We start from the raw sequence: 56,019 nt of genomic DNA, 5'->3' as shown, positions 1-56,019 counted from the left end.
GCCGCGCGCCCGTGTCTGCACCCGGACGACCTGGCGCGCCTGCTGGCACTTAGCGAAACCAGCCGGGTCGGTGGCATTCTGGCCGCCCCGGTGCGCGATACCATGAAGCGCGCCGAACCGGGCAAGCAGGCTATCGCCCATACCGTTGAACGCGTCGATTTATGGCACGCGTTAACGCCGCAGTTTTTCCCCCGTGAATTACTCCATGACTGCCTGACGCGGGCGCTCAAAGAAGGTGCGACCATTACGGACGAAGCCTCTGCGCTGGAGTATTGCGGTTTCCACCCTGAGCTTATCGAAGGCCGCGCTGATAATATCAAAGTCACGCGCCCGGAAGATTTACGGCTCGCGGAATTTTATCTTACCCGTTCGACCCCTCAGGAGAAGGCATAATGCGAATTGGACACGGTTTTGATGTACACGCCTTTGGCGGAGAAGGCCCAATTATCATTGGCGGCGTACGCATTCCTTATGAAAAAGGTCTGCTGGCGCACTCTGATGGCGACGCCGCGCTCCATGCCCTGACGGACGCACTGCTCGGTGCCGCTGCGCTTGGCGATATCGGCAAACTGTTCCCGGACACCGATCCGGCATTTAAAGGGGCGGACAGCCGCGAGCTGCTGCGCGAAGCCTGGCGTCGCATCCAGGCCAGGGGGTATACCCTCGGCAACGTTGACGTGACCATTATCGCCCAGGCCCCTAAAATGCTGCCGCATATTCCACAGATGCGCGTGTTTATCGCCGAAGATCTCGGCTGCCACATGGATGATGTCAACGTCAAAGCGACCACCACCGAGAAGCTCGGCTTTACCGGTCGCGGCGAAGGCATTGCCTGTGAAGCGGTGGCGCTGCTGGTGAAGGCGGCAAAATGACCGACTTCGATAACCTGACCTGGCTGCACGGAAAACCCGAGGGTCACGGCCTGCTGAAAGCCAGTCCGGAAGATTTTGTGGTGGTGGAAGACCTCGGTTTTGAGCCGGACGGCGAGGGTGAGCATATTCTGGTTCGCATCCTGAAAAACGGCTGCAACACCCGTTTCGTCGCCGATGCGCTGGCAAAATTCCTGAAAATTCACGCCCGTGAAGTGAGCTTCGCCGGGCAGAAAGACAAACATGCCGTTACTGAACAGTGGATCTGCGCCCGCGTGCCGGGCAATGCCATGCCCGATTTAAGCCAATTTGAGCTTGAAGGCTGTAAAGTGCTGGAGTACGCCCGCCACAAGCGCAAGCTGCGGCTGGGCGCGCTGAAAGGCAATGCGTTCACGGTGATTTTACGCGAAGTCACAAACCGCGATGACGTGGAAAAACGGCTGAACGCCATCCGCGAGCAGGGCGTGCCGAACTACTTTGGCGCGCAGCGCTTTGGTATTGGCGGCAGCAACCTGCAGGGCGCACTGCGCTGGGCGCAAAGCGATGCGCCGGTACGCGACAGGAATAAACGCAGTTTTTGGTTGTCTGCGGCCCGCAGTGCGTTGTTTAATCAGATGGTGAGCGAGCGGTTGAAAAAACCGGACGCGAATCAAGTTGTTGTCGGCGATGCGCTACAATTAGCGGGGCGCGGGAGCTGGTTTGTGGCAACGGCTGAAGAGCTGGCCGATGTCCAGGCGCGCGTGGACGCCAAAACGCTGATGATTACCGCAGCCTTGCCCGGCAAGGGCGACTGGGGAACGCAGGAGAGCGCGCTGGCCGCAGAACAGGCTGCCGTCGCGGATGCGCCGGAATTACAATCCTTGCTGGTGCGGGAAAAGGTCGAGGCAGCACGCCGTGCGATGCTGCTCTATCCGCAACAGCTGAGCTGGAACTGGTGGGATGACGTAACCGTTGAGTTGCGCTTCTGGCTGCCGGCAGGCAGTTTTGCCACCAGTGTTGTCAGGGAACTTATCAACACGTCGGGTGATTATGCGAATATTGCTGAGTAACGATGACGGGATCCATGCGCCAGGTATTCAGACGCTGGCGAAGCACCTCCGCGAATTTGCGGATGTGCAGGTCGTGGCTCCCGATCGTAACCGCAGTGGCGCGTCTAACTCTTTAACGCTGGAATCGTCGCTTCGGACGTTTACCTTTGATAACGGCGACATTGCCGTGCAGATGGGCACGCCGACCGACTGCGTCTTTCTGGGGGTGAACGCGCTGATGCGCCCGCGTCCGGATATCGTGGTATCGGGTATCAATGCCGGGCCAAATCTCGGTGATGACGTTATCTACTCCGGTACTGTGGCGGCAGCAATGGAAGGGCGTCACCTGGGGTTCCCGGCGCTGGCGGTGTCGCTGAATGGCTATACCCATTACGACACGGCGGCGGCGGTGACCTGCTCCATTCTTCGCGCACTTGGCCGCGAACCGCTGCGCACCGGGCGCATCCTCAACATCAATGTCCCTGATTTGCCGCTCGACGAGATCAAAGGCATCCGCGTGACGCGCTGCGGCAGCCGTCATCCGGCCGATAAGGTTATCCCGCAGGAAGATCCGCGCGGGAACACGCTGTACTGGATTGGACCGCCTGGCGACAAGTGCGACGCGGGACCCGATACCGACTTCGCGGCCGTTGATGAAGGGTATGTTTCCGTTACCCCTTTGCACGTAGATTTAACCGCTTACAGCGCGCATGATGTGGTATCGGACTGGCTGGATCGGGTCGGAGTGAACGCGCAATGGTAAGCAAACGTGTACAAACTCTTCTGGAACAATTACGCGCTCAGGGGATCGCGGACGAGCATGTGCTTGAGGCGCTTGCTCAGGTTCCCCGTGAGAAGTTTGTCGACGAGGCGTTTGAACATAAAGCCTGGGAAAACGTGGCGTTGCCTATCGGACAAGGCCAGACGATTTCACAGCCCTACATGGTGGCCCGCATGACGGAACTTCTGGAGTTGACGCCAGAATCACGCGTGCTGGAGATTGGCACCGGGTCGGGATATCAAACGGCCATTCTGGCGCACCTTGTGCACCATGTTTGCTCCGTTGAGCGCATTAAAGGGTTGCAGTGGCAGGCGCGTCGTCGCCTGAAACAACTTGATTTACATAATGTTTCGACACGACACGGTGATGGCTGGCAGGGTTGGAAGGCTCGCGCCCCGTTCGACGCCATTATCGTTACGGCAGCACCGCCTGAAATTCCCGCCGCGCTTCTGTCGCAGCTGGATGAAGGCGGCATTCTTGTCTTGCCCGTCGGGGACGAACATCAGCTTTTAAAGCGCGTTCGTCGACGCGGCGGCGAGTTTATTATCGATACCGTGGAAGCCGTGCGCTTCGTGCCTCTTGTGAAAGGGGAGCTGGCCTGAGACTCGGAAATTTCCAGGTTTATTAAGGCAAATACAGCGTATGGTGTGGCGCGAAAGGTTCGTGCCGTCACGGTTATTTTTCGTCACTAAAAGTCATTACATTCCTGGGGGATAAATGAGCGCGGGAAGCCCTAAATTCACCATCAGCCGTGTTGCGGCATTATCACTGGTTTCGCTCTGGCTGGCGGGCTGTTCAAATTCAAATAATCCACCTGCACCTGTTTCCTCCGTGGGCGGCAGCAGCGGCTCGGGCAACACGTCCAGCGGAATGTTGATCACGCCACCGCCTAAGATGGGCAATACGGCGGCGCAGCAAACACCACAAATTCAGCCGGTTCAGGCGCCTGTTACGCAGCCAACGCAGATTCAGCCAGCACAACAGCCTGTGCAGACCGAAAATGGCCGCATAGTGTATAACCGCAAGTATGGGAACATTCCGAAAGGAAGCTATACCGGTGGCAGCACCTACACCGTTAAGCGCGGCGATACGCTGTTCTATATTGCCTGGATCACCGGGAACGATTTCCGCGATCTGGCGCAGCGCAATAACGTCCAGGCCCCGTATGGACTGGAAGTGGGCCAAACGCTGCAGGTCGGCAATGCGACCGGCACGCCGCTGACGCCAGGTAATACCGTTTCGGCCGCAGACGTAACGGCGCAAAATAACAGCGTAAAACCTGCACAAAAAACCAGCACGGTAGTTGCTTCGCAACCGGTAATTACGTATTCTGAGGACTCAGGTGATCAGAGTGCTAACAAAATGTTGCCGAATAATAAAGGTACTGCGACGGTTGTCACAGCACCGGTGACGGCACCTGTGGTTAGCTCTACCGAACCGACTGCCAGCAGTATGACGTCCAGTTCGCCTATCTCAGCATGGCGCTGGCCGACTGATGGCAAGATTATTGAGAACTTTGCCACCTCTGAAGGGGGTAACAAAGGGATCGATATCGCAGGAAGTAAGGGACAGGCTATCATCGCGACCGCAGACGGACGCGTTGTGTATGCCGGTAACGCGCTGCGCGGTTACGGTAATCTTATTATCATAAAACATAACGATGATTATCTGAGTGCCTACGCCCATAACGACACTATGCTGGTCCGGGAACAACAAGAAGTTAAGGCGGGGCAAAAAATCGCTACCATGGGTAGCACCGGAACCAGTTCTACACGCTTGCATTTTGAAATTCGTTACAAGGGGAAATCCGTAAACCCGCTGCAGTATTTGCCGCAGCGATAAATTGACGAGGCAAGCCAGTCAGGGTGTCTCGTCCAGGGATCACGGGTAGGAGCCACCTTATGAGTCAGAATACGCTGAAAGTTCATGATTTAAATGAAGATGCGGAATTTGATGAGAACGGAGCAGAGGCTTTTGACGAAAAAGCCTTAGTAGAAGAGGAACCCAGTGATAACGATTTAGCTGAAGAAGAGCTGTTATCGCAGGGTGCCACACAGCGTGTGCTGGACGCGACTCAGCTTTACCTTGGGGAGATTGGTTATTCCCCTCTGTTAACGGCCGAAGAAGAAGTCTATTTCGCACGTCGTGCTTTGCGTGGTGATGTTGCCTCGCGCCGTCGCATGATTGAAAGTAACTTGCGTCTGGTCGTGAAAATTGCTCGCCGTTATGGCAATCGTGGTCTGGCTTTGCTTGACCTGATTGAAGAGGGCAACTTAGGTCTCATCCGCGCAGTTGAGAAGTTTGACCCGGAACGCGGGTTCCGTTTCTCAACCTACGCTACCTGGTGGATTCGTCAGACCATCGAACGGGCTATTATGAACCAAACCCGTACGATTCGACTGCCGATCCACATCGTCAAAGAGTTGAACGTCTATCTGCGTACTGCGCGCGAGTTGTCCCATAAACTGGACCACGAGCCGAGCGCTGAAGAGATTGCCGAACAACTGGATAAACCGGTTGATGACGTAAGCCGTATGCTGCGTCTCAACGAGCGCATTACCTCCGTTGACACCCCGCTGGGTGGCGACTCCGAGAAAGCGCTGCTGGACATCCTGGCCGATGAAAAAGACAACGGCCCGGAAGACACCACGCAGGACGATGACATGAAACAGAGCATCGTCAAATGGCTGTTCGAACTGAACGCCAAACAGCGTGAAGTACTGGCACGTCGTTTCGGTTTACTGGGGTATGAAGCTGCAACACTGGAAGACGTCGGCCGCGAAATTGGCCTGACCCGTGAACGTGTTCGTCAGATTCAGGTAGAAGGTCTGCGTCGCCTGCGTGAAATCCTGCAGGGGCAAGGTCTGAATATCGAAGCGCTGTTCCGCGAATAAGCACCCTTTCGTCAAAAAAGGCCCGTCGTGAGACGGGCCTTTTTCTTTTGCGCTACGCCTGTGCGGTTTCGTGCAGCAGCCGCCAGCTCACCGTATTTCCTTCCTGATTAAGCACCGCGGTTGACCCGCGCACGTTGACGGGGCAATCCGGGCGGGTTTGCGTCTCCCGGTAGTGCAGCACCGCGCCACCGTCCCACTGCTCAACCGTGGTGAGCCTGTCGATCCTTATTTTCAAACCGGGGCGGCTACCGCGCTGGTTTTCCAGGAAGCTGACCAGCGCCGCATGATCCAGATAAGTGCCACCCGGGGGAATCATCATAAAGTCCGGACGAAAGCGGGCGAGCAGGGCGTTAATGTCGCCTTCACCCTCTCCCAGCCACTGTTCGAGCGCCACGTGAAGATCAATAACTTCGGTTTCGTAGGGGGTCATACGTTCTCCTGTTGAAGCTGCCTCAGCACCTTCGCATTGTTAAGACGAATAACGGCCAGCAGGGGCAGTAACGTTACGCCTGCGGCAAAAAGAAAGATACCGTGCCACGCCGTAAGCGGCGGCAGGTAGCGCTGCGCCAGGCTAAGCAGCGCGGCTAACACCAGCGCCCCCAGAAAAAAGCTCAGCTGACGATTAAGGTTCCACAGCGCACTGGCGTCCGGCATCGCATCATGCGGGATTGTCAAAAACGCGCTGCTTTGCGCCGTGCTGCTGCACAGGCTACCGCCCGCGCCCATCAGGGTAAACGCCAGCACCGGCAGCGCGAACGGAGTATCTGGCCCGATACCGATAAGAAGCCCCATCCCGATAGCCTGCAAAAGACAGCCGAGCACGATGAGCGGCCGTGGGCCGGTACGGTTGAAGTAGCGCCCCGTTGCCGTGATGGCCACAAAAGAGGCCAGTGACCAGGGAAGCATCAGCGCCCCGGTTTCGGCAGGCGTCAGCCTGGCGATGCTTTGCAGGTAAAACATGCCTATCACGTTCACGCCGATGAACGTGCCGGGAACGCACAGGTAGACCAGCATGGAGAAGCGCAGCAGCGGATCCTTCAGCAGCGGGAGGTGAAGTAACCGCCTTGTCAGGGTCTGCTGCGGCTTTTCGTTGCGAAGCCACAGCCCGGCCAGGACAAAGGCGAGTGCGGCAACGGGCAGGGTAGCGAAAAAAATCCATCGCCAGCCGAGCGTCTGAACCAGCACGCCGCCCAGCGCGGGCGAGCATGCCGGTGCCAGCAGGGCCACCAGCATGACCGCCGAGGAGAGCCTGGCACGTTCGTGCGGCTTAAACTGCTGCCACGCCAGCGCCTGCCCAACCGGTATCAGCAATCCGCCGCCAAGCCCCTGAATTACACGCCAGGCGATCAGGCTGTCGAGCGTCGACGCCAGGCCCGCGGCGGCAGATGCGGCGCTAAACACAAAAAGCGAAAGCAGGATCAGGCGTTTGGGCCCCAGCAGGCGCGCCAGCATTGCGCTGAACGGGATGACCAGCGTCAGCCCGGCAATGTAGCCATTACTGACCCACGCAAGCGCGGAGGGCGTGGCGTGTAGCGCCTGGCCCATCGCCGGAAAGGCCACGCTGGCGATGAACATGTTAATCAGGTCGAGAAAAAAGCCGAGCAGAAACACAGCGGCGACCCTGGTGCGATACGTCATGGGAACTCCTCCAGTGAGGGCGTATCGTAGCGGTCGGTGCGACGCAGATAAACGCGACAAAGCGCGATATACTGTCAAAAATATTTTGACAGTGAAAAGGCTCAGCATGTTGAATTTGCAGCGCACGGCGATGTTTGTGGCGGTGGTCGAGAGCGGAAGCTTCACTGCTGCCGCTGACGCCCTGGGGCTAACGAAAGCGGTTGTCAGTTTTAATATTCGCCAGCTTGAAGATGAGCTGGCCGTCACGCTGTTGCTGCGTTCCACCCGTAGTCTGCGCCTGACCGAAGCCGGGGAGCTGTTCTATCAGCGAAGCCTGGCGTTGCTTAAAAATGCGGAGAGTCTCGCGGATGATGTGCGCGCCAACCATGCCGGGCTGACGGGGGAACTGCGCATTACCAGCACCCCGGAATATGGGGCGAAAGTGGTGGTGCCCCTGCTGGCCGAATTTAGCCTCCTGCACCCGGAGCTCCGTGTGCGGCTGGTGTCATCCTCGCTGCACAGGGATCTTATTTCAGAACGTTTTGATGTCGCCATCCGGCTCGGGACGCTAGCAGATTCGCGCTATCACGCCGCGCTGATTTCGCAATTTGCCATCCTGCCCGTGGCGTCGCCGGCGTGGCTGCACGCCCATCCCGTGGATTCGCCAGAGGCACTGGCGCAGGCCGAATGGATCATTCATGAACGTCTCGCTTCACCGCTGCGCTGGCAGCTGCGTAAAGCGGACGGTGAAAGTGTTGTGCTGGAGATAAAAAAAGCCCCGCGCTTATACGCCGACAGCGCGCAGGCGCTGATGGCCTTTGCCCTGGCCGGCAGCGGTGTGGCGCTGTTGCCCGCGTGGCTGGTACAAAACGCGCTCGATACCGGGCAACTGGTCCCGGTGTTGCCGGAATACACTTTTGCGCAGCAGGGCATCTATGCTGTCTATCCTGATGCCCAGCATGTTTCGGCGAAGGTGCGCACGTTTATTGATTTTATGCGCGCCCGGGTGAACTAGTTGTGCATCATTTTTTTGATCAGCGCCGAGAATTGCTCCCGTTCTTCCCTGCTGAGGCGGCCTAAAAACGCCTCATCCACATCATTCCCGACGGGCTGACAGCGCGCGAGCAGCGCCTCGCCTTCCGGCGTTAAAAAGACAAAGCGGCGACGCTTGTCGGCAGGATCGTGCTCGCGTTTTACCAGACCCCGGGACTCCATGCGGCTCAGCATCTCCGCCAGCGTCGCTTTGGTGCTCACGGCCACTTCGGTTAAGGCCACCTGCTCAATCCCCGGATGCTCGGCAATCGAACGCAACACCGCATACTGTGGCTTGGTCAGTTCCGGGAGGGCATGCTGCCACTGGGCGGTATGCTGCTGAAAAAGCTGACGTAACAGGTGAAACGCCTCTTGTCTTAGGTCCATGAACACTCCGACGAAAAAATTCTCCCCCTATGATAGCCCTGTTTGCCCGCGATTTTAACGCGTCATTTTTTAGCAATTAATGTGATCGTGTGCGAACGATCTTGCCAGAAAGCCAATCCGGGAGTAGCGTAAGCATTATGTTCGTATGCGAACAAATGGTTGCGAGGTGATAAATGAGACTGATTGTTGGGATGACGGGGGCGACGGGTGCTCCACTGGGCGTGGCGCTGCTCAAGGCGCTGCGTGAGATGCCGCACGTAGAGACGCATCTGGTGATGTCGAAGTGGGCGAAGACGACGATAGAGCTGGAAACCCCCTATACCGCGCAGGACGTCGCCGCACTGGCAGACGTCGTGCACAGCCCGGCGGATCAAGCCGCCACCATCTCCTCAGGCTCGTTTCGTACCGACGGCATGATCGTCATCCCGTGCAGCATGAAAACACTGGCCGGGATCCGCGCGGGCTACGCCGAAGGGCTGGTCGGACGCGCGGCAGACGTGGTGCTGAAAGAGGGGCGCAAGCTGGTGCTGGTCCCGCGCGAGACGCCGCTCAGCACTATCCACCTTGAGAACATGCTCGCGCTTTCCCGCATGGGCGTCGCAATGGTCCCGCCCATGCCGGCGTATTACAACCACCCGCAGACCGCTGATGACATCACCCAGCATATTGTGACCCGCGTGCTTGACCAGTTTGGTCTGGAGCACAAAAAGGCCCGCCGCTGGAACGGTCTGCAGGAGGCGAAACACGTTTCACAGGAGAATAAAAATGGCATTTGATGATTTGAGAAGCTTCCTGCAGGCGCTCGATGAGCAAGGGCAACTGCTGAAAATAGAGGAAGAGGTTAACGCCGAACCGGATCTGGCGGCGGCCGCCAACGCCACCGGGCGCATCGGGGACGGCGCGCCCGCGCTGTGGTTCGATAACATTCGTGGCTTTACCGATGCCCGCGTGGCGATGAACACCATCGGCTCGTGGCAGAACCACGCCATTTCGCTGGGGCTTCCCCCCAACACGCCGGTGAAAAAGCAGATCGACGAATTTATCCGTCGCTGGGATAACTTCCCGGTTGCACCGGAGCGCCGCGCCAGCCCGCCCTGGGCCGAGAACACGGTGGACGGTAAAGACATTAACCTGTTCGATATTCTGCCGCTGTTTCGTCTGAACGACGGCGACGGGGGATTCTACCTGGATAAAGCCTGCGTGGTGTCACGCGATCCCCTCGACCCGGACCACTTCGGTAAACAGAACGTCGGCATTTATCGCATGGAAGTGAAGGGCAAGCGCAAGCTGGGGCTGCAGCCGGTGCCGATGCACGATATCGCGCTGCATCTGCATAAGGCGGAGGAGCGCGGCGAAGATCTGCCGATTGCGATCACCCTCGGCAACGATCCGATCATCACCCTGATGGGCGCCACGCCGCTGAAGTACGATCAGTCCGAGTACGAAATGGCGGGCGCACTGCGCGAAAGCCCGTACCCGATCGCCACCGCACCGCTGACCGGCTTTGACGTGCCGTGGGGCTCTGAAGTGATCCTCGAAGGGGTCATTGAAGGCCGCAAGCGCGAAATCGAAGGACCGTTCGGGGAGTTCACCGGCCACTACTCCGGTGGCCGCAATATGACGGTAGTGCGCATTGATAAAGTCTCTTACCGCACCAAACCGATTTTCGAATCTCTTTACCTCGGCATGCCGTGGACAGAGATTGACTATCTGATGGGCCCGGCGACCTGTGTGCCGCTCTATCAGCAACTCAAGGCGGAGTTCCCGGAAGTGCAGGCGGTGAACGCCATGTACACCCACGGCCTGCTGGCGATTATCTCTACCAAAAAACGCTACGGCGGCTTTGCCCGCGCGGTCGGATTACGCGCCATGACCACGCCGCACGGCCTCGGCTACGTGAAGATGGTCATTATGGTCGATGAAGACGTCGATCCGTTTAACCTGCCGCAGGTGATGTGGGCGCTGTCATCCAAGGTCAATCCGGCGGGCGATCTGGTGCAACTGCCGAATATGTCGGTGCTTGAACTCGACCCTGGCTCCAGCCCGGCGGGGATCACCGACAAGCTGATTATTGATGCCACCACCCCCGTCGCGCCGGATAACCGCGGCCACTATAGCCAGCCGGTACGGGATCTGCCTGAAACCAAAGCCTGGGCTGAGAAACTGACCGCGATGCTGGCCGCGCGCCAATAAGGAGGAAATGATGATTTGTCCACGTTGTGCCGATGAGCATATCGAAGTGATGGCGACATCGCCGGTGAAAGATGTCTGGACCGTTTACCAGTGCCAGCACTGCCTGTATACCTGGCGCGATACCGAACCCCTGCGCCGCACCAGTCGCGAGCATTATCCCGAAGCGTTCCGTATGACGCAGAAGGATATTGACGACGCGCCGCAGGTGCCGACGATCCCGCCGTTGTTGTAAAAATAAGCCCGGAGGCGTAACCGCTTACCGGGCTTGTAGGTTTTGTAGGCCGGGTAAGGCGAAGCCGCCACCCGGCAATAAAAACCGAGAACTAAACCAGATTCTTCAACCGATAAATCCACTCCAGCGCCTGGCGTGGCGTCAGGGAATCCGGATCGAGGTTCTCCAGCGCTTCAACAGCCGGAGAGGTCTCTTCCGCAGGCACCAACAGCGACATCTGCGTGCCATCAATCTGCGTTGCCGCAGCATTCGGTGACAGGCTTTCCAGCTCACGCAGCTTCTGACGCGCGCGCTTAATCACCTCTTTTGGCACACCTGCCAACGCCGCAACCGCCAGACCGTAGCTCTTGCTTGCTGCGCCATCCTGCACTGAGTGCATAAACGCAATGGTGTCCCCGTGCTCCAGCGCATCAAGGTGGACGTTTGCTACGCCTTCCATCTTTTCCGGCAACTGCGTCAGCTCGAAGTAGTGGGTGGCAAACAGCGTCATCGCCTTGATTTTATTCGCCAGACTTTCGGCACACGCCCACGCCAGCGACAGTCCGTCATAGGTGGAGGTTCCGCGCCCAACTTCATCCATCAGCACCAGGCTATGTTCCGTCGCGTTATGCAGAATGTTGGCGGTTTCGGTCATCTCCACCATGAAGGTTGAACGACCGCTTGCCAGATCGTCCGCCGCGCCCACGCGGGTAAAGATGCGGTCTATTGGGCCAATCTCGACGTGCTGCGCCGGGACATAGCTGCCAATGTAGGCGAGCAGCGCAATCAGTGCCGTCTGGCGCATATAGGTGCTTTTACCGCCCATGTTCGGACCGGTAATGATCAGCATTCTTCTCTGCGGCGACAGGTTCAGCGGGTTAGCGATGAACGGTTCGTTCAGCACCTGCTCCACCACCGGGTGGCGGCCTTCGGTAATGCGAATGCCCGGTTTGTCGATGAAGGTCGGGCAGGTGTAGTTCAGCGTTTCCGCACGCTCTGCCAGGTTAACCAGTACATCCAGCTCTGCCAGCGCGCCCGCGCTGAGCTGCAGGTCGCCGAGATGCGGCATGAGCATGTCGAACAGTTCGTCATACAGCTGCTTTTCCAGCGCCAGCGCTTTGCCTTTCGAGGTGAGAACTTTATCTTCGTACTCTTTCAGCTCAGGAATAATGTAGCGCTCGGCGTTTTTCAGCGTCTGGCGACGTACGTAGTGGATAGGGGCCAGGTGGCTCTGCCCACGGCTGATCTGAATGAAGTAGCCGTGTACCGCGTTATAGCCGACTTTCAGGGTATCGAGGCCCAGGCGTTCGCGCTCGCGGATCTCCAGCTTGTCGAGATAGTCCGTTGCACCGTCAGCCAGCGCGCGCCATTCGTCCAGCTCCTCGTTGTAGCCCGGCGCAATGACCCCGCCGTCGCGCACCAGAACCGGCGGCGCATCGATAATGGCGCGCTCAAGCAGCTCGCGCAGCTCGGTAAATTCGCCCATCGTTTCACGGAGTTTCTGAACGGGTGCACTGTCAATGTCGCTTAACTGAGCACGCAGTTCCGGTAACTGCTGGAAAGCATGACGCATACGCGCAAGATCGCGAGGGCGGGCGGTACGCAATGCCAGACGGGCAAGGATACGCTCAAGATCGCCCACCTGGCGCAGGACGGGCTGCAGCTCGGTGTAGCGATCCTGCAACGCGGCAATCGTCTGCTGGCGGCAGACAAGCGTATGGGTATCGCGAATGGGCATATGCAGCCAGCGTTTCAACATACGGCTGCCCATCGGCGTCACCGTATTGTCCAGCACCGAGGCGAGGGTGTTCTCGACGCCGCCCGCCAGGTTCTGGGTGATCTCAAGGTTACGGCGCGTTGCCGCATCCATGATGATACTGTCCTGCTGGCGTTCCATCGTAATCGAACGGATGTGCGGCAGGGCGGTACGCTGGGTGTCTTTGACGTACTGCAGCAGACAGCCTGCGGCGCACAGGCCGCGCGGTGCATTCTCAACGCCAAAGCCAATCAGATCGCGGGTGCCAAACTGCAGATTCAGCTGCTGGCGCGCGGTATCAATTTCGAATTCCCACAGCGGGCGGCGGCGTAAGCCGCGACGACCTTCAATCAGCGAGGTCTCTGCAAAGTCTTCGGCGTACAGCAACTCCGCAGGATTTGTGCGCTGCAGCTCAGCCGCCATGGTTTCACGGTCGGCGGGCTCGCTCAGGCGGAAACGACCGGAACTGATGTCCAGCGTCGCGTAGCCAAACCCTTTGCCATCCTGCCACAGGGCCGCCAGCAGGTTATCCTGGCGCTCCTGGAGCAGGGCTTCGTCACTGATGGTGCCCGGCGTGACGATGCGCACGACCTTGCGCTCAACCGGGCCTTTCGAGGTGGCCGGATCGCCAATTTGCTCGCAGATCGCGACGGATTCACCCTGGTTCACCAGCTTCGCAAGGTAGTTTTCCACGGCATGGTGCGGGATACCCGCCATCGGAATCGGCTCACCTGCCGATGCGCCACGTTTGGTCAGCGAAATGTCGAGCAACTGCGATGCACGTTTGGCATCGTCATAAAACAGCTCGTAGAAATCGCCCATACGGTAAAACAGCAGGATTTCCGGATGCTGCGCTTTCAGCTTCAGATACTGCTGCATCATCGGCGTATGTGCGTCGAAATTGTCGATTGTGCTCATGGAGTTATGATATCCATTTCTTTGATAATAATGGTCTTTACGCGGCTCATTGGCCGTAGGTTTCCTCTATTGTCGCATGAAAAAATGGCGCGGCGCAGAAAAAAGTCGCGACTTTACGAGGCGCCTTCCTGCATCAGTTCGATGATGATTTTCCCGTGCGCCACGCCCACCCGAACCTGCGAATGGGTGGTAAATCCGGCTTTTTCCAGCCAGTCGCCTTTAAGGCTGAGGGCGGCATGGACGCTATAGCGCGTCGGGATTTTGGTTCGGCGATCCTCGTGGCGCTTTCTGAAATAGCCCACTTTTAAATGGCGATAGGGTTGGGTGATGACGATCTCTTGCATACGGCCTCCGAAAAAGTTGGGCAACGGGCGTTCTCATTGCCTGTATAAAATACCAGTGTTTGACCCGTCTGGCCGCTTTAATACTGGAAGGCGTCTTCAGAAAATAAAATGCAACGACTGAAAAACGACGCGCAAAGAGGTATTATGGATGCACTTTATATGAGGTCATTGTCCATGTACGGTAAACGTATCGCACGAGAGAAAGAGACGATCGCCAAAATGATCGCGTTGTTTGAGAAGCAGTGCCCGCAGGCTTCTCAGGAAGAGGGGCACTATCAGGCGCTCAGGGCGTATGCCGACAAGCGTCTGGACAAGTGTGTTTTTGGGGAAGACAAGCCCGCCTGTAAACAGTGTCCGGTACACTGCTACCAGCCTGCAAAGCGTGAAGAGATGAAGCAGATAATGCGCTGGGCCGGCCCGCGCATGTTATGGCGTCACCCCATCCTGACCGTTCGTCATCTGATTGATGATCGTCGTCCGGTGCCGGAATTACCGGAAAAGTATCGCCCGAAAAAGTGAGTCGTTCAGCGTCTTAGCGGCCGGCAAATCACGTTCAGGGCCAGTGCGCTGCATAACGGGAAGAGGGCCAGCAGCAGCCAGGGGTAAATCGCCTGGGGTGAGGGCACCAGCGCGCGATCCAGCAGACTGCCAAACAACAAATTTCCCGCAAGTACCGCAATGCCTCCGGCAGTGGAGAGTGCGCCGTAGTGCGCCCCCAACGTGGACTCCTCAGCAAACCGCGGAATGAGATCTTTAGCCGAGGGTACCAGCAGCATCTGTCCCAGCGTCAGCAGCGTTACCAATGAGACTGACGGCAGTAGCCGCCACCAGCCCTCCGGCGGTTCAGTCGCCGCAAACATCGCCACGCTCGCAAAGGCGGCAGACAGCAGCAAAAAGCCTACCGGCAGGATCCTCACCGCGCCCACGCGGCGGGCGAAGCGTGCCAGCGGCAGCTGTAGAGTAATGATCAACACGGAGGCGAGCATAAAAAGCGGGCCGAGATCTTTCTCGTTACCGCCAGACCGCTGGATCTCCACCGGCAGCGCCAGATAAAGCTGGTTGTAGCTTAACAGCCACGAGCTATAGGCAATGATAAAGGCGACGAAACGAGGCTGGCGGAACGTTGTCCACCAGGGCTGTATTTTCAGCGTTTGTGAACGGTGGTCAGAAGCAGGGAGGCAGAAGTAGAGCACCACTAACGCAACAATAAACACCCCGGCACCTGCCAGCGCCACCTGGCGGAAGCCAAGCCCCGTCAGCAGGGCACCAGCAACCGGGCCCAGTACCGCGCCGAGTTCCCCGCAGACCGCAAACAGCGCAAACCACTCCGCCCGGCTTCGTTTCCCTTTCGCCTCACTGTGCGTGCCCGCTTTTGCCAGCAACGCCTCAATCGAAGGGGAGAATAGTGCACCGCCGACGCCCGTCAGGCAGGCACCCAGAATGATTGGCCACAGAGTGCTCCCGAAGGCCAGCAGCAGATAACCCGAAACACGCACAATACAGCCGCTCAGGATGACCACTTTCGCGCCAAACCGGTCTGAGAGTGCGCCCCCAACGATAAACATCCCCTGCTGTGAGAAGGTGCGCAGACCCAGAATCAGCCCGATAAGCCCGCCGGAAAGCAGCATGTCGTCGCGCAGGAATATCGCAAGGAAAGGAACAACGGCGTAAAAGCCGATGTTAAAAACAAACTGGCTACCCAGTAAAACGGGCGGCCAGAGCGTGGTGGCAGGGCGAAGGGGCATTGTGGTTTACTCGCCCCTACACGATAAAGTGAATGTGCTTTTTGCCATGGAACGGCGATATCTCAATTTTGGTTTTGACTCTGAAGACATCCCAGAGCAACGACTCGGATAAAATGTCCTGCGGGGTTCCCGTCGCCACAATTTGCCCTTTCTGCATCACAATCAGCGAGTCACAGAACATCGAGGCGTGGTTGAGATCGTGGATGGCGACAATACTGGTTACGGGTAATTCGCTGATTAAATGCATCAGCTGTATCTGATGATGAATGTCCAGGTGGTTGGTGGGTTCATCCAGCAGGATTTCCGTCGGGGTCTGGGCCAGCGCACGGGCGATGTGAACGCGCTGACGCTCTCCGCCGGACAGGCTCAGCCAGCCCTGGTCGCTTTTTTCCAGCATATCCACACGTTGCAGGGCCGCGGTGACGGTGTCGTCATCCTGCTTGCTCCAGTTAGAAAAAGGGGAGTGGTGCGGAATACGCCCGAGTTTTACCACGTCGCGCACGCGCATGTTGGCGTCGGTCATCCCGTGCTGCTCAACGAATGCGACCCGGCGGGCGAGCTGCTTTTTGGCGATGCGGGAAATGTCCTGTCCGTCCAGGGTCACGCTGCCCGCATCCGGGCGACGAAGTCCCGCCAGAATACGCAACAGAGACGACTTTCCGCAGCCGTTTGGGCCCAGCAGCCCAACGGTTTCCCCCCGGGAAACCTTCAGTGACACGTCATTGACGATAACTTTTTTGCCGACCTTCCAGGTGATATTTTCAGCGCAGATACTCATCACTTATTCCTTGATCGGTAGATAATCACGGCAAAGAAAGGCACACCGACCAGCGCGGTCACTACGCCGACGGGCAGGCTTTGCGGCGCAATCAGCATGCGCGAGGCAATGTCTGCCAGCACCATCAGGATCGCCCCGGCCAGCGCGCTGGCAATCAGCAGGGTGCGATGCAGCGGCCCGAACAGGAAACGCATGACGTGCGGAACCACCAGCCCCACAAAGCCGATAGAGCCCGCCATGCTGACGATCGTCGCGGTGATCAGTGCGGTCGTGATAAATAACGCCAGGCGCACCCAGGGAACGGCAATACCCAGCGATGCGGCAGCATCGTCACCGAACGTAAAGGCATCCAGCGCCCGGGAATAGTAGAGGCAAACGGCTAATCCTGTCAGGACGACAACCAGCACCAGCTGGAATTCAGGCCAGCGTACGCCGCTGAAACTGCCCAGCAGCCAGAACATCACATCACGCGCCTGCTGGGCGCTGGCAGACGTGCTGATGGTGTAGGCGGTAATGGCGTTGAACAGCTGAGAGGCTGCCACGCCTGCCAGAATGGTGCGTTCATTGCCGCCGCGCGCGCCGTTCGTCAGAAAGGCGACAAATGCAAACGCGGCGAATGCTCCCGCGAAGGCGCCCGCTGAGAGCGAAACGGCCCCGGTCCCCACTCCCAGAACCACGACGGAAACCGCACCCGTTGACGCGCCGGCAGAGACGCCCAGCACGTAGGGCTCCGCCAGGGCGTTCTTCAGCAGGCTCTGCAATACGGCACCGCAAATGGCTAACCCCGCACCACAGCAGGCTGCAACCAGCGCACGGCTCAGGCGGAAGTCCCAGATTACGCTCTCATAGATGCGATTGAGCGGAACCTCGGTGAGCCCCATTCTGTTGCTGATGGCGTAAAACACGTTATTCAGCGGGATGGACAGCTCACCGACGCTGACGCCGAGGGCGATCACCAGAAACAACACTACAACGGCAAGCAGAGCAGAGGTGGTCAGGAACAGGCCCTGGCGGGCCTGAAGTACAGCGGCTGTCATCAGTTCAGCCCCAGTTTTCTGAGCTGCTCACCCACCTGTTCAGCACCGTAAATCGTACGGATCGTCGGGTTCATCGCCTGGCCGTCCATCACCACGATATGGCCTTTTTTGACGGCATCCAGCTGGCTGACGGCAGGATCGGTTTTCAGGAACTTGATTTTTTCTTCCGCGTTATCCAGCGCCCAGCGGTTGCGATCCAGGCTGGAAACCACAATCACATCCGGATTAGCGGCAATAATGCTTTCCCAGCCCACGGTGGGCCATTCGGTTTCGGAGGTGATGGCGTTGTGCCCGCCCAGCACGTTAGCAATAAAACCGGACGCGCTGTTTTTACCGCCGACATAGGCATCAGCCGAAGGAGAGGAGCTTGAGAACCAGAAAACAAAGGAGAGGTCTTTTTTGTTTTTACCAAACTCCTGGCGCAGGTCAGCTTCACGTTTTTTGAAATCGGCAATCACCGCCTGGCCGCGATCTTCCACGTTAAAGATTTTGGCAAAATCCTCAATCTCTTTATAGAGATAGGTCATGTCCCACAGCTTCTGGCGGCTGCCGTACATATCACCTGCGGCTTTTTTGGTGGCGCACATGCCCGGTGACACGTAGCTGTTCACACCGACCGTGGCCAAATCTTCACGTTTCGCCACCTTACTTTCAGGCCCAAGTAACAGGGGAAGCTGCGCAGGCACAAAATCAGGGTTTTGCGAAAGGATGGATTCAAGGGTCGGGATTTCTACCGTCAGGGTTTTGATTTTTGCGTTCTGTTTAGCCAGCTGCGGCAACACTTTGGTTGGCCAGAAGGCGCTGGCCTTCACCTTATCTTCCAGTCCGAGCAGGAGCAAAATTTCGACGGTATTCTGACCCAGGGCCACCACGCGTTCCGGCGCTTTGGTGAAGGTCTCTTTATAACCACAGTTTTCAATGGTCAGAGGATATGTGGTTGCCAGAGCAGAACTGACCGACGCAAACGCCAGGCCCAACGCGCAGATGACCTTTTTCATTAAACGCTACCCTTCATTAATATTATTTTTTGATGCAAATGAAACTCATTATTAAGGCGGAATTTTATACAGAGGAAAGGATTTTGTGTCAATGAGGGACAATTGCGCAGGGTGACGAAAGGCGGTGTCAGAGTAACACCGCCGGAATGCGGACTTACATCAGGTTCTCTTTATCAATCCCGAGGCGCTTCATGCGCGACAGCAGGGTGGTGCGTTTTAACCCTAAACGCTGGGCTGCACCTTTCGGCCCGGCGACCACACCGTTGGTCTCTTTCAGCACGCGCAGAATAAGGTGGTATTCATCTTCTCCCTCTTTCGCCATCTCGGCTGCGCTCACAGTCGTTTCAGGCAGAGAAACCTCCGGCAGGGAGAGTTGCAGCACGTTGCCGCGCGTCAGCAGCACCGCACGCTCAATGACGTTTTCCAGTTCGCGGACGTTACCCGGCCACTCCATTGCCGAGAGCGTGCGGAGCGTCTCTGCCGGAATGCTGTCGATGTTGCGCCCCATCCGCCGCGCAATTTTGGCGGTAAAGGCTTTCACCAGCAGAGGGATATCTTCCGGGCGTTCGCGCAGCGGGGGCAGGCAGATCGGGAAGACGTTCAGGCGATAATAGAGATCGCTTCTGAATTCGCGGTCGGCGACCATTTTTTTAAGATCCCGATTGGTGGCGGCAATCAGCCGCACGTCCGTCTGGATAAGCTTGTTGCTGCCGAGGCGCTCAAACTCCTGCTCCTGCAACACACGCAGCAGCTTAGGCTGCAGTTCCAGCGGCATATCGCCCACTTCGTCGAGAAACAGCGAGCTTTTATCTGCCAGCTCAAACCGGCCCAGCCGCTGGCTGCTGGCCCCGGTAAAGGCGCCGCGCTCATGACCGAAGAGGTCACTTTCCAGCAGACCCGCAGGCATGGCGGCGCAGTTCATCTTCACCATCCGGCGGCTGTTGCGGTTGCTTAAGTTGTGGATCGCCCGGGCGATCAGCTCTTTCCCGGTACCGGTCTCGCCCAGAATCAGCACCGTGCTGTCGCTCTGCGCCACCATCTCAACCTGCTTGAGGATGCTGTACATCGCATCACTGCGGCCAATGATTTCGCCAAACTCGCTGTCCACGTTATTGAGTTGCTCGGTAAGGGCGAGGTTCTCATCCACCAGCCGCTCCTTCAGACGGTGGATCTCCTGATAGGCGAGGGCGTTATCCAGGGCAATGGAGATACGTTCGGCAATCTGGCGCAGCAGCTTGAGGTTGGCAGTGGTAAATACGCCCTCATCGCACTGCGCCAGCTTCAGCACGCCAAGCATGGTATTGCCCGACATCAACGGCAGCAGGCACAGCGTCTGGATTTTATTGCCCCAGGTGTTAAACAGCATCCGCTCGTAGGGGGCCAGCACGTCACGCTCGTGCAGGTTGAGCAGCAGGATCTCTTTACTTTTGAACACCCGCTCGGACAGGGTGCCCGCTTCGTCCACTTCGCTCTGCTCGTGCGCCGGGTTGGCCTCATCCAGATAGTGCGTGGAGTAAATGTTGAGTTTTCCCTTACGATTGCCCCGAAGCGCAATGCTGATGGCGTCGATTTTGAAGTAGTGATGGATCTCTTTTGAGACCTCGCTGACCAGCTCGTCCATGTCCAGGCGCGACAGCACGGCGTTGGTGATCGCCACCAGAATACGGAAGTTGTCGCGCTCGCGGCTCAGCAGATCGTAATCCACATTATTGTTGACGCGGCTCTGGATCTGCTCCGCCACCACGCCGACAATCTGGGTAAAGGTGTGCAGACGCTCATATTCCGCCTCGCTCCACGGCTGGTCGGTAGTGCGCAGAAACTCGCAGCCGCCAAAAATATGGCCTTCCACCGCCAGAGGGAGCATGCAGTAATGGCCGAAAGGCTGATAGATATTGCTATCTGCCAGCATCGGCCAGGCCTGGCGGAACTCTTCAGCGCTGCAGTGCAGGATTTCAGGACGGGAAAGAATACGCCGCACCGGGCCGTGGGCGAGATAGGTTTCATCCTCATATTCAAAGACTTTGCCGTTATCACGCGTTGAGTAGTAGCTCGCCCGCTGGGTCCCGCTGTGCCAGAGCACGATAGCGGCGCTGTCCGCCAGCGCTGATTGCCTGACCAGCCGCGTCAGGGTATCGCTCAGTGAGCCTAAATCGGGCTGCTGTAAAAGAGTGCGTGTGATGTCAAACAGGCCCTGCTGTCCAAGATCGCTCATCGGTGTATACGGCATTATTGCTTTCCAATAGAAACTGGCAAAAAAGAGAACGTCAGCGCTGACCGCTTATGGCGCGGTTCTAGCAAATTCGGGGTAACGGTTCGGCGTGCGGCAGATCCAGCGTGCGCTTCACGCCGTAAAGCCCGGTCAAACGCACCCCTTTGCGTTCAACCACTTCACCAATAATGGCGGCCTCTTTCCCTAACGGATGGGCGCGCAGCTCTGCCAGTACCGCGTCGGCAGCCTGGCGTTCAACGCCAATCGCCAGTTTGCCTTCATTGGCAAAGTTTAGCGGATCGAGCCCCAGCAGCTCGCAAAGCCCGCGTACGGCAGGCTTAACGGGCAGGCTGCGCTCGTTCAGTTCAATTCCACAGCCGCAGCGTGCGGCGAACTCGTGCATCACGGCATTAACGCCGCCCCGGGTGGCGTCGCGCAGGGCTTTCACCCCAGGTAGGGTGCGCAGCCTCTGGATAAGGGGCGTCAGCACCGCGCAGTCGCTGCGAAGCTCACCGTCCAGTCCCAGACCTTCGCGCAGGTTAAGGATAGTCGCCCCGTGGCAGCCCAGCGTGCCGGTGACTAACAGCACGTCGCCCACGGCAAGCTGCTGTGCGCCCCAGTGAATATCCGCCGGGATCGCCCCCATTCCTGCCGTATTGATGAACAGTTTATCCGCCGCGCCGCGCTGCACGACCTTGGTATCGCCGGTGACGATAGCGATCCCCGCCTCGCGCGCGGCCTGCGCCATGCTGGCGACAACCGTTTTGAGCGTCTCCATCGGCAGCCCCTCTTCGAGGATAAACCCGCAGGAGAGGTAGCGTGGCACCGCGCCGCTGACGGCCACATCATTGGCGGTACCGCAAACAGCCAGCTTGCCGATATCACCGCCGGGGAAGAAAAGCGGATCGATGACATAGCTGTCGGTGGAGAACGCCAGCCTGTCGCCCTGGGCGGTAAGCGTGGAGAGCGCAATGCGCGCCTGATCCTCCTGCTCGGCCAGCCAGGGGTTGTTAAAGGCGTCCATAAACAGCTGATTGATGAGCTGCTGCATCGCCTGTCCGCCGCTGCCGTGCGCCATTTCCACGGTCTTCATGCTTCACTCTCCTGATTGCGATACTGATACCACGCGGCGCAGGCCCCTTCGGAAGAGACCATCAGCGCACCGAATGCGGTTTGCGGGTTACAGGTGCTGCCAAATAACGGGCACTGATGAGGTTTACATTTGCCGGTGAGCACCTCGCCACAGCGGGCGTCAGGATCGTCGCACACCTGCTGTGGCTGCGGGCGGAAATGCGCCTCGGCATCGAAGGAACGATACGGCGGCGTCAGGTGTACGCCGGATTCAGCAATCAGCCCCAGCCCGCGCCATTCACTGTTGCCTTCCACCCTGAACACCTCGCGAATGGCCAGCTGCGCATGCACATTCCCCTCGTCCGGCACCACGCGGCGATACTGATTTTCGACGACGCTCAGAGCCGCTATTTTCTGCTCAACCAGCATGGTCACGCCTTGTAGTAGATCAAGTGGTTCGAAACCAGCTACCACTAATGGGCGATGGTACTCCCCGGCGATAAAACCATACGCCTCAGTACCGATCACCATGCTGACATGGCCCGGGGCGAGAAAAGCATCAATACCGTTGTCCGGCTCTTCAAGCAGGCTGCGAAGGGTGGGAATGAGCGTGATGTGCTGACAGAAAACGTAAAAATTGCCGATGTTGCGGGCTTTCGCCTGCTGGAGTGTGATGGCCGTGGCGGGCATAGTGGTTTCAAAACCCAGCCCAAAAAAGACCACTTTTCGCGTCGGATTGTCGGCCGCCAGCTTCAGTGCATCCATCGGTGAGTAAACGATGCGGATATCCGCGCCGCGCGCTCTGGCCTGCAGCAGCGAGCCATTTTTGCCCGGCACGCGCATCGCATCGCCGAAGGTGCAGAAGATCACCTCCGGATGGCGGGCAATCTCAAGGCAGCTGTCGATACGCCCCATCGGCAACACGCACACCGGGCAGCCGGGGCCGTGAATGAATTCGATGTTTTTCGGCAGCAGCTGGTCAAGGCCAAACTTAAAGATAGCGTGGGTGTGTCCACCGCAGACTTCCATGATGCGTAACGGTTTTTCGGCGGTGTACTCAAGTAATAATGCGCGGGATTGCAGATGGTCAATCAGCTGCATCACCTGTTCAGGGGCACGGTATTCATCAACGTAGCGCATAGATTACCGTTCCTCGCCGTACAGCAGTGCGCCCACATCCGGCTCCACGTCAAACATGTTTTGCAGCGCGTCGAGCGTATCCCGGGCCTCCGCTTCGTTAATCACGCTCATCGCAAAGCCAACGTGAACCAGCACCCACTGACCAAGCCGTGATGCGCCGGTGTCATCGGTGCTGCCCACCAGCGTCAGGTCGACATCGCGCAGAATACCGCACACGTCCACTTTGGCCTGATTGCCGTCAATGGCGTGAATTTGTCCGGGTACGCCTATGCACATCGTTCACGCTCCAGCCAGTTCAGCCAGTGTTCCATGCCCTCGCCGCGCGTGGCGGAGACCAGCAGGATCTCAATATCCGGATTCACTTCCCGGGCACAGGCCAGGCATTTCTCCACGTCGAAGTTGAGGTAAGGCAGTAAATCCACTTTGTTCAGCAGCATCAGCGAGGCGGCGGCAAACATATGCGGATATTTCAGCGGTTTGTCCTCCCCTTCGGTGACGGAGAGCACGGCCACCTTATGCCGCTCGCCCAGGTCGAAGCTCGCCGGGCAGACCAGGTTTCCGACGTTCTCGATAAACAGAATGCCGTTATCCGCCAGCGGCAGACGCGGCGCGGCGTCGGCAATCATCTGCGCATCAAGGTGGCAGCCTTTACCGGTATTAACCTGAATGGCGGGCGTGCCGGTTTCACGAATGCGCGCCGCGTCATTCACCGTCTGCTGATCGCCCTCTATTACCGCACAGGAGACGCGCGCATTCAGGCGTTTAAGGGTTTCGGTAAGCAGCGTGGTTTTGCCGGAGCCGGGGCTGGAGACCAGATTCAGCACCAGCTGGTTACGCGCATCAAAGCGGGCGCGGTTGCGGGCTGCGAGCTGGTTATTTTTGTCGAGCACGTTGATCTCCACCTCCAGCATCTGGCGCTGGCTGATGCCCGGAGCATGGGTGCCGGCTGCGCCGTGTCCGTAGTGCAAATCGCCCTCAACGGACCGTTTCGGCGTGAAGGTGACCCCGGTGAATGCCGCCGCCGGGCGCGGCGCTGGGGAAAAGGGAGCTGAGCGAAACGCGGAGTGGAGACGGTGTTCATCCCCTTCAATATACAGGTTGCCTTCAGCGCAACCGCAGGTACTGCACATACGTTACTCCTTCTCAATTTCGAGGCGTTGGATCTGCATGCCGTCATCCGCCACGATGCGCAGCCCCGCACACTGGCAGAGCGGGCAGCGCTGAACCTTTGATGACAGCAGGGTGACGTACTGCTGGCACTGCTCGCACCAGCACTCCGCCTGCTGCTCCTCAATGTGAAGTTCGCAGCCTTCCGCCAGCGTGCCGCGACACACCAGCTCAAAGCAGAAGGTGAGGGCACTGGTTTCGACGCAGGAAAATGCGCCGACTTTCAGCCAGACGCCCGTCACGCGTTTGGCGTGGTTGTGTACTGCCTGCTGTTCGATAAGTTCCAGAGCCCGCTGGCAGAGGGTGATTTCGTGCATGACGCCTCCTCAATGAATTGACCCTGTAATGCAATAACAGTGCCAGCTTGATTTCCCTTAAGGGGTGACGATGTCAACGCTGTCGAAATGACACGTCGACACCGACGATGTGACAGGGCTGTCCAGATTAAAGCCTATGTAAATCAATACATTAAAAACTGGCATGGAATCTGCTTAATAGCCGAAATCTTCACTAACCGGATGCGTTTTATGACTATTTGGGAAATCAGCGAAAAAGCCGATTACATCGCACGGCGTCATCAGCAGCTGCAGGAGCAATGGCACCAGTACTGCAACTCTCTGATTCAGGGCATTACCCTGTCGAAAGCCCGTCTTCACCACGCCATGAGCTGTGCGGCGCAGGGGGATATGCGCTTTGTCCTCTTCGGCCATTTCACGATTTTCGTCACCCTGGCGAACACCTTTAACAGCCACACCATTGAGTACTACGTCGAAACAAAAGCGGGTGAAAAACAACGGATTGCGCAGGCGCAGCTGATGTCCGACGGCATGATCGATGGTCACGTCTGCAACCGCGATCGCCAGCAGGTGCTGGAGCACTATCTGGAAAAAATCGAGCCGGTATACAACGGCCTGTACGCAGCGGTTGAACATGACCTGCCGGTCAACCTGAAACAGCTGGTGGCGGCAACGACGTCAACGCACGTTGCCTGATCCCCGAGTGTCGAGAAGTGTCGAGAAGACATCTTTTCGTCAAAAATGACCATCACCAGAGGATTGCCCGGTGAACCGTTTTGTAATTGCTGACTCGACGGTCTGTATTGGCTGTCGAACCTGTGAAGCGGCGTGTTCGGAAACGCACCGTCTGCATGGGCTGCAGTCCATGCCGCGCCTGCGCGTCATGCGTAATGAAAAAGAGTCTGCCCCGCAGCTCTGCCACCACTGTGAAGATGCCCCGTGCGCGGGCGTCTGCCCGGCCAACGCCATTACCCGCGTTGAGGGGGCCGTGCAGCTGAACGAAAGCCTGTGCGTGAGCTGCAAGCTGTGCGGCATCGCCTGCCCGTTCGGCGCGATTGAGTTTTCCGGCAGCCGCCCGCTGCATATCCCGGCGAATGCCAACTCACCCAAAGCGCCGCCTGCGCCTCCCGCGCCGGCACGCGTAAGCACGCTGCTGGACTGGGTGCCCGGCGTGCGCGCCGTCGCGGTGAAGTGCGACCTGTGCAGCTTTGATGAGCAAGGCCCGGCCTGCGTACGCACCTGCCCGACCAACGCGCTGATTCTGGTCAACATCCGCGACATCGCCCGCACCAGCAGGCGTAAACGCGAGCTGACCATTAACACCGACGTGGGCGATCTTTCTCTGCTGCAGGCATTTAACGAGGGGGCACAATGAACGCCGTGACGATGATGAACACCGGCGTAGCGGTCTTTGCTGCTGCGGCCATACTGGCGACGATCTTCTCCTTCTCTACAGCGTTCAGCGGCTGGATTGCCGGTATCGGCGGGGCCGTTGGCAGCGTGCTGACGCTGGGCGCGGGCGGCGTGGTGCTGCTCGGCGGCGGGCGCGTTTACACGGTGATGCCGTTTGTCCATCACGCGGTGCAGGTCACGCCGCTGAACGCGATCTGGCTTATCACGTTCGGCCTGTGTGGGCTGTTTATCAGCGTGTTTAATATTGACTGGCACCGCCACCCGAACGCCAGCGCCAACGGGCTGCTGGTGAATCTGCTGATGGCGACGGCGGTCTGTGCGGTTACCGCCAGTAACCTTGGGGCGCTGGTGATGATGGCGGAAATCATGGCCCTGTGCGGCGTGTTCCTGACGGGCTGCACCGCCTCCGGCAAGCTGTGGTTCGCGCTGGGCCGCCTCGGTACGCTGCTGCTGGCGCTGGCCTGCTGGCTGGTGTGGCAGCGTTTCGGCACGCTGGACTTCGCTGCGCTCGACGGCCAGACGCTGGGCAACGACGTCTGGCTGCTGGGCGTGGTGGGCTTTGGTCTGCTGGCGGGCATTATCCCGCTGCACGGCTGGGTGCCGCAGGCGCATGCCAACGCCTCTGCGCCCGCCGCCGCGCTGTTCTCGACGGTGGTGATGAAAGTTGGCCTGTTCGGCATTCTGACGCTGACGCTGACGAGCGGCCAACCGCCGCTGTGGTGGGGCGTAGTGCTGCTGTTAGCCGGGATGATCACCGCGTTCGTCGGCGGGCTTTACGCGCTGATGGAGCACAACATACAGCGTCTGCTGGCGTACCACACCCTGGAAAACATCGGCATTATCCTGCTCGGCCTTGGCGCGGGCGTCACCGGGCTGGCGCTCAGCCAACCGGCGCTGATTGCCGCCGGGTTTATCGGCGGGCTCTACCATCTTATCAACCACAGCCTGTTTAAAAGCACCCTGTTCCTCGGGGCGGGCAGCGTCTGGTTCCGCACCGGTCATCGCGATATTGAAAAGCTCGGTGGGATCGGTAAAAAAATGCCGGTCATTTCGCTCGCCATGCTGGTGGGGCTGATGGCGATGGCCGCGCTGCCGCCGCTGAACGGTTTTGCCGGAGAGTGGGTGATTTATCAGTCCTTCTTCGCGCTCGGTCAGAGCGAGGCGTTTATCGCACGGTTGCTGGGGCCGCTGCTGGCCGTTGGGCTGGCGATCACCGGCGCGCTGGCGGTGATGTGCATGGCGAAAGTCTACGGCGTCACCTTCCTCGGTGCGCCGCGCACGCGTGAAGCGGAAACCGCCCGCGCTGCGCCCGTGCTGATGACGATAAGCGTCGTTGCCCTCGCGCTGTGCTGTATTGCGGGCGGGGTCGCTGCCCCGTGGCTGATCCCGCTGCTGGGAAGCGTTGTTCCGCTGCCGCTTGCGACGGCGCACTCCGGGGTTTCTCAACCGATGATCGCGCTGCTGCTGATTGCCTCTCCGCTGCTGCCGTTTGTGCTGATGCTGTTCTTCAGGCGTGACCGCCTTAGCTCCCGCGCGCGCGGCGCAGCCTGGGCCTGCGGCTATGAGCATGAGCAGTCGATGGTGATCACCGCGCACGGTTTTGCCATGCCGGTGAAAGAAAACTTTTCCGCCGTGCTGAAGCTGCGCCACTGGCTAAACCCTGCAGGACGAGTGCCCGGCTGGCAGAGCGCCGCCGCGCCCGCGCTGTTCCGCCGACTGGCGGTTATCGAGCTGGCGGTGCTGGTAGTGATTGTGATTTCACGAGGAGCCTGACATGAGTCTGTTTCTGGCAATACTTCAGGCGCTGGTGTTATTCGCCGTCGCGCCTTTGCTCTCCGGGATAAGCCGCGTGGCGCGCGCCCGGATGCACAACCGTCGCGGGCCTGGCGTGCTGCAGGAGTACCGCGATCTGTTCAAACTGCTTGCGCGTCAAAGCGTGGCCCCGGACGCCGCAGGCTGGGTGTTCCGCCTGACGCCCTTTGTGATGGTGGGCGTGATGCTGACCATCGCGACCGCGCTGCCGGTGGTGACCGTGGGGTCGCCGCTGCCGGCGCTGGGCGATCTGATCACCCTGATCTACCTCTTTGCCATCGCGCGCTTTTTCTTCGCGATTGCGGGTCTCGACACCGGTAGCCCGTTTACCGGTATCGGTGCCAGCCGTGAAGCCATGCTCGGCGTACTGGTGGAGCCGATCCTGCTGCTCGGGCTGTGGGTCGCCGCGCAGGTCGCCGGATCAACCCACCTCAGCTTAATCACCGATACCGTTTATCACTGGCCGGTTGCCCGCACCATTCCGCTGGTCCTGGCGCTCTGCGCCTGCGCGTTCGCCACCTTTATTGAGATGGGCAAACTGCCTTTTGACCTCGCGGAAGCGGAGCAGGAGCTGCAGGAGGGGCCGCTCACCGAATACAGCGGCTACGGCTTTGCGGTACTGAAGTGGGGCATCAGCCTTAAGCAACTGGTGGTGCTGCAGATGTTCGTTGGCGTCTTCTTCCCGTGGGGGCAGATGACGCATTTCACCGCTGGCGGCCTGGTGCTGGCCGTGGTGATTGCGGCGTTCAAACTGCTGGTTGGCGTGCTGGTGATTGCCCTGTTTGAAAACAGCATGGCGCGCCTGCGCTTTGCGGCGACGTCGCGTATCACGTGGGCCGGTTTTGGTTTTGCATTTTTAGCTTTCGTCTCCTTGCTGGTGGCGTGATTTAAGAGAGTATTTATGTCTGAAGAAAAGAAAGGTCAACAGTATCTCGCCGCGTTGCATCAGGCTTTTCCCGGCGTGGTGCTGGAGGAGTCCTGGCAGACCAAAGACCAGATTACCGTCACCGTGAAGGTGAATTATCTGCCGGAAGTGGTGGAGTTTCTCTATTACCAGCAGGGCGGCTGGCTCTCGGTACTGTTCGGTAACGACGAGCGCCAGCTGTGCGGCAACTACGCGGTGTACTACGTGATGTCGATGGAGCAGGGGGAGAAGTGCTGGCTCACCGTGCGCGTCGAGGTTGATCCGAACAAGCCGGAGTACCCGTCGGTCACGCCGCGCGTGCCTGCCGCCGTCTGGGGCGAGCGCGAAGTGCGTGATATGTACGGTCTGGTGCCGGTGGGGCTGCCTGACGAGCGCCGTCTGGTGCTGCCGGACGACTGGCCGGACGAACTCTATCCGCTGCGCAAAGACAGCATGGACTACCGCCAGCGCCCCGCGCCGACCACTGACAGCGAGACCTACGAGTTTATCAACGAGCTGGGCAGTAAAAAGAACAACGTGGTGCCGATCGGCCCTCTGCACGTGACCTCTGACGAACCCGGCCATTTCCGCCTGTTTGTTGACGGCGAGAACATTATCGACGCCGACTACCGCCTGTTCTACGTCCATCGCGGCATGGAAAAACTGGCGGAAACCCGCATGGGCTACAACGAAGTGACGTTCCTCTCCGACCGCGTGTGCGGCATCTGCGGCTTCGCCCACAGCACCGCCTACACCACCTCGGTGGAGAACGGGATGGGGATCGTGGTGCCGGAGCGCGCGCAGATGATCCGCGCCATCCTGCTGGAGGTGGAGCGTCTGCACTCGCACCTGCTGAACCTTGGCCTGGCCTGCCACTTTGTCGGTTTCGACTCCGGGTTCATGCAGTTCTTCCGCGTGCGTGAAGCGTCGATGAAGATGGCTGAAATTCTCACCGGGGCGCGTAAAACCTACGGCCTGAACCTGATCGGTGGGATCCGCCGCGACCTGCTGAAAGATGACATGATCCAGACCCGGCAACTGGCACAGCAGATGCGTCGCGACGTGCAGGAGCTGGTGGATATGCTGCTCAGCACGCCAAACATCGAGCAGCGCACCGTTGGCATTGGTCGTCTTGATCCGCAAATTGCCCGTGACTTCAGCAACGTCGGCCCGATGGTGCGCGCCAGCGGCCACGCCCGCGACACCCGCGCCGACCACCCGTTTGTTGGTTATGGCCTGCTGCCGATGGAGGTGCACAGCGAGCAGGGCTGCGACGTTATCTCCCGTCTCAAAGTGCGTATCAACGAGGTATTCACCGCGCTGAACATGATCGACTTCGGTCTCGATAACCTGCCGGGCGGCCCGCTGATGGTGGAAGGCTTCACCTATATTCCAAACCGCTTTGCCCTCGGCTTTGCCGAAGCCCCGCGCGGGGACGATATCCACTGGAGCATGACCGGCGACAACCAGAAGCTATACCGCTGGCGCTGCCGTGCGGCGACCTACGCCAACTGGCCAACCCTGCGCTACATGCTGCGCGGGAATACGGTCTCCGACGCGCCGCTGATCATTGGCAGCCTTGATCCGTGCTACTCCTGCACCGACCGCATGACCGTGGTGGACGTGCGCAAGAAGAAAAGCCAGGTGGTGCCGTACAAAGAGCTTGAGCGCTACAGCATCGAGCGTAAGAACTCGCCGCTGAAATAAGGACTCGTCATGTTTACCTTTATCAAAAAAGTGATCAAAACCGGCACGCAGACCAGCCGCTATCCGCTGGAGCCGCTGCCGGTCGACAAAAACTTTCGCGGCAAGCCGGAGCATAACCCGCAGCAGTGCATCGGCTGCGCGGCCTGCGTCAATGCCTGCCCGTCGAATGCACTGACGGTGGAAACCGACCTGAAAAGCGGCGAGCTGGCCTGGCAGTTCAACCTGGGACGCTGCATCTTCTGCGGCCGCTGCGAGGAGGTCTGCCCGACGGCGGCCATTCGTCTTTCCCAGGAGTACGAACTGGCGGTGTGGAAAAAAGAGGACTTCCTGCAGCAGTCGCGCTTTGCGCTGTGCAACTGCCGCGTCTGCAAGCGTCCGTTTGCCGTACAAAAAGAGATCGACTACGCCATTGCGTTGCTGAAACACAATGGCGATGTCCGCGCGGAACACCACCGCGAAGGCTTTGAAACCTGCCCGGAATGTAAGCGTCAGAAATGCCTGCTGCCGTCTGACCGCATCGATTTAACCCGTCACATGAGAGAGGCCAGCTGATGGAAAATTTACTCGGCCCGCGCGACGACAAAGGCATTCCGGTGCCGATGACGGTGGACGAATCCATCGCCAGCATGAAGGCGTCGCTGCTGAAAAAAATCAAACGTTCGGCCTACGTCTACCGCGTGGACTGCGGCGGCTGCAACGGCTGCGAGATTGAGATCTTCGCCACGCTGTCGCCGCTGTTTGACGCTGAACGCTTCGGGATAAAAGTGGTGCCGTCTCCGCGCCATGCGGACATCCTGCTGTTTACCGGGGCCGTCACCCGCGCAATGCGATCCCCTGCGCTGCGCGCCTGGCAGTCCGCGCCGGATCCCAAAATCTGCATCTCCTACGGGGCCTGCGGCAACAGCGGAGGCATCTTCCACGACCTGTACTGCGTCTGGGGCGGGACCGATAAAATTGTACCGGTGGATGTCTATATTCCAGGCTGCCCGCCGACGCCTGCCGCCACGCTGTACGGCTTTGCGATGGCGCTCGGCCTGCTGGAGCAGAAAATCCACGCCCGCGAACCCGGCGAGCGTGATAGCCAGCCTGCGACCATTTTGCATCCGGATATGGTGCAGCCGCTGCGCGTGAAGGTTGACCGCACCGCGCGCAGGCTGGCGGGGTATCGCTATGGCCGCCAGATTGCCGATGACTATCTGCGTCTGCTGGGGCAGGGCGACCATCAGGTTGCGCGCTGGCTGGAGGCGGAAAACGATCCACGTCTTAATGAGATCGTGGCGAACCTGAACCAGATCGTTGATGAGGCGCGTATCCGATGAGTGAAACGGTGGTGTTCAGCCAGCTGAGCCGTAAGTTTATTGATGAGAACGACGCCACGCCGGATGCGGCGCAGCAGGTGGTCTATTACAGCCTGGCGATTGGGCACCACCTTGGCGTCATCGACTGCCTGGAGGCAGCGCTGAGCTGCCCGTGGGCGGAGTATCTGGCGTGGATAGGCACGCTGGAGGAGGGCAGCGCGGCGCGGCGTAAAATGGAGGGGGTGCCGAAGTACGGCGAGATCGTCATCGACGCCAACCACATTGCGATGCTCGCCAACGCCTTTGACGCCGCGCTGCGCCAGCAAACCCCGGCGCAGCAGGCATGGAGCAAAACGCTGCTTAGCATGCTGCACGACATTCATCAGGAGAGCGCCATCTACCTGATGGTGAGGAGATTACGTGACTGACGTTTTACTGTGTGTGGGCAACAGCATGATGGGCGACGACGGTGCCGGCCCGCTGCTGGCAGAGATGTGTGCCGCAAACCCGCAGGGCAACTGGGTGGTGATTGACGGCGGCAGCGCCCCGGAAAACGACGTGGTTGCCATTCGCGAACTGCGCCCTGAAAAGCTGTTAATCGTCGATGCTACCGATATGGGGCTTAACCCCGGCGAGATCCGCCTGATTGACCCGGACGACATCGCCGGGATGTTTATGATGACCACCCACAATATGCCGCTGAACTATCTGGTCGATCAGATTAAAGACGACGTGGGCGAGGTGCTGTTTTTGGGTATTCAGCCGGACATCGTTGGGTTTTATTACCCGATGACGCCACCGGTGAAAGCGGCGGTGGAGGATGTTTACTCCCGCCTTGCGGAGTGGGTGGGGGATGGGGGTTTTGCTCAACTCTGAGCAGTGCCGGGTGACGGCTTCGCCTTACCCGGCCTACAAAACCCATCTCCCTCTCCCTGTGGGAGAGGGCTGGGGTGAGGGCAACAGGCTACGCCAGATCCCCCCCGTTGCTCGCAATCACCTTCTTATACCACCCGAACGATTTCTTGCGCGTCCGCTCCAGCGTGCCGTTACCGGCATCATCGCGATCCACGTAGACAAACCCGTAGCGCTTGCTCATCTCGCCCGTCGAGGCGGCCACCAGGTCGATACAGCCCCAGGTGGTGTAACCCATCAGCGGCACACCATCCTCGATCGCGTCGCCCATCGCGCGGATGTGCTCGCGCAGGTAGCTGATGCGGTAGTCGTCGTTGATCTCGCCGTTGGCGTCGATTTCGTCCTTCGCGCCGAGGCCGTTTTCCACCAGGAACAGCGGCTTCTGATAGCGGTCATACATCATGTTCATGGTGATGCGCAGGCCCAGCGGGTCAATCCCCCAACCCCACTCGCTCACCTCAATGTGCGGGTTACGTAACGACTTCACGATATTCGCCGCATTGGTATTGTTCGCGTTCATGTCCGCCGACGCACAGCGAGAGGCGTAATAGCTGAACGAGACAAAATCAACGGTGTTTGTCAGCAGTTCGTCATCGCCGGGGTCTTTAACAATCACCACCCCTTTCTCGCGGAACACCCGGGCAGAGTAGGCCGGATAGCGGCCGCGCGCCTGCACGTCGATAAAGAACAGGTTCTCGCGATCTTTCTCCAGCGCCATCCACACGTCTTCCGGCTTGCAGGAGTAAGGGTAGAAATTACCGCCCGCCAGCATACAGCCGACCTGGTTTTCAGGGTTAACCTCGTGGGCGATTTTGGTCGCCAGCGCGCTCGCCACCAGCTCGTGATGTGCGGCCTGGTATTTCACCTGGTCCTCGTTCTCACCCTCCTCGAACACCAGCCCCGCGCCGGAGAACGGGCTGTGTAGCATGATGTTGATTTCGTTGAAGGTCAGCCAGTATTTCACCAGGCCGTTAAACGCTTCGAAGCAGGTCCGCGCGTAGCGGGCGAAGAAATCGACCATTCTGCGGTTGCGCCACGAGCCATATTCGGTGACCAGATGCATCGGCACGTCGAAGTGGCACAGGGTCACCAGCGGCTCGATGTTGTACTTTTTGCACTCCTCGAATACCGCGCGGTAGAAGGCGATGCCCTCCTGGTTCGGCAGCGGCTCGTCACCGTTCGGATAGAGGCGGCTCCAGGCAATTGAGGTGCGGAACACCGTGAAGCCCATCTCCGCCATCAGGGCGATGTCCTCTTTATAGCGGTGGTAAAAATCAATCGCCTCGTGGCTCGGGTAAAACTCGTCGTCGCGCAATGAAAAACGTTTTTCCTTCCCGAGTTTCACCGCCAGACGGTTCGCACCGTGGGGGATCATATCGACCGTGGTCAGCCCTTTGCCGCCCTCGCGGTACGCGCCTTCACTCTGGTTGGCGGCAAGCGCGCCGCCCCATAAAAATCCTTGTGGAAAAACCGACATTTCTACCTCGCTATACAATTATGCTCGTGCTGCGTTGGCCTGAACCGGGGCGGCTTGCAGGGCGCGTGCCTTATCGGCGTCGTCTTCAACCGGGATATCTTCAAAACCTAATATCAGGGTCAGAACAAACGACAGCACTACCGCCAGCCCCATCACGCCGAATACCCAGACGATGGTCATCGGGTTTGCCGGGTCGAAGAACTGGACGCTGGTAAACAGCCCCGGCGCTGCCATCGAGTGGCTGGCAAGGCCTGCCACACCGGCCACCGCGCCGCAGATAAAGCCGCTGATCAGGCTTGCAATCAGCGGACGCTTCAGCCGCACCGCTACGCCGTACAGGGCCGGCTCAGAGATCCCCGCCATGATGGCAGAGGCCGCGGCCGCCAGCGCCGTCTGGCGCAGCTCCGGGTTTTTAGTTTTCCACGCCACCGCCAGCGACGAGCCGCCAAGCGACAGGTTGGCGCCGATTTCTGACGGCATCACCATCCCTTCTTTGCCCGTTTCGGCAATGGTCTGGATGATGGTTGGCGTGAACACGCGGTGCATACCGGTCATCACCAGCAGCGGCCACAGCGCGCCCATGATGGCGACCGACAGCCAGCCCAGATAGCCGTGAATGGTGTACACCAGCGCGGAGATGGCGCTGCCGATCCAGATCCCCAGCGGTCCAATCAGCACAATGGCGAGCGGGGCGGCAATCAGCACGATCAGCATCGGCTTCAGGAAGTTTTTTGTCACCGCCGGCGTGATGCGATCCACCCAGCGTTCGATATACGACAGGCACCAGGTCATGACCAGCGCCGGGATCACGGTATAGGTATATTTCACCGCCGTGACCGGAATTAAGGCAAATTCTACATGCTCGCCCTGCGCCGCTTTCGCCATCAGCTCGATAAAGCTCGGGTGTACCAGCACGCCCGCAATAGCGATGGCGAGCGACATATTGGTTTTGAATTTCACTGCCGCCGAAGCCGCAACCATCAGCGGCAGGAAGAAGAACGCCCCGTCGCCGATGACGGTCAGGATGGTCAGGGTTGGCGCGCCTTTCTCCAGCACGCCGGTCATCTCAAGGATCATCGCCAGCAGCTTGACCATCGAGCCGCCGATGATCGCCGGGATCAGTGGCGACATGGTGCCGATCAGCGCATCAAGGATCCCTGCGCCTATCCGCCGCAAGGTCATTTTTTGCGGACCTTCCGGCACGGCAGGCTGGAGGTCGGTGGGTAACAGGCTGACCACTTCGCGGTAGGCCTGAGAAACGGTGTTGCCAATAATCACCTGGCACTGGTTATCGCTGCGCACCACGCCGAGCACGCCGCTGATGCTTTTCAGACGCGCGGCGTCGGTAAGACTTTCGTCTTTCAGAACAAAGCGCAGACGCGTCATGCAGTGGGTGACGGCGACGATGTTATCTTTACCACCGAGCGCGCTGATCACGTCGTTTGCCAGCGCGGCATAGTTTTTGGCCATCGGATGTGTTCCTGTTATCGTTGTGAGTCGTGTAGGAAACCGGTTTCACATAATCATCATGAGTTTTTCCTGATGAAACAAGATCGCTTTTTGTTCATTTTTTCGTTTCGTGACGACGATCACCCGGCGCGGAAAAAAGCGTGATGCTGCCGCTGCGACAATTTTTATGCGGTGCAGTACACTGCGAACCATCAGATTAAGAGGGAAGAACACGATGACCACGATGCTGGAAGTGGCGAAACGGGCAGGCGTTTCGAAAGCGACGGTTTCCAGGGTGCTGTCGGGCAATGGCTACGTCAGCCAGGAGACCAAAGACCGGGTGTTTCAGGCCATCGACGAGAGCGGCTATCGCCCGAATTTGCTGGCGCGCAACCTGGCGACCAGGCGCACCCAGACGCTGGGGCTGGTGGTGACCAACACCCTGTATCACGGCGTCTACTTTAGCGAACTGCTGTTTCACGCCGCGCGCATGACCGAAGAGAAAGGGCGGCAGCTGATCCTGGCGGACGGCAAGCACAGCGCCGAAGAGGAGCGCGAGGCGATCCAGTATCTGCTGGATATGCGCTGCGACGCGGTGATTATCTATCCGCGTTTTCTCAGCGTGGAGGAGATGGACGAGATCGTTGAGAAATGCGAGCAGCCGATTATGGTGCTGAACCGCCGTCTGCGCAAAAACAGCAGCCACAGCGTCTGGTCCGATCATAAATCCTCCTCTCAGGAGGCGGTGTCGCAGCTGATTGCGAAAGGGCACCGGGAGATTGCGTTTATCACCGGCTCGCTGGATTCCCCGACCGGGGTTGAGCGTCTGTCAGGTTACAAAGCCGCGCTGGCGCAGCACGGCATCGCCCTGCGCGAAGAACTGATAGCAGAAGGGAAGTGGACCCCGGCAAGCGGTTCGGCGGCCGTCGCCGGGCTGTTATCCCGCGGCGAGCGTTTTACGGCGCTGGTGGCGAGCAATGACGATATGGCGATAGGTGCCCTGAAACAGCTTCATGACAGCGGAATCGCCGCGCCGGAGGCGGTGTCGGTGATTGGGTTCGACGATGTTGCCATTGCGCCATACACCGTGCCGTCGCTCTCCAGCGTGCGTATTCCGGTGACGGAGATGATCAAAGAGACCATCAGTCGCTTAATCTTCATGCTGGATGGCGGTGAGTTCACCTCTCAGCAAACCTTCTCCGGCGAGCTGATCCTGCGCGACTCCGTCACTGACGGTCCGCATCGCTGACGTCGACAGCCGTCATCGTCAGAAGTGACGATGACGGTGCCGCTTTCGTTTTTCATTTATATATAAATCAACATGTTAATAATTGGCACGGTTTGTGAATAGCTTCGCGCATGACTGATATGCTGGAGTAGTAGATGAACCGTTTTATGATGGCCGATGCCAGTAAGTGCATTGGTTGCCGAACCTGTGAAGTCGCCTGCGTGGTGTCCCACCAGGCGGATCAGGATTGTGCCTCCCTGACCCCGGAATCTTTCCTGCCGCGCATTCACGTTATCAAAGGCGTGGATATTTCAACGGCGGCGATCTGCCGCCAGTGCGAAGACGCGCCGTGCGCCAACGTCTGCCCTAACGGGGCAATCAAACGCGAAAAAGGATTTGTACACGTGATGCAGGAGCGCTGCATCGGCTGCAAAACCTGCGTGGTGGCCTGTCCGTATGGCGCGATGGAAGTGGTCGTTCGCCCGGTGGTGCGCAACAGCGGCGCGGGGCTGAGCGTGCGAGCGGAGAAGGCCGAAGCCAATAAATGCGACCTCTGCTACCACCGCGAAGCCGGCCCGGCCTGCATGGAAGCCTGCCCGACGCACGCGCTGGTCTGCGTGGATCGCGACAAACTCGAACAGATGAGCGCGGAAAAACGCCGTCGGGCAGCGTTCGACACGTCGTCATCTCTGCTGTTTTAAGCCGCGATGAGCAGTAACGGTGTGCAGCTGCGCATACGCGGCAGGGTGCAGGGCGTCGGTTTTCGTCCCTTCGTCTGGCAGCTGGCGAACCAGCTTCAGCTGAGGGGCGATGTCTGCAATGACGCACAGGGCGTGCTGGTGCGCCTCGCGGGTGATGGGGGGGCCTTTACCGCGAGGCTGCATCAGGACTGCCCACCCCTGGCACGCATTGACCACGTTGATACGCAGCCCTTTACCTGGACGCGCGTGCCGGACGATTTTTCCATTCGCCACAGCGCGGCCGGGACCATGGACACCCAGATTGTTCCGGATGCCGCCACCTGCCCGGCGTGTCTGGCCGAAATGCGCGACCCTGCCGGGCGCCGCTACCGCTATCCCTTTATCAACTGCACCCACTGCGGCCCGCGTTTCACCATTATCCGCGCGATGCCGTATGACCGTCCGGCCACGGCAATGGCGCACTTCCCGCTGTGCACGCCCTGTGAAACGGAGTACCGCGACCCCGCCGACCGGCGTTTTCATGCCCAGCCGGTGGCGTGCCCGGACTGTGGCCCCTGGCTGGAATGGCGCGCGGGAGATAAAACCGCCGTGCGTGAAGCGGCCCTGAGCGCCGCGGTTGAGATGCTGAAAAAGGGCGGCATCGTCGCCATCAAAGGGCTGGGCGGTTTTCACCTTGCCTGCGATGCCCGTCATCCGCAGGCGATAGCCACACTGCGTTTGCGTAAGCGCCGTCCGGCGAAGCCGCTGGCGGTGATGCTCCCGCAGGCGGATGGCCTGCCGGATTCGATCCAAACGCTGCTGCACTCTCCTGCTGCGCCCATCGTGTTAGTGCCGGCGTCGTGGCTTCCTGACCTGCCCGACGGGATTGCTCCCGGCCTTTCGACGATTGGCGTCATGCTCCCGGCGAACCCGCTGCAGCATCTGCTGATGATGGACTGCCAGCGTCCGCTGGTGATGACCTCCGGCAACCTCAGCGGCAGGCCGCCAGCCATGACCAACCAGCAGGCGCTGGACGAGCTGGGTGACATCGCGGACGGGTTCCTGCTGCACAACCGCGACATCCTCCAGCGGATGGATGACTCCGTGCTGGATCAGGACGGCGTGATGCTGCGCCGCGCGCGCGGTTTTGTGCCGGATATCATCACGTTACCCGCAGGCTTTTGCGATATCCCCGCCATGCTATGCACCGGCGCGGAGCTGAAAAACACGTTTTGTCTGGTGCGCGGCAGCCAGGCGGTTGTGAGCCAGCACTTTGGCGATCTCAGCGAGGAGGGCGTGGAGGCGCAGTGGCGCGCGTCGCTTGACGTGATGCAGCGGATCTACGCCTTCCAGGCGGAACGCGTGGTCTGTGATGCGCATCCGGGGTACCACGCCCACGCGTGGGCCAAAGAGCAGGCGTTGCCGCTCGAGACGGTGCTGCACCACCACGCGCATACGGCGGCCTGCATGGCCGAGCACGGCTGGCCGCTGGACGGCGGGGATGTGATTGCTCTGACGCTGGACGGCATTGGCATGGGCGAGAACGGCGCGCTGTGGGGCGGGGAATGCCTGCGGGTGAACTATCTCGAATGCGAACATCTGGGCGGACTGCCCGCCGTGGCGCTGCCGGGCGGGGATCTGGCTGCCGTCCAGCCGTGGCGCAATTTGCTTGCTCACTGCCTGGCTTTTGTTCCGGCGTGGCAACGCTATCCGGAAACGCAGGCCGTGCAGCGGCAAAACTGGCCGCTGCTTTCTGCAGCCATTGCGCGCGGGATCAACGCGCCGCGGGCCTCATCCTGTGGACGGCTGTTCGACGCGGTGGCCTGCGCGCTGGGCATTGCCGCTGAAAACCAGCGCTACGAAGGGGAAGCCGCCTGCGGGCTGGAAGCGCTGGCGTCGCAGTGTGCGGGTGTGGCGCATCCGGTTACCCTGTCGGTGGAAAACCTCTCTCTCTTCTGGCAGCAGTGGCTCAACTGGCAGGCAGAACCCTGCGAGCGGGCATGGGCCTTCCATGACGCCCTGGCAAAAGGGCTGGCGGAACTTGCCGTGCGCCATGCCCGGCGTCTGTCGCTTTCAACGGTGTGCTGCAGTGGCGGCGTGTTACATAACCGTCTGCTGCGCGCGCGGCTTAGACATTACCTTGCCGACTACCACCTTCTTTTTCCTCGTCAGCTGCCCGCAGGTGACGGGGCTATCTCCTTCGGGCAGGCGGTTGTCGCCGCCGCCCGGTCATGTTCACAAAGGACTCAAAATGTTACGACACTTACGCAATGAACCTCGCGCGGCGTTCCTGCTGCTGGCTCTGGTAATGGCAAATCTGCTTGCCTGGGGATGGGCATGGTCAACCTTCAGCGCCAGCCCGGCACTGATGGCCGCAAGCCTGCTGGCCTGGTGCTACGGACTGCGACACGCGGTGGATGCCGACCATATTGCGGCTATCGATACCGTCACGCGTAAGATGATGCAGCAGGGCAAACGCCCGTCCGGCGTGGGGGCGTGGTTTTCGCTGGGGCACTCTACCATCGTGGTGCTGGCGTCCATTGCAATCGCGGCAACTGCCACGGCCTTCCAGAAAAACATGGCCTGGTTCCACGAGACGGGCGGGATGATTGGCACCGCCGTGTCGGCCACGTTCCTGCTGGCAATGGCGCTGGTGAATATGGTGATTTTACGCGGCGTCTGGCGCAGTTTTCAGGCGCTGAAAAAAGGGCGTTCGGCCAGCGGCGATCTTGCGCTGCCAGCGCAGGGCGGCGTGATGAACTGGCTGTTTGGTGCGACGTTCCGCCTGGTCAACAAAAGCTGGCAGATGTACCTGGTCGGCTTCCTGTTCGGACTGGGTTTTGACACCGCCACCGAGATTGGCGTGCTGGGCATCTCCGCGGCCAGCGCCTCAAAGGGGATGTCGGTGTGGGCGATCATGATCTTCCCAGCACTGTTCGCCAGCGGCATGGCGCTGATCGACACGCTTGATAATCTGTTAATGGTGGGCGCTTACGGCTGGGCGTTTAATAAACCGCAGCGCAAGCTCTACTACAACATGACCATCACCGGGACATCCGTGGTAGTGGCGCTGTTCATCGGAGGGCTGGAAGCGCTGGGCCTGCTGATGGATAAATTCGCACTCAGCGGCGGCGTGTGGGAGCTGATTGGCGCGGTCAACGACAACCTCGGCAACGCCGGATTTGTCGTCGTTGGGCTGTTTGTCGCCTGCTGGCTGATCTCGATGGTTAACTACCGCTGGCGCGGCTACGATGCGCTGGTGGTGCGTTCCTGAATCACTCAGACCTTTTGTTGCCCGGCGGCGCTCCGCTTGCACGGGCCTACAAGGTTTGTCGTTTTGTTGTTGAGTAGGCCGGGTAAGCGGAGCGCCACCCGGCATTGCGAGGGTTAAGCAGGAAGCGATTTCAGCAGTGTTGTTGGCCGGGTAAGCGGAGCGCCACCCGGCAATACGAGGGTTAAGCTGGCAGCGATTTCAGCAGAGCGAAAGCCTCCTTCATCCGATCTTCACTGACCACGAAGGCGCGCAGATTGCCCTCATCGTCAGCACCGCGTGCCACCATCCCCTGAGACTCAAGGATGATGTGCCAGTTAAGATCCCGGCGCTGGGTTTCACCAGCAAGGTGCAGCGGCAGCTCGGGTGTTTTCACCTTCACCAGCATCGCGGGTAATTTCAGGGGCGCACTGCCCCCAAGCAGGTTTTTCGCCAGATACATCGCGCTAAGCTGTATCGGCTGCAGGAACGGCAGAACCTGGCCGTTGATCTCCGCGCAGTCGCCCAGCGCATAGATGTCGGGCTGCGTGGTGCGCAGGTAGCTGTCTACCTTCACGCCGCGGTGGGTCTCGGCTCCGGCACGGTGAGCCAGCGCCGTTTCCGGACGCAGCCCGGTCGCAGCGATAACAACGTCTACCTCTACGCTGCGATTGCCGTCGAGCGTGGCGCGCACGCCGCCCTCGGTTTTGGTCAGACTGTGCAGCTGCGATTTCAGCAGCAGGTGCACGCCCATATCGGTCAGACGATGCTGTAAGCGACTGCTTACTTCCGCAGGCATCAGCGCCGACAGAATGCTCGCCGCGTGGTCCACTAAGGTGACGGCTTTACCCGCCCGGCAGAAGTCCATCGCCAGCTCGGTGCCAATCAGGCCGCCGCCAACAATCATCACGCGCTGCGCATCGCGAAGCCTCGTTTCGCTGGCCTGGTACTCCTGCTGGCTGTTCAGGGTGAGCATCAGCTCGCGGCCTTCAACCGGTGGAACAAAGGCAGAAGCACCGGTAGCAAGCACTAACTTATCGTACTGCCAGCTCTGGTCTTTCGCTTTCACGACGTGGGCGGCAGCGTCGATATCGGTTACCCAGGTGTAGGGAAACAGGCGCAGGTTAAACTGTTCCGCGAACTCCCCCGCCGACTGGCGGGTGAGGTCTTCGGCACGCTGATTCTGGCTAATGACGTGGCTTAAATCAGGCTTGTTGTACTCGTCCATGCTGTCGGCGGCGATCACCGTCAACGGCACGCTGGCATCCTGTTTACGAATGTTTTTCACCAGCTGGCGGGCGGCAAAGCCCGAGCCGATGATGACGATCCCGTTGCTCATTTTGCCTCCGTAGCCAGTTCGTCAAAGACGTCTTTACCAAGGGAACATTCCGGGCAGAGGAAGTTGTCCGGTACGTCACTCCACGGCGTGCCCGGGGCGACATCCTGCAGCGGCTCGCCCAGTTCCGGGTCGTAAATCCACTGGCAGACGCTGCACTGCATGCGCGGGCCGAGATCGGCAGAAGCGGCGGCACAGCTGCTGGCGGGCTGTGGTTCGGCCGGTTTTGCTACGGCTTCAGGCAGTGGAGCGAGCGCCCACTGACGTGCGATATCGCGACCGTGCTGGCGGCAGATTTCCAGCGCGTCGATGTCCGGGCGCCATTTGGCCTTGAGGCTCATGGACATTTCAAAACCGGCATCCTGCAGGCGGGTTGAGAGACGGTCAACCGCGCCGCCGCTCCAGCCGTGGGAGCCAAAGGCGCTGGCGCGTTTATTGCGGAAGCGCAGGCCGGTCATCTCTTCTACCAGACCCGCAATTTTTGGCATCATCACGTTGTTCATGGTGGAGGTGCCCACCAGCACGCCTTTGGAGCGGAAGGTGTTGGTCAGAATCTCGTTTTTATCGCTGCGGGCGACGTTGAAGATTTTCACCGCCACGTTCGGGTCAACTTCGTTGATACCCTGCGCGATTGCATCCGCCATCATGCGGGTGTTGTTGGACATGGTGTCGTAGAAGATAGTGATGCGATCTTCCTGATAATCTGCCGCCCATTTCAGATACAGCTCGACAATCTGGGTTGGATTTTCACGCCATACCACGCCGTGAGAGGTGGCAATCATATCCACCGGCAGGTTAAAGCCGAGGATCTCAGTGATTTTTGGCGTTACAAGACGGCTGAACGGCGTAAGTATGTTGGCGTAGTAGCGCTGGCACTGCTCAAACAGCTCGGTCTGATCCACTTCGTCGTTGAACAGACGCTCATCGCAGTAGTGCTGGCCGAAGGCGTCGTTACTGAACAGCACCGCGTCGCCGGTCATGTAGGTCATCATGCTGTCAGGCCAGTGCAGCATAGGCGTTTCCACGAAGATCAGCTGTTTGCCGTTACCGATATCCAGGGAGTCACCGGTTTTCACGGTGTGGAAATTCCACTCCGGATGGTGATGATGGCCGTTAATGGAGTCAATCGCGTTGGTGGTGCAGTAGATTGGCGTATTCGGGATATGGGACATCAACTCGGTCAGCGCGCCGGCGTGATCTTCTTCCGCATGGTTAATAATGATGTAGTCGATGTCATTCAGGTCGATTTCGCTGCGCAGGTTCTGCACGAACTCACGGCTGAATTTGTGATCGACGGTATCAATCAGGACGTTTTTGCCTTCACGAATGAGATAGCTGTTGTAGCTGCTGCCGCGCAGCGTTTTGTATTCAGTTCCGTGGAAATCACGAACTTCCCAGTCACGTTGGCCAACCCAATGAATGTTATTTTTAACCAGAATAGACATAGCAACCTCAGTTTAATGCGACGTTTTTAAATAAGATGGTTTAGCTATATCAAGTTGCGTGCCAACTTTTTAACCTATTGATTGTATATGGTTTTATTTTTTTATCCTCCCTAATGGTTAGTCATAATGACTATGATAAATACTGTCAATATGACAATATATATTGTCAAAATGACAGCGAGGTCAACATGAGCTTTTCTGTAGATGTACTGGCGAAGATAGCCATTGAACTGCAAACCGGGATTGGGCATCAGGACCGTTTTCAGCGGCTGATTTCCACGCTGCGCCACGTGCTGGAGTGCGATGCATCGGCGCTGCTGCGCTACGAGGGGCGGCAGTTTATCCCCCTGGCGATCGACGGGCTGGCGCAGGACGTGCTGGGGCGTCGCTTTACCCTTGAAGGCCACCCGCGCCTGGAAACCATCGCCAGGGCGGGGGACGTGGTGCGCTTTCCGGCAGACAGCGATCTGCCCGATCCCTATGACGGGTTGATCCCCGGACAGGAGAGCCTGAAGGTGCACGCCTGCATTGGCCTGCCGCTGTTTGCCGGGCAAAACCTCATCGGCGCGCTGACGCTTGACGGCATGTCGCCGGATCAGTTCGACACGTTCAGCGACGAGGAGCTACGGCTGATTGCCGCGCTGGCCGCCGGCGCGCTCAACAATGCGCTGCTGATTGAGCAACTGGAGAGCCAGAACATTCTTCCCGGCAGCCCGGCAGCGTTTGAGCAGGTGGCTCACACCGAGATGATCGGCCTGTCGCCGGGCATGGCGCAGCTTAAAAAAGAGATCGACATTGTGGCGGCCTCCGATTTGAACGTGCTGATTTTTGGTGAAACCGGCACCGGGAAGGAGCTGGTGGCGAAGTCGATTCACGAGGCCTCGCCGCGTGCGGTTAACCCGCTGGTCTACCTTAACTGCGCGGCGCTGCCGGAGAGCGTGGCGGAAAGCGAGCTGTTTGGTCACGTCAAAGGGGCGTTTACCGGGGCCATCAGCAACCGCAGCGGCAAGTTTGAAATGGCAGATAACGGCACGCTGTTCCTCGACGAAATTGGTGAGCTGTCGCTGTCGCTGCAGGCGAAGCTGCTGCGCGTGCTGCAGTATGGTGATATTCAGCGCGTCGGGGACGATCGCAGCCTGCGCGTCGACGTGCGCGTGCTGGCCGCCACCAACCGCGATTTGCGTGAAGCCGTGCTGGCCGGGCAGTTCCGTGCCGACCTGTTTCACCGACTGAGCGTTTTCCCGCTCTCCGTGCCGCCGCTGCGCGAGCGTGGTGAAGATGTGGTGCTGCTGGCAGGCTATTTCTGCGAGCAGTGTCGTCTGAAGATGGGGCTTTCCCGCGTGGTGTTAAGCCCGGGCGCGCGCAGCCATCTGCTGAGCTACGACTGGCCGGGAAACGTGCGCGAGCTGGAACATGCCATTCACCGTGCGGTGGTACTGGCGCGGGCCACGCGGTCAGGGGATGAGGTGGTGATCCACGCCCGTCATTTTGCCCTGCACGATGAAGCCGTGCAGACCGTGACGCAGGTTGTCCCGGAGATTGCTACCCAGAATCTGCGTGAGGCGACGGAGGCGTTTCAGCGACAGACTATCGCCCGTGCGCTGGAGCAGAATAATCGCAGCTGGGCCGCGTGCGCGCGTGCGCTGGAGACGGACGTCGCCAACCTGCACCGGCTGGCGAAGCGTCTTGGGCTTAAATAATACCGGCCTGATAGAAATCCTGCAGGTTGATGGCCCCGCACAGCTTGCCGCTGTCATCCACCACCGGTGCGGCGGTAATTTTACGCTTCATCAGCACCTCTTTAGCCTCAATGGCGCGGCTTTCGGCGTTGAGCGTTAAGCCGCCTGTGGTCATGGCGTCTGACACCTGCGATTCCAGCTTACCGCCGCCAACCAGCCAGCGGCGCAGGTCGCCGTCGGTAAAGACGCCTTTGACGAAGCCGCCGTCATCACACACGGCAACCAGCCCCAGCCCGGTACGGCTCAGCTCCAGCATTGCGTCCATCACGCTGGTATCAAGCGTGACCTGCGGCGTGGCCTCGTCGGTGCGCATCAGGTGGTGCACTTTATTGAGCAGACGCGCGCCCAGCGCCCCCGCCGGATGCGAGCGGGCAAAATCTTCTTCGTTAAACCCGCGCGCCTGCATCACCGCCATGGCCAGCGCATCGCCCATCATCAGCGTATTGACGGTGCTGGAGGTGGGGGCGAGGTGCATCGGGCAGGCTTCGCGTTCAACAGAGATATCCAGCGTGGCTTTGGCTGCCAGCGCCAGCGGCGAGCGGGGTTTGCCGGTCATCGCCAGCAGCGCTACCGATTTTTCCTGCAGGCGAGGGATGATGAGATCCAGCTCTTTAGCTGAACCGGAGTAGGAGATGAACAGCATCACGTCGCGGCTTTCAATCATCCCCAGATCGCCATGCAGCGCTTCAGCCGGATGGACGAAAAAGGCGGGCGTGCCGGTGCTGGCAAGCGTTGCGGCAATCTTTTTGCCGATATGGCCGGATTTACCAATCCCCGCCACAATCACTTTTCCTTCACACTGAATAAGGGTGTTGGCCGCGCGGACAAAATCCTCGCCCAGACGTTCCGGCAGGCGGCTTGCTTCCTGCAACTCCAGCAGCAGGGTCTGGCGGCCTGCGTTTAACAGAAAATCACTCATCACTCTCTCCGGTTTCGATCGTTTCCATTCCCTTCGCGGCGGAAGGAGGGCGCTATAGTAATCCATTCTCCTTTCGGCGATCGTGGTCAATGTCGAAAGATTTTGCTTACGGCCACAGAACCGCTTCCTTGAGGAGTTGGGGATGCTTTACCATACTGGGTTCTTATCGAACTCGTTAAATGGATGTCCCATGTTCAAGCGTCGTTATGCAGCGCTGTTGCCTGCACTTATTTTGCTGTCCGCCTGTAGTAGCAAACCAAAGACCGAAGCTGTTCAGCAGACGGCTGGCGCGCCGTCCGGGGGCTTCTTGCTGGAGCCGCAGCACAATATGATGCAGATGGGTGGCGATTTTGCGAACAACCCGGCTGCGGAAGCCTTTATCGACAAAATGGTGAGCAAGCACGGCTTTGACCGCCAGCAGCTGCACGAGATTTTGTCTCAGGCGAAACGTCTGGACTACGTGCTGCGTCTGATGGACAGGCAGGCCCCGACGGCGCAGGTTCCAACCGGGCCGAACGGTGCGTGGCTGCGCTACCGCAAACAGTTTATTACCCCGGACAACGTGCAAAACGGCGTGGCGTTCTGGAACCAGTATGAAGATGCGCTCAACCGCGCGTGGCAGGTTTACGGCGTTCCGCCTGAAATCATCGTCGGGATTATCGGCGTGGAAACCCGCTGGGGCCGCGTGATGGGCAAAACCCGCATCCTCGACGCGCTGGCAACGCTCTCCTTTAACTACCCGCGCCGTGCCGAATACTTCTCGTCCGAACTGGAAACCTTCCTGCTGATGGCGCGTAACGAGCAGGACGATCCGCTGGATCTGAAAGGCTCGTTTGCCGGTGCGATGGGCTACGGCCAGTTTATGCCGTCTTCCTATAAGCAATATGCCGTCGATTTCAACGGGGATGGTCACATCAACCTGTGGGATCCGGTAGATGCTATCGGCAGCGTGGCAAACTACTTCAAAGCGCACGGCTGGACGCCGGGCGGCCAGGTGGCGGTGCAGGCCAACGGCCAGGCGTTTGGCCTGGAAAATGGCTTCAAAACCCAGTACAGCCCTGCGCAGTTGATGGCGGCAGGCTTAACGCCGACCCAGCCGCTGGGTGACGCCCAGCAGTTGAGCCTGCTGCGCCTGGATGTCGGTACGGGTTATCAGTACTGGTACGGTCTGCCGAACTTCTACACCATCACGCGCTATAACCACAGCACACATTATGCGATGGCCGTGTGGCAGCTGGGGCTGGCGGTATCCCAGGCGCGCGTGCCGGCGGCGTCACCGTTTAGCCAGTAAGTTACCTTATTCCCCCTCTCCCGTTGGGAGAGGGGAGCCGTGCGCCCCGTTCTTCTTAGAAACATTTCGCCACACTCCCTTTACCCTTCCTTCATTTACATCATTGTCATCTTTTATTATTGTTATGTTATAACATTTAAAGTGGTGTAAAGATGTCGACTTCCTTTTTATCGCTCTCCGCACAGGCGCGGCTTCTGCTGGCCCTGGTGCTGATGATCTTTCTCGGTCTCGCCGTGCGCTGGGCGGTGGCGCTGCCATGATCGTAATGAACGAACTTATTGCGGGCTATGACCGCCAGCCCGTCACGCGGGCGTTATCGGGGGCTATTGAGCGCGGCAGCATGACTGCCATCGTCGGTGCGAACGGCTGCGGGAAATCCACGCTGCTCAAAACGCTCGCGGGTTTTCTTCCGCCAGTAAGCGGCGGCTTTCGCTGGCAGGGAAAACGCCCGGTGATTGGCTGGCTGGCGCAGCGGCACGCGCTGGAGGCGCAATTTCCGCTGACCGTGCAGGACGTGGTGGGAATGGGCTGCTGGCCACGCGTCTCACTTTTTTCCGGGTTTAGCCGTGACGCGCGTCTGCGAATTGCGGGGGCGCTTGAGCGAGTTGGGCTGGCGTCAATGGCGCTGTCGACCATCGATGCGCTCTCCGGCGGCCAGTTTCAGCGCATGCTATTTGCGCGCGTGTTAGTGCAGCAGGCACCGCTGGTGATGCTCGATGAACCTTTTACCGGTGTCGATGAAGCGACCAGTAACGTCCTGATGGAGATCATGCTTGAGATGTACATGCAGGGGCAGACGCTGCTGGCGGTGTTACACGACAGTGAGCGCGTGTCGCGGCACTTCCCACAAACGTTGCGGCTGGATCACGATATTCCCTGCTGGACCACGGAACGGGTGAGGGTGGCATGATCTGGCACATCTTCTTTCAGCCCTTTATCGAATACGGCTTTATGCGCCGCGCGCTGGTGGTCTGCCTGGCGCTCTCCGTCAGCACGACGGCGCTGGGCGTCTTTTTGCAGCTGCGTCAGATGAGCCTGATGGGCGATGCGCTCTCCCATGCCATTTTGCCCGGCGTGGCGGTGGGGTATCTGCTTAGCGGAATGTCGCTGCTGGCGATGAGTGTGGGCGGTTTCGTGGCGGGCATTACCGTCGCGCTGGTGGCGGGCGTGGTCAGCCGCCGCACGCCGCTCAAAGAGGACGCCAGCTTCGCCGGGTTCTATCTCGGATCGCTTGCCCTCGGCGTGACTCTGGTCTCGCTGCGCGGATCGAACGTAGACCTGCTGCATCTTCTCTTCGGTTCTATTCTCGCGGTGGACAACGACGCCGCGCTGTTCGTCGCGGGCGTGTGTATGGTCACCCTTATTACGCTGGCGATTTTCTATCGTGGGCTGGTTACCGAGGCGTTTGATACCGCGTGGCTGCAGGTGAATGCCCGCTGGCTGCCCGGCCTGCTGCACGGCCTGTTTCTCGCTCTGCTGGTGCTCAACCTGGTGGCCGGTTTTCAGGTGCTCGGCACGCTGATGGCCGTTGGGCTGATGATGCTCCCGGCGGTTGCGGCGCGCTGCTGGGCCCGCACGCTACCGGGGCTGCTGGCGATGGCGGGTCTCAGCGGTATCGGCTGTGCGTGGCTGGGATTAAGCCTCTCCTGGGCCGCAAGCTTACCTGCCGGGCCGTCCATTGTGCTGACCGCCAGCGCGCTGTTTTTTATCTCGATTTTATTGGGTTCGCGCAGCAGGCTGGCTGGCAGCCTGCGTGCGCTTTTTCAACGCAAGGGGAAATGATGAAACGTACAGGGTTAGCTATTGCGCTCGCGCTAGGAATGATGTCGCCGGGGTTGATGGCGAAAACGCTTAATGTGGTGACCAGCTTTTCCATCCTGGGTGATATTACGCAGGAAGTGGGGGGTGAACATGTGAAGGTGACCTCGCTGGTGGGGCCGGATGGCGATCCGCACACTTTTGAACCGTCGCCGAAAGACAGTGCGGCGTTAAGCAAGGCAGATGTAGTGGTGGTTAACGGATTAGGGCTTGAGGGCTGGCTTGACCGTCTGGTGAAAGCCTCCGGCTTTAAAGGCCAGCTGGTGGTGGCCTCGGCGGGGGTGAAAACGCACACGCTGGAGGAAGACGGCAAAACCGTGACCGATCCCCATGCCTGGAACAGCGCGGCGAACGGGGCGCTGTATGCGCAAAATATACTGTCGGCGCTGGTGAAAGCTGACCCGGACGACAAAGCCGCGCTGGAGGCTACCGGGAAGCCGTACATCGCCCAACTGACCCAACTGGACGGCTGGGCCAAAACGCGCTTTAGCCAGATCCCGCAGGCAAAACGCAACGTACTGACCAGCCATGACGCTTTCGGCTATTTCAGCCGCGCCTACGGTGTCACCTTTATGGCGCCGCAGGGGCTGTCGTCTGAGAGCGAAGCCAGCGCGGCGCAGGTGGCTGAGATCATCAACCAGATTAAAGCCAACGGCGTTAAAGCCTGGTTTATGGAAAACCAGCTCGACCCGCGTCTGGTGAAGCAAATTGCCAGCGCAACAGGAGCCGAGCCTGGCGGTGAACTCTACCCGGAAGCCTTGTCGGCAAAAGGCGGCGTGGCGGATACCTACGTCAGGGCGTTCCGCCACAACGTGAATACCCTCGCCGACAGCATGAAGTAATGTTCTTTCAAGCCGATGCGCCCGCGTCGGCTTTTTTCTGAAGCTCCCTCGTAAAACCTGAAGCGCATCCCCATATTTGACGAGAAAGTGCTATCTTGTGCTGCACGTTTTTTCGAAGCCTGGAGCGAAAATGACTGACCATGAATTGATGCAGCTTAGCGAAGTGGTAGGGCTGGCGTTGAAGCAGCGCGGGGCGACCATCACCACCGCCGAGTCCTGTACCGGTGGCTGGGTAGCCAAAGTGATTACCGACATTGCGGGCAGTTCCGCCTGGTTTGAACGCGGCTTTGTGACCTACAGTAATGAAGCTAAAGCGCAGATGATCGGCGTGCGTGAAGCCACGCTTGAACAGCATGGCGCGGTCAGCGAACCGGTGGTCATTGAGATGGCGATTGGTGCCCTGAAAGAGGCGCGCGCAGACTATGCGATTTCGATTAGCGGCATCGCCGGGCCGGATGGCGGCAGCGACGTGAAGCCTGTCGGCACCGTGTGGTTTGGTTTCGCAACCTCGAAAGGCGAGGGGATAACGCGGCGGGAATGCTTCAGCGGCGATCGCGAAAGCGTGCGTCGTCAGGCGACGGAATATGCGTTAAAAACGCTCTGGCAACATTTTCTACAAAATACTTGATACTGTATGACTATACAGTATAATTGCACCAACAGAACAGAAATCCACGGTGAAGCGCAGTTGCTTCTCCCGGCATGACAGGAGTAATAATGGCTATCGACGAAAACAAACAGAAAGCGTTGGCGGCAGCACTGGGCCAGATCGAAAAACAATTCGGTAAAGGCTCCATCATGCGCCTGGGTGAAGACCGTTCCATGGACGTGGAAACTATCTCCACCGGTTCGCTTTCTCTGGATATCGCACTGGGCGCGGGCGGTTTGCCGATGGGCCGTATCGTAGAAATCTACGGGCCGGAATCCTCAGGTAAAACCACGCTGACCCTGCAGGTCGTTGCGGCGGCACAGCGCGAAGGTAAAACCTGTGCGTTTATCGATGCCGAGCACGCGCTTGACCCCGTCTACGCACGTAAGCTGGGTGTTGATATCGACAACCTGCTGTGTTCTCAGCCGGACACCGGCGAGCAAGCGCTGGAAATTTGTGACGCGCTGGCACGTTCTGGTGCGGTTGACGTTATCGTGGTTGACTCCGTTGCCGCGCTGACGCCAAAAGCCGAAATCGAAGGTGAAATCGGTGACTCTCACATGGGCCTCGCGGCACGTATGATGAGCCAGGCGATGCGTAAGCTGGCAGGTAACCTGAAACAGTCCAACACGCTGCTGATCTTCATCAACCAGATCCGTATGAAAATCGGTGTGATGTTCGGTAACCCGGAAACCACCACTGGCGGTAACGCGCTGAAATTCTACGCGTCTGTGCGTCTGGATATCCGCCGTATTGGCGCGGTGAAAGACGGTGAGAACGTGGTGGGTAGTGAAACCCGCGTGAAGGTTGTGAAGAACAAAATCGCAGCACCGTTTAAACAGGCTGAATTCCAGATCCTCTACGGCGAAGGTATCAACTTCTACGGCGAGCTGGTTGACCTGGGCGTGAAAGAGAAGCTGATTGAGAAAGCGGGTGCCTGGTACAGCTACAACGGCGATAAAATTGGTCAGGGTAAAGCCAATGCCATTTCCTGGCTGAAAGATAACCCGGCCGCGGCGAAAGAGATCGAGAAAAAGGTGCGTGAGCTTCTGCTGAACAACCAGGACTCCAAACCGGATTTCGTGGTTGATGCTGCAGATGCTGAAGAAACCAACGAAGATTTCTAATTCTTCCGTGTAGAAAATGAAGGGCTGCGAATGCGGCCCTTTTTGCATTTCTGAATTAGCAGGTTTTTTTATGAGTGAACCGACATCTCGTCGCCCTGCCTATGCGCGCCTGCTGGATCGCGCGGTACGTATTCTGGCAGTGCGTGACCACAGCGAGCAGGAGTTACGGCGTAAACTGGCGGCACCCGTGATGAGTAAAAACGGGCCGGAAGAGATTGATGCCACGGCGGAAGACTACGACCGCGTGATTGCCTGGTGCTATGAGCAGAACTATCTTGATGACGACCGTTTCGCCTCCCGGTTTCTTGCCAGCCGTGGCCGGAAAGGTTACGGCCCTGCACGTATTCGCCAGGAGCTTAACCAGAAGGGTATCTCCCGGGAATCCATTGATAAAACCCTGCGAGAGTGCGATCTCGACTGGTGTGAGATGGCGCGCGAGCAGGCGATCCGGAAATACGGAGAACCGCTGCCGCGTGAATTTTCGGAAAAAGTCAAAATTCAGCGATTTTTACTCTACCGCGGCTTCCTGATGGAAGATATTCAGGATATCTGGCGCAATTTTGTCGATTGAACGCATGCGGGATTTTACTTCCCACTAAAGAAAACTTATCTTATTCCCACTTTTTCCAGTAGCTGGTCTGTCCAACTGTAAACAGATACAGACTTGCTGCGACATTTTGTTAGCTTGATTTCAGGATAATTATGAGCAAGAGCACCGCTGAGATCCGTCAGGCGTTTCTCGATTTTTTCCATAGTAAGGGACACCAGGTTGTTGCCAGCAGCTCCCTGGTACCAAATAACGACCCGACTCTGCTGTTTACCAACGCCGGGATGAACCAGTTCAAGGACGTATTCCTTGGTCTCGACAAGCGTAATTATTCCCGCGCGACAACCTCACAGCGTTGCGTGCGTGCGGGCGGTAAACATAATGACTTGGAAAACGTCGGTTACACCGCGCGTCACCACACCTTCTTCGAAATGCTGGGTAACTTCAGCTTCGGCGACTATTTCAAACACGATGCCATTCAATATGCATGGGAACTGCTGACCGGTGAAAACTGGTTCAACCTGCCAAAAGAGCGTCTGTGGGTTACCGTCTATGAAACGGACGACGAAGCGTTCGACATCTGGGAAAAAGAAGTCGGTATCCCGCGCGAACGTATTATCCGTATTGGTGATAACAAAGGCGCACCGTTTGCTTCAGACAACTTCTGGCAGATGGGTGACACCGGTCCTTGCGGCCCGTGCACCGAGATCTTCTACGATCACGGCGACCATATCTGGGGTGGCCCGCCGGGCAGCGCAGAAGAAGATGGCGATCGCTACATTGAGATCTGGAACATCGTCTTCATGCAGTTTAACCGTCAGGCCGACGGCACCATGGAGCCACTGCCGAAACCGTCCGTGGATACCGGCATGGGTCTGGAGCGTATTGCTGCGGTTCTGCAGCACGTTAACTCCAACTACGAAATTGACCTGTTCAGCACGCTGATTAAAGCCGTTGCCGAAGTGACGGGCGCAACCGATCTGAATAACAAATCGCTGCGCGTTATCGCTGACCATATCCGATCCTGCGCATTCCTGATTGCCGACGGCGTGATCCCGTCGAATGAAAACCGTGGCTACGTGCTGCGTCGTATCATTCGTCGCGCAATTCGTCACGGCAACATGCTGGGCGCGAAAGATACCTTCTTCTATAAGCTCGTTGGGCCACTGATTGGCGTGATGGGTTCTGCCGGCGACGAACTGAAACGCCAGCAGGCGCAGGTGGAGCAGGTTCTGAAAACCGAAGAAGAGCAGTTTGCCCGTACTCTGGAGCGCGGTCTGGCGCTGCTGGACGACGAACTGTCTAAGCTCAAGGGCGACACGCTGGATGGCGAAACCGCTTTCCGCCTGTACGACACCTACGGCTTCCCGGTTGACCTGACGGCGGACGTTTGCCGTGAGCGCAACATCAAAGTTGACGAAGCCGGCTTTGAAGCCGCGATGGAAGAGCAGCGTCGTCGCGCGCGTGAATCCAGCGGTTTTGGCGCAGACTACAACGCAATGATCCGTGTTGATAGCGCCTCTGAATTTAAAGGCTACGACGCGCTGGAACTGACCGGCAACGTCACTGCACTGTTTGTTGACGGTAAAGCCGTAGACAGCATCAGCGCGGGCCAGGAAGCCGTTGTCATCCTCGACAAAACGCCGTTCTATGCCGAATCCGGCGGTCAGGTTGGCGATAAAGGCGAACTGAAAGGCAACGGTTTCAGCTTCAGCGTGAGCGATACGCAGAAATACGGCCAGGCCATTGGTCACCAGGGCAAACTGTTTTCCGGTTCACTGAAAGTCGGTGAAGGCGTGCAGGCTAACGTCGATGAAGCTCGCCGTGCGCGCATCCGTCTGAACCACTCTGCAACACACCTGATGCACGCCGCGCTGCGCGAGGTGCTGGGCACGCACGTGGCACAGAAAGGGTCTCTGGTTAACGACAAAGTTCTGCGTTTCGACTTCTCGCATTTTGAAGCGATGAAACCGTCTGAAATCCGTGCGGTGGAAGATCTGGTGAACGCGCAGATCCGTCGTAACCTGCCAATCGAGACCAACATCATGGATCTCGAGGCCGCGAAGAACAAAGGGGCTATGGCGCTGTTTGGTGAGAAATATGACGAACGTGTTCGCGTGCTGAGCATGGGCGACTTCTCAACCGAGCTGTGCGGTGGGACTCACGCATCACGCACCGGTGATATCGGTCTGTTCCGCATCCTGTCTGAGTCAGGCACGGCGGCAGGCGTTCGTCGTATCGAAGCGGTGACGGGTGAGGCCGCTATTGCCAGCCTGCACGCGCAGAGCGACCAGCTGCACGATATCGCGCAGCTGCTGAAAGGCGATAGCCAGAATCTGGGCGAGAAAGTGCGTGTTGCGCTGGATCGTACCCGCCAGCTGGAGAAAGAGCTGCAGCAGTTGAAAGAACAAGCGGCAGCACAGGAGAGCGCAAGCCTCTCCAGCAAAGCGGTAGACATTAAGGGCGTCAAACTGCTGGTCAGCGAGCTGGCTGGCGTTGAGCCTAAGATGCTGCGCACTATGGTCGACGACCTGAAGAACCAGTTAGGTTCGGCGGTAATCGTGCTGGCGACGGTGGCAGAAGGTAAGGTTTCTCTGATTGCGGGCGTCTCTAAGGATGTGACGGATCGTGTTAAAGCAGGGGAATTGATCGGTATGGTCGCTCAGCAGGTGGGCGGTAAAGGTGGCGGTCGTCCGGACATGGCGCAAGCCGGCGGTACTGATTCGGCGGCACTTCCTGCGGCATTAACCAGTGTTGAAAGCTGGGTAAGCGCCAAACTGTAATAACAACAAAGCACAAACAGACGCCGTAGCGGTAACGTTATGGCGTCTTGTTCACTGCGCTATCGATAACGATAAAGTCAGGTTGAGTTTGTGTATATCGGCTAAACTTACGTTTAACAGAATGTGATGCCGTGACTGCTTACACTTTACGTGTTTGTCATCGCTTACTTTTTGGCGTTATATGATGGATAATGCCGGGATACAAGAGACCCGACTCTTTTAATCTTTCAAGGAGCAAAGAATGCTGATTCTGACTCGTCGAGTAGGTGAGACCCTCATGATTGGGGATGAGGTCACCGTGACAGTTTTAGGGGTAAAGGGTAACCAGGTACGTATTGGTGTTAACGCTCCTAAAGAAGTATCTGTCCACCGTGAAGAGATCTACCAGCGTATCCAGGCTGAAAAATCCCAGCAGTCCAGTTACTGATATTATTGCGTCTCGCTGTCGGGCGAGACGCAACCCCCTCCTGTTATTCTTCCTCCATAAAGTTACCGTTCTATTTCAATTGCGCTCTTTTTGACCGCTCCATAACTCTTAACGTCCGCAAAGTTCACGCTTCTCACGTGAGAATGCTGCACAGCTGCCTGCAAAATCCGCTTATAAAACACCCTCTTTGCGGGTTTTACATGCGAATTGCCTGCGATTTGTCCAAACGATAAAAGCTTTTGGAAAATTGTTTGACTTATAAGTCCCAGAAAGTAATATATGCGCCACGCAGCGACGAGAAGCTCTTAACGAGTTACTCGAAGCACTCGAAAGAGGCGTTGTGTGGTGAGGTGGCCGAGAGGCTGAAGGCGCTCCCCTGCTAAGGGAGTATGCGGTCAAAAGCTGCATCCGGGGTTCGAATCCCCGCCTCACCGCCATTTTGCATCCGTAGCTCAGCTGGATAGAGTACTCGGCTACGAACCGAGCGGTCGGAGG

Annotated in this window: 55 protein-coding genes and 1 tRNA gene (1 of these 56 only partly in view); 36 read left to right on the top strand and 20 right to left on the bottom strand. The window is 58.7% G+C overall.

The features are described from left to right. The 7 genes from ispD to rpoS all read left to right on the top strand — a co-directional run. Positions 1–393: the 3' portion of a 2-C-methyl-D-erythritol 4-phosphate cytidylyltransferase gene (ispD, locus tag QLG21_RS07470; protein ID WP_282484166.1), read on the top strand. 318 nt of this gene lie to the left of the window's left edge; 393 of the gene's 711 nt are visible here — the last part of the coding sequence; its start codon lies off the left edge, out of view; it ends in the stop codon at positions 391–393. Beyond that, positions 393–872 carry a 2-C-methyl-D-erythritol 2,4-cyclodiphosphate synthase gene (gene ispF / locus QLG21_RS07465; RefSeq protein WP_282484165.1) on the top strand — a complete coding sequence of 160 codons (480 nt, stop codon included), beginning with the start codon at positions 393–395 and terminating at the stop codon, positions 870–872. Before ispD ends, ispF begins: the two co-directional genes overlap by 1 nt. Then, the gene (gene truD / locus QLG21_RS07460; protein ID WP_088208637.1) at positions 869–1,918 is read left to right on the top strand and encodes a tRNA pseudouridine(13) synthase TruD; all 1,050 of its coding nucleotides are present in this window, start codon (positions 869–871) and stop codon (positions 1,916–1,918) included. Before ispF ends, truD begins: the two co-directional genes overlap by 4 nt. Further along, the gene (gene surE, locus QLG21_RS07455; protein WP_006178231.1) at positions 1,899–2,660 is read left to right on the top strand and encodes a 5'/3'-nucleotidase SurE; all 762 of its coding nucleotides are present in this window, start codon (positions 1,899–1,901) and stop codon (positions 2,658–2,660) included. Before truD ends, surE begins: the two co-directional genes overlap by 20 nt. Continuing rightward, entirely contained in the window at positions 2,654–3,280 is a 627-nt protein-coding gene (locus QLG21_RS07450) for a protein-L-isoaspartate(D-aspartate) O-methyltransferase (protein WP_006178229.1), read from the top strand. The genes surE and QLG21_RS07450 overlap by 7 nt, the downstream gene beginning before the upstream one ends. A gap of 115 nt (positions 3,281–3,395) precedes the next feature. Next, positions 3,396–4,520 (top strand): murein hydrolase activator NlpD, encoded by a 1,125-nt coding sequence (gene nlpD, locus QLG21_RS07445; protein ID WP_137849851.1) that lies wholly within the window; start codon positions 3,396–3,398, stop codon positions 4,518–4,520. A gap of 59 nt (positions 4,521–4,579) precedes the next feature. After that, positions 4,580–5,572, top strand: a complete 993-nt coding sequence (rpoS, locus tag QLG21_RS07440; RefSeq protein WP_013098493.1) for an RNA polymerase sigma factor RpoS — start codon at positions 4,580–4,582, stop codon at positions 5,570–5,572. A 52-nt stretch (positions 5,573–5,624) separates the two neighbouring features. Here rpoS and QLG21_RS07435 read toward each other — a convergent pair whose 3' ends face one another. After that, positions 5,625–6,002, bottom strand: a complete 378-nt coding sequence (locus tag QLG21_RS07435) for a DUF4440 domain-containing protein (RefSeq protein ID WP_137849850.1) — start codon at positions 6,000–6,002, stop codon at positions 5,625–5,627. Beyond that, a complete protein-coding gene (locus tag QLG21_RS07430; protein ID WP_137849849.1) occupies positions 5,999–7,210 on the bottom strand; it encodes an MFS transporter in 1,212 nt (403 codons plus the stop codon). The genes QLG21_RS07435 and QLG21_RS07430 overlap by 4 nt, the downstream gene beginning before the upstream one ends. Before the next feature lie 106 nt (positions 7,211–7,316). On the opposite strand from QLG21_RS07430, the gene QLG21_RS07425 reads away from it, so the two are divergent. Further along, positions 7,317–8,204, top strand: a complete 888-nt coding sequence (locus QLG21_RS07425) for a LysR family transcriptional regulator (RefSeq protein WP_137849848.1) — start codon at positions 7,317–7,319, stop codon at positions 8,202–8,204. Here QLG21_RS07425 and QLG21_RS07420 read toward each other — a convergent pair. Continuing rightward, complete coding sequence (locus tag QLG21_RS07420; protein ID WP_058608523.1) at positions 8,201–8,608, bottom strand: MarR family transcriptional regulator; 408 nt, start codon at positions 8,606–8,608, stop codon at positions 8,201–8,203. The genes QLG21_RS07425 and QLG21_RS07420 overlap by 4 nt on opposite strands. Positions 8,609–8,781: 173 nt before the next feature. On the opposite strand from QLG21_RS07420, the gene QLG21_RS07415 reads away from it, so the two are divergent. From QLG21_RS07415 to QLG21_RS07405, 3 genes are read left to right on the top strand one after another with little or no spacing between them, the layout of a single operon-like run. Then, positions 8,782–9,384, top strand: coding sequence for a non-oxidative hydroxyarylic acid decarboxylases subunit B (locus QLG21_RS07415; protein WP_137849847.1), 603 nt, complete (start codon positions 8,782–8,784; stop codon positions 9,382–9,384). After that, on the top strand, positions 9,374–10,801 hold the full coding sequence (locus tag QLG21_RS07410) for a non-oxidative hydroxyarylic acid decarboxylases subunit C (RefSeq protein ID WP_137849846.1): 1,428 nt from the start codon (positions 9,374–9,376) through the stop codon (positions 10,799–10,801). The genes QLG21_RS07415 and QLG21_RS07410 overlap by 11 nt, the downstream gene beginning before the upstream one ends. A gap of 10 nt (positions 10,802–10,811) precedes the next feature. After that, positions 10,812–11,033: a non-oxidative hydroxyarylic acid decarboxylases subunit D gene (locus tag QLG21_RS07405; RefSeq protein ID WP_014071539.1), complete on the top strand. Its 222-nt coding sequence runs from the start codon at positions 10,812–10,814 to the stop codon at positions 11,031–11,033. Positions 11,034–11,124: 91 nt separating this feature from the next. Here QLG21_RS07405 and mutS read toward each other — a convergent pair whose 3' ends face one another. Together mutS and QLG21_RS07395 are read right to left on the bottom strand one after the other, a co-directional pair. Then, positions 11,125–13,686 carry a DNA mismatch repair protein MutS gene (gene mutS / locus QLG21_RS07400; protein WP_006178215.1) on the bottom strand — a complete coding sequence of 854 codons (2,562 nt, stop codon included), beginning with the start codon at positions 13,684–13,686 and terminating at the stop codon, positions 11,125–11,127. A gap of 113 nt (positions 13,687–13,799) precedes the next feature. After that, positions 13,800–14,030, bottom strand: a complete 231-nt coding sequence (locus QLG21_RS07395; RefSeq protein WP_058608521.1) for a SymE family type I addiction module toxin — start codon at positions 14,028–14,030, stop codon at positions 13,800–13,802. Between the two features lie 174 nt (positions 14,031–14,204). Here QLG21_RS07395 and QLG21_RS07390 point away from each other — a divergent pair, with 174 nt between their 5' ends. After that, positions 14,205–14,549: a nitrous oxide-stimulated promoter family protein gene (locus QLG21_RS07390; RefSeq protein ID WP_282484182.1), complete on the top strand. Its 345-nt coding sequence runs from the start codon at positions 14,205–14,207 to the stop codon at positions 14,547–14,549. A 5-nt stretch (positions 14,550–14,554) separates the two neighbouring features. Here QLG21_RS07390 and QLG21_RS07385 read toward each other — a convergent pair whose 3' ends face one another. The 10 genes from QLG21_RS07385 to hypA form a co-directional block, all read right to left on the bottom strand. Then, positions 14,555–15,775 carry an MFS transporter gene (locus QLG21_RS07385; RefSeq protein WP_153681298.1) on the bottom strand — a complete coding sequence of 407 codons (1,221 nt, stop codon included), beginning with the start codon at positions 15,773–15,775 and terminating at the stop codon, positions 14,555–14,557. A gap of 16 nt (positions 15,776–15,791) precedes the next feature. Then, on the bottom strand, positions 15,792–16,553 hold the full coding sequence (locus tag QLG21_RS07380; RefSeq protein ID WP_282484164.1) for an ABC transporter ATP-binding protein: 762 nt from the start codon (positions 16,551–16,553) through the stop codon (positions 15,792–15,794). Further along, positions 16,553–17,590 (bottom strand): iron chelate uptake ABC transporter family permease subunit, encoded by a 1,038-nt coding sequence (locus QLG21_RS07375; RefSeq protein WP_006178206.1) that lies wholly within the window; start codon positions 17,588–17,590, stop codon positions 16,553–16,555. The genes QLG21_RS07380 and QLG21_RS07375 overlap by 1 nt, the downstream gene beginning before the upstream one ends. Then, on the bottom strand, positions 17,590–18,588 hold the full coding sequence (locus tag QLG21_RS07370; protein WP_006178205.1) for an ABC transporter substrate-binding protein: 999 nt from the start codon (positions 18,586–18,588) through the stop codon (positions 17,590–17,592). Before QLG21_RS07370 ends, QLG21_RS07375 begins: the two co-directional genes overlap by 1 nt. Positions 18,589–18,742: 154 nt before the next feature. Then, positions 18,743–20,815, bottom strand: a complete 2,073-nt coding sequence (gene flhA, locus QLG21_RS07365; RefSeq protein ID WP_042321802.1) for a formate hydrogenlyase transcriptional activator FlhA — start codon at positions 20,813–20,815, stop codon at positions 18,743–18,745. A gap of 64 nt (positions 20,816–20,879) precedes the next feature. Continuing rightward, positions 20,880–21,890 carry a hydrogenase expression/formation protein HypE gene (gene hypE / locus QLG21_RS07360; protein ID WP_282484163.1) on the bottom strand — a complete coding sequence of 337 codons (1,011 nt, stop codon included), beginning with the start codon at positions 21,888–21,890 and terminating at the stop codon, positions 20,880–20,882. Next, the gene (hypD, locus tag QLG21_RS07355) at positions 21,887–23,008 is read right to left on the bottom strand and encodes a hydrogenase formation protein HypD (protein ID WP_282484162.1); all 1,122 of its coding nucleotides are present in this window, start codon (positions 23,006–23,008) and stop codon (positions 21,887–21,889) included. Before hypD ends, hypE begins: the two co-directional genes overlap by 4 nt. A 3-nt stretch (positions 23,009–23,011) precedes the next feature. Continuing rightward, a complete protein-coding gene (locus QLG21_RS07350; protein WP_088208645.1) occupies positions 23,012–23,284 on the bottom strand; it encodes a HypC/HybG/HupF family hydrogenase formation chaperone in 273 nt (90 codons plus the stop codon). Next, positions 23,275–24,138, bottom strand: coding sequence for a hydrogenase nickel incorporation protein HypB (gene hypB / locus QLG21_RS07345; protein ID WP_282484161.1), 864 nt, complete (start codon positions 24,136–24,138; stop codon positions 23,275–23,277). The genes QLG21_RS07350 and hypB overlap by 10 nt, the downstream gene beginning before the upstream one ends. A 3-nt stretch (positions 24,139–24,141) precedes the next feature. Beyond that, a complete protein-coding gene (gene hypA / locus QLG21_RS07340; protein ID WP_006178194.1) occupies positions 24,142–24,492 on the bottom strand; it encodes a hydrogenase maturation nickel metallochaperone HypA in 351 nt (116 codons plus the stop codon). Between the two features lie 210 nt (positions 24,493–24,702). On the opposite strand from hypA, the gene hycA reads away from it, so the two are divergent. From hycA to hycI, 9 genes are all read left to right on the top strand, one after another. Continuing rightward, positions 24,703–25,167, top strand: a complete 465-nt coding sequence (gene hycA, locus QLG21_RS07335; RefSeq protein ID WP_058608639.1) for a formate hydrogenlyase regulator HycA — start codon at positions 24,703–24,705, stop codon at positions 25,165–25,167. 70 nt (positions 25,168–25,237) lie between these two features. Next, positions 25,238–25,846, top strand: a complete 609-nt coding sequence (locus QLG21_RS07330) for a 4Fe-4S dicluster domain-containing protein (protein ID WP_282484160.1) — start codon at positions 25,238–25,240, stop codon at positions 25,844–25,846. After that, positions 25,843–27,657: a formate hydrogenlyase subunit 3 gene (gene hycC, locus QLG21_RS07325; RefSeq protein ID WP_282484159.1), complete on the top strand. Its 1,815-nt coding sequence runs from the start codon at positions 25,843–25,845 to the stop codon at positions 27,655–27,657. The genes QLG21_RS07330 and hycC overlap by 4 nt, the downstream gene beginning before the upstream one ends. A gap of 1 nt (position 27,658) precedes the next feature. Further along, positions 27,659–28,582 (top strand): respiratory chain complex I subunit 1 family protein, encoded by a 924-nt coding sequence (locus QLG21_RS07320; protein WP_137849837.1) that lies wholly within the window; start codon positions 27,659–27,661, stop codon positions 28,580–28,582. A gap of 15 nt (positions 28,583–28,597) precedes the next feature. After that, the gene (gene hycE, locus QLG21_RS07315) at positions 28,598–30,307 is read left to right on the top strand and encodes a formate hydrogenlyase subunit HycE (protein ID WP_058608508.1); all 1,710 of its coding nucleotides are present in this window, start codon (positions 28,598–28,600) and stop codon (positions 30,305–30,307) included. 9 nt (positions 30,308–30,316) lie between these two features. Beyond that, on the top strand, positions 30,317–30,859 hold the full coding sequence (locus tag QLG21_RS07310; RefSeq protein ID WP_058608507.1) for a formate hydrogenlyase complex iron-sulfur subunit: 543 nt from the start codon (positions 30,317–30,319) through the stop codon (positions 30,857–30,859). Then, positions 30,859–31,626, top strand: a complete 768-nt coding sequence (locus QLG21_RS07305; protein ID WP_137849836.1) for an NADH-quinone oxidoreductase subunit B family protein — start codon at positions 30,859–30,861, stop codon at positions 31,624–31,626. Before QLG21_RS07310 ends, QLG21_RS07305 begins: the two co-directional genes overlap by 1 nt. Further along, complete coding sequence (locus QLG21_RS07300) at positions 31,623–32,033, top strand: formate hydrogenlyase maturation HycH family protein (protein WP_088208651.1); 411 nt, start codon at positions 31,623–31,625, stop codon at positions 32,031–32,033. The genes QLG21_RS07305 and QLG21_RS07300 overlap by 4 nt, the downstream gene beginning before the upstream one ends. After that, positions 32,026–32,481, top strand: coding sequence for a hydrogenase maturation peptidase HycI (hycI, locus tag QLG21_RS07295; protein WP_282484158.1), 456 nt, complete (start codon positions 32,026–32,028; stop codon positions 32,479–32,481). The genes QLG21_RS07300 and hycI overlap by 8 nt, the downstream gene beginning before the upstream one ends. Before the next feature lie 88 nt (positions 32,482–32,569). On the opposite strand, the gene QLG21_RS07290 is transcribed toward hycI, so the two are convergent. Both QLG21_RS07290 and ascF read right to left on the bottom strand, forming a co-directional pair. Next, complete coding sequence (locus tag QLG21_RS07290; protein WP_006178182.1) at positions 32,570–33,994, bottom strand: 6-phospho-beta-glucosidase; 1,425 nt, start codon at positions 33,992–33,994, stop codon at positions 32,570–32,572. An 18-nt stretch (positions 33,995–34,012) separates the two neighbouring features. Continuing rightward, positions 34,013–35,464, bottom strand: a complete 1,452-nt coding sequence (gene ascF, locus QLG21_RS07285; RefSeq protein WP_282484157.1) for a PTS cellobiose/arbutin/salicin transporter subunit IIBC — start codon at positions 35,462–35,464, stop codon at positions 34,013–34,015. A gap of 214 nt (positions 35,465–35,678) precedes the next feature. Here ascF and QLG21_RS07280 point away from each other — a divergent pair, with 214 nt between their 5' ends. The 4 genes from QLG21_RS07280 to QLG21_RS07265 all read left to right on the top strand — a co-directional run bounded on the left by QLG21_RS07280 (position 35,679) and on the right by QLG21_RS07265 (position 40,625). Further along, positions 35,679–36,692: a LacI family DNA-binding transcriptional regulator gene (locus tag QLG21_RS07280; RefSeq protein WP_006178178.1), complete on the top strand. Its 1,014-nt coding sequence runs from the start codon at positions 35,679–35,681 to the stop codon at positions 36,690–36,692. 134 nt (positions 36,693–36,826) lie between these two features. Then, a complete protein-coding gene (gene hydN, locus QLG21_RS07275) occupies positions 36,827–37,372 on the top strand; it encodes an electron transport protein HydN (protein ID WP_006178177.1) in 546 nt (181 codons plus the stop codon). A gap of 6 nt (positions 37,373–37,378) precedes the next feature. Then, the gene (gene hypF / locus QLG21_RS07270) at positions 37,379–39,625 is read left to right on the top strand and encodes a carbamoyltransferase HypF (RefSeq protein ID WP_282484156.1); all 2,247 of its coding nucleotides are present in this window, start codon (positions 37,379–37,381) and stop codon (positions 39,623–39,625) included. Next, positions 39,603–40,625 (top strand): HoxN/HupN/NixA family nickel/cobalt transporter, encoded by a 1,023-nt coding sequence (locus tag QLG21_RS07265; protein WP_282484155.1) that lies wholly within the window; start codon positions 39,603–39,605, stop codon positions 40,623–40,625. The genes hypF and QLG21_RS07265 overlap by 23 nt, the downstream gene beginning before the upstream one ends. A gap of 181 nt (positions 40,626–40,806) precedes the next feature. On the opposite strand, the gene norW is transcribed toward QLG21_RS07265, so the two are convergent. Both norW and norV read right to left on the bottom strand, forming a co-directional pair. Next, a complete protein-coding gene (gene norW, locus QLG21_RS07260) occupies positions 40,807–41,940 on the bottom strand; it encodes an NADH:flavorubredoxin reductase NorW (RefSeq protein WP_282484154.1) in 1,134 nt (377 codons plus the stop codon). After that, on the bottom strand, positions 41,937–43,382 hold the full coding sequence (gene norV / locus QLG21_RS07255) for an anaerobic nitric oxide reductase flavorubredoxin (RefSeq protein WP_006178170.1): 1,446 nt from the start codon (positions 43,380–43,382) through the stop codon (positions 41,937–41,939). The genes norW and norV overlap by 4 nt, the downstream gene beginning before the upstream one ends. Positions 43,383–43,570: 188 nt before the next feature. On the opposite strand from norV, the gene norR reads away from it, so the two are divergent. After that, positions 43,571–45,082 (top strand): nitric oxide reductase transcriptional regulator NorR, encoded by a 1,512-nt coding sequence (norR, locus tag QLG21_RS07250; protein WP_042321794.1) that lies wholly within the window; start codon positions 43,571–43,573, stop codon positions 45,080–45,082. On the opposite strand, the gene gutQ is transcribed toward norR, so the two are convergent. Further along, on the bottom strand, positions 45,075–46,040 hold the full coding sequence (gene gutQ, locus QLG21_RS07245) for an arabinose-5-phosphate isomerase GutQ (RefSeq protein WP_088208660.1): 966 nt from the start codon (positions 46,038–46,040) through the stop codon (positions 45,075–45,077). The two genes, norR and gutQ, sit on opposite strands and share 8 nt — an antisense overlap. Positions 46,041–46,230: 190 nt before the next feature. Between gutQ and mltB the strand changes: the two genes are divergently transcribed. From mltB to QLG21_RS07195, 10 genes are all read left to right on the top strand, one after another. Further along, positions 46,231–47,331, top strand: coding sequence for a lytic murein transglycosylase B (mltB, locus tag QLG21_RS07240; RefSeq protein ID WP_282484153.1), 1,101 nt, complete (start codon positions 46,231–46,233; stop codon positions 47,329–47,331). A gap of 256 nt (positions 47,332–47,587) precedes the next feature. Further along, positions 47,588–48,241, top strand: a complete 654-nt coding sequence (locus QLG21_RS07235) for an ATP-binding cassette domain-containing protein (RefSeq protein ID WP_282484152.1) — start codon at positions 47,588–47,590, stop codon at positions 48,239–48,241. Continuing rightward, a complete protein-coding gene (locus QLG21_RS07230) occupies positions 48,238–49,113 on the top strand; it encodes a metal ABC transporter permease (protein WP_282484151.1) in 876 nt (291 codons plus the stop codon). The genes QLG21_RS07235 and QLG21_RS07230 overlap by 4 nt, the downstream gene beginning before the upstream one ends. Then, positions 49,113–49,991: a metal ABC transporter substrate-binding protein gene (locus QLG21_RS07225; protein ID WP_282484181.1), complete on the top strand. Its 879-nt coding sequence runs from the start codon at positions 49,113–49,115 to the stop codon at positions 49,989–49,991. The genes QLG21_RS07230 and QLG21_RS07225 overlap by 1 nt, the downstream gene beginning before the upstream one ends. Positions 49,992–50,121: 130 nt before the next feature. Continuing rightward, on the top strand, positions 50,122–50,619 hold the full coding sequence (gene pncC, locus QLG21_RS07220; RefSeq protein WP_006178162.1) for a nicotinamide-nucleotide amidase: 498 nt from the start codon (positions 50,122–50,124) through the stop codon (positions 50,617–50,619). Positions 50,620–50,708: 89 nt separating this feature from the next. After that, on the top strand, positions 50,709–51,767 hold the full coding sequence (recA, locus tag QLG21_RS07215; protein WP_042321788.1) for a recombinase RecA: 1,059 nt from the start codon (positions 50,709–50,711) through the stop codon (positions 51,765–51,767). Between the two features lie 70 nt (positions 51,768–51,837). Further along, on the top strand, positions 51,838–52,338 hold the full coding sequence (gene recX / locus QLG21_RS07210; protein ID WP_006178160.1) for a recombination regulator RecX: 501 nt from the start codon (positions 51,838–51,840) through the stop codon (positions 52,336–52,338). A gap of 131 nt (positions 52,339–52,469) precedes the next feature. After that, positions 52,470–55,097 (top strand): alanine--tRNA ligase, encoded by a 2,628-nt coding sequence (gene alaS, locus QLG21_RS07205; RefSeq protein ID WP_282484150.1) that lies wholly within the window; start codon positions 52,470–52,472, stop codon positions 55,095–55,097. A 241-nt stretch (positions 55,098–55,338) separates the two neighbouring features. After that, a complete protein-coding gene (csrA, locus tag QLG21_RS07200) occupies positions 55,339–55,524 on the top strand; it encodes a carbon storage regulator CsrA (RefSeq protein WP_000906486.1) in 186 nt (61 codons plus the stop codon). A 344-nt stretch (positions 55,525–55,868) separates the two neighbouring features. Further along, positions 55,869–55,961: transfer RNA gene (locus QLG21_RS07195), tRNA-Ser, on the top strand. Positions 55,962–56,019 lie beyond the last annotated feature (58 nt).

The organism is Enterobacter sp. V87_3, from assembly GCF_029967835.1.
Taxonomy (GTDB): Bacteria; Pseudomonadota; Gammaproteobacteria; order Enterobacterales; family Enterobacteriaceae; genus Enterobacter; species Enterobacter cancerogenus.
Note: the sequence above shows the minus strand (reverse complement) of the source record. Positions and strands in the feature narration are given on the sequence as shown.

Bases quoted from the DNA above. Each gene is read 5' to 3' on its own strand.
- QLG21_RS07415 (WP_137849847.1), top strand. From the start codon at position 8,782: ATGAGACTGATTGTTGGGATGACGGGGGCGACGGGTGCTCCACTGGGC.
- nlpD (WP_137849851.1), top strand. From the start codon at position 3,396: ATGAGCGCGGGAAGCCCTAAATTCACCATCAGCCGTGTTGCGGCATTA.
- recA (WP_042321788.1), top strand. From the start codon at position 50,709: ATGGCTATCGACGAAAACAAACAGAAAGCGTTGGCGGCAGCACTGGGC.
- hypA (WP_006178194.1), bottom strand. From the start codon at position 24,492: ATGCACGAAATCACCCTCTGCCAGCGGGCTCTGGAACTTATCGAACAG.
- QLG21_RS07425 (WP_137849848.1), top strand. From the start codon at position 7,317: ATGTTGAATTTGCAGCGCACGGCGATGTTTGTGGCGGTGGTCGAGAGC.
- norW (WP_282484154.1), bottom strand. From the start codon at position 41,940: ATGAGCAACGGGATCGTCATCATCGGCTCGGGCTTTGCCGCCCGCCAG.
- hypB (WP_282484161.1), bottom strand. From the start codon at position 24,138: ATGTGCAGTACCTGCGGTTGCGCTGAAGGCAACCTGTATATTGAAGGG.
- flhA (WP_042321802.1), bottom strand. From the start codon at position 20,815: ATGCCGTATACACCGATGAGCGATCTTGGACAGCAGGGCCTGTTTGAC.
- hycC (WP_282484159.1), top strand. From the start codon at position 25,843: ATGAACGCCGTGACGATGATGAACACCGGCGTAGCGGTCTTTGCTGCT.
- ispF (WP_282484165.1), top strand. From the start codon at position 393: ATGCGAATTGGACACGGTTTTGATGTACACGCCTTTGGCGGAGAAGGC.
- mltB (WP_282484153.1), top strand. From the start codon at position 46,231: ATGTTCAAGCGTCGTTATGCAGCGCTGTTGCCTGCACTTATTTTGCTG.
- rpoS (WP_013098493.1), top strand. From the start codon at position 4,580: ATGAGTCAGAATACGCTGAAAGTTCATGATTTAAATGAAGATGCGGAA.
- QLG21_RS07385 (WP_153681298.1), bottom strand. From the start codon at position 15,775: ATGCCCCTTCGCCCTGCCACCACGCTCTGGCCGCCCGTTTTACTGGGT.
- mutS (WP_006178215.1), bottom strand. From the start codon at position 13,686: ATGAGCACAATCGACAATTTCGACGCACATACGCCGATGATGCAGCAG.
- hypD (WP_282484162.1), bottom strand. From the start codon at position 23,008: ATGCGCTACGTTGATGAATACCGTGCCCCTGAACAGGTGATGCAGCTG.
- QLG21_RS07265 (WP_282484155.1), top strand. From the start codon at position 39,603: ATGTTACGACACTTACGCAATGAACCTCGCGCGGCGTTCCTGCTGCTG.
- QLG21_RS07405 (WP_014071539.1), top strand. From the start codon at position 10,812: ATGATTTGTCCACGTTGTGCCGATGAGCATATCGAAGTGATGGCGACA.
- surE (WP_006178231.1), top strand. From the start codon at position 1,899: ATGCGAATATTGCTGAGTAACGATGACGGGATCCATGCGCCAGGTATT.
- norR (WP_042321794.1), top strand. From the start codon at position 43,571: ATGAGCTTTTCTGTAGATGTACTGGCGAAGATAGCCATTGAACTGCAA.
- QLG21_RS07225 (WP_282484181.1), top strand. From the start codon at position 49,113: ATGAAACGTACAGGGTTAGCTATTGCGCTCGCGCTAGGAATGATGTCG.
- hycA (WP_058608639.1), top strand. From the start codon at position 24,703: ATGACTATTTGGGAAATCAGCGAAAAAGCCGATTACATCGCACGGCGT.
- pncC (WP_006178162.1), top strand. From the start codon at position 50,122: ATGACTGACCATGAATTGATGCAGCTTAGCGAAGTGGTAGGGCTGGCG.
- QLG21_RS07435 (WP_137849850.1), bottom strand. From the start codon at position 6,002: ATGACCCCCTACGAAACCGAAGTTATTGATCTTCACGTGGCGCTCGAA.
- QLG21_RS07310 (WP_058608507.1), top strand. From the start codon at position 30,317: ATGTTTACCTTTATCAAAAAAGTGATCAAAACCGGCACGCAGACCAGC.
- QLG21_RS07230 (WP_282484151.1), top strand. From the start codon at position 48,238: ATGATCTGGCACATCTTCTTTCAGCCCTTTATCGAATACGGCTTTATG.
- QLG21_RS07375 (WP_006178206.1), bottom strand. From the start codon at position 17,590: ATGACAGCCGCTGTACTTCAGGCCCGCCAGGGCCTGTTCCTGACCACC.
- recX (WP_006178160.1), top strand. From the start codon at position 51,838: ATGAGTGAACCGACATCTCGTCGCCCTGCCTATGCGCGCCTGCTGGAT.
- QLG21_RS07320 (WP_137849837.1), top strand. From the start codon at position 27,659: ATGAGTCTGTTTCTGGCAATACTTCAGGCGCTGGTGTTATTCGCCGTC.
- QLG21_RS07410 (WP_137849846.1), top strand. From the start codon at position 9,374: ATGGCATTTGATGATTTGAGAAGCTTCCTGCAGGCGCTCGATGAGCAA.
- QLG21_RS07390 (WP_282484182.1), top strand. From the start codon at position 14,205: ATGTACGGTAAACGTATCGCACGAGAGAAAGAGACGATCGCCAAAATG.
- QLG21_RS07300 (WP_088208651.1), top strand. From the start codon at position 31,623: ATGAGTGAAACGGTGGTGTTCAGCCAGCTGAGCCGTAAGTTTATTGAT.
- csrA (WP_000906486.1), top strand. From the start codon at position 55,339: ATGCTGATTCTGACTCGTCGAGTAGGTGAGACCCTCATGATTGGGGAT.
- norV (WP_006178170.1), bottom strand. From the start codon at position 43,382: ATGTCTATTCTGGTTAAAAATAACATTCATTGGGTTGGCCAACGTGAC.
- hypF (WP_282484156.1), top strand. From the start codon at position 37,379: ATGAGCAGTAACGGTGTGCAGCTGCGCATACGCGGCAGGGTGCAGGGC.
- hydN (WP_006178177.1), top strand. From the start codon at position 36,827: ATGAACCGTTTTATGATGGCCGATGCCAGTAAGTGCATTGGTTGCCGA.
- QLG21_RS07350 (WP_088208645.1), bottom strand. From the start codon at position 23,284: ATGTGCATAGGCGTACCCGGACAAATTCACGCCATTGACGGCAATCAG.
- QLG21_RS07280 (WP_006178178.1), top strand. From the start codon at position 35,679: ATGACCACGATGCTGGAAGTGGCGAAACGGGCAGGCGTTTCGAAAGCG.
- QLG21_RS07420 (WP_058608523.1), bottom strand. From the start codon at position 8,608: ATGGACCTAAGACAAGAGGCGTTTCACCTGTTACGTCAGCTTTTTCAG.
- hycE (WP_058608508.1), top strand. From the start codon at position 28,598: ATGTCTGAAGAAAAGAAAGGTCAACAGTATCTCGCCGCGTTGCATCAG.
- QLG21_RS07370 (WP_006178205.1), bottom strand. From the start codon at position 18,588: ATGAAAAAGGTCATCTGCGCGTTGGGCCTGGCGTTTGCGTCGGTCAGT.
- alaS (WP_282484150.1), top strand. From the start codon at position 52,470: ATGAGCAAGAGCACCGCTGAGATCCGTCAGGCGTTTCTCGATTTTTTC.
- hypE (WP_282484163.1), bottom strand. From the start codon at position 21,890: ATGAAGACCGTGGAAATGGCGCACGGCAGCGGCGGACAGGCGATGCAG.
- QLG21_RS07380 (WP_282484164.1), bottom strand. From the start codon at position 16,553: ATGAGTATCTGCGCTGAAAATATCACCTGGAAGGTCGGCAAAAAAGTT.
- QLG21_RS07430 (WP_137849849.1), bottom strand. From the start codon at position 7,210: ATGACGTATCGCACCAGGGTCGCCGCTGTGTTTCTGCTCGGCTTTTTT.
- gutQ (WP_088208660.1), bottom strand. From the start codon at position 46,040: ATGAGTGATTTTCTGTTAAACGCAGGCCGCCAGACCCTGCTGCTGGAG.
- QLG21_RS07450 (WP_006178229.1), top strand. From the start codon at position 2,654: ATGGTAAGCAAACGTGTACAAACTCTTCTGGAACAATTACGCGCTCAG.
- QLG21_RS07305 (WP_137849836.1), top strand. From the start codon at position 30,859: ATGGAAAATTTACTCGGCCCGCGCGACGACAAAGGCATTCCGGTGCCG.
- QLG21_RS07290 (WP_006178182.1), bottom strand. From the start codon at position 33,994: ATGTCGGTTTTTCCACAAGGATTTTTATGGGGCGGCGCGCTTGCCGCC.
- QLG21_RS07395 (WP_058608521.1), bottom strand. From the start codon at position 14,030: ATGCAAGAGATCGTCATCACCCAACCCTATCGCCATTTAAAAGTGGGC.
- truD (WP_088208637.1), top strand. From the start codon at position 869: ATGACCGACTTCGATAACCTGACCTGGCTGCACGGAAAACCCGAGGGT.
- ascF (WP_282484157.1), bottom strand. From the start codon at position 35,464: ATGGCCAAAAACTATGCCGCGCTGGCAAACGACGTGATCAGCGCGCTC.
- QLG21_RS07235 (WP_282484152.1), top strand. From the start codon at position 47,588: ATGATCGTAATGAACGAACTTATTGCGGGCTATGACCGCCAGCCCGTC.